The sequence below is a fragment of the Aquimarina sp. RZ0 genome (assembly GCF_008370685.1).
Taxonomy (GTDB): Bacteria; Bacteroidota; Bacteroidia; order Flavobacteriales; family Flavobacteriaceae; genus Aquimarina.
Genome location: NZ_VTZU01000049.1, coordinates 1 through 52,295, shown reverse-complemented (window position 1 = coordinate 52,295; position 52,295 = coordinate 1). Strand labels below are relative to the sequence as shown.

Genomic DNA, 52,295 nt, shown 5'->3' with positions numbered 1-52,295 from the left:
ATTATATATTAAATTTGGGGATCGGATAGCACTCGATTTAGCGACCAAGCCCCAGGAGGGCTCTGGAAGCTAGCTTCCAGAGCCCTCCTGGGGCTTAACCCTGAGACAGGGTTATAATTACACTTCCTAGTTCTCTGGTAAACTCCAGTCATATTTTTTGTATCTCTTTTTTGACTTTTTCTGTATTTTAATATCACTATACTCATTAATAAATGCAATGATATTTCCATCATTAAAATCATTTTTATACCATTCAAATACTTCAGAAATAAGTACGTTATCTTTTTTGATACTATTTTTAGAGGGATCGTTTATAAATTGTTTGGTATGCTCTTCCAGAGCTTTATTAATATTTCTACTGGTGTATGCCATATTCCATAGTTTTGGAGAAGATTTGGATCCGGAATTAAGTAAAAAATGGACTCTGGGCTCATTCATCTTTCTTAAAACCGTATGTTCAATATCATCAAGGCTGTATTGTTTATTGTCGATAGTTATTTGTTTTTGTTTCCAGGGTTTTTTTATATCGTTTATAGATTCAACAGGATAATTATCGATAATCATTTTCAGTACAATTGCATTATACAAATTTACCCAATATGCTAACTTTTCTTCTTTACTACTTTTTTTTTCAGGACGTTGTGTTGATAACGATTTAAAATATTTATTAAACAAAAACTTATCTCTAATAAAACCTTGATAATCAACTATACCATCCTTGGATACATTAAGTAATAAAAGCTGATCCCATAGCGTATGATCTATACGGTTTTGAGCTTTTACGTTACTAAAAATTAGTATAAATATTAGTACTGCTAAATGTGTGTATTTTCTAATCATGTTTCCAAAAAAAATATGTGGCTCTTCTTAACGAAAATCGGATATTGATAGTGTATGGATAGGATTAAATATATGTTAAAAAGACATTGATTACAGGTGTTTTTAATGATCTGGAAAGAAAGCTTTGAATGAGTTAATTATTTGGTAAATAATAAGTTGTGTTATGTGTTTTTATGCTTTTCTTATAAAAACTCTAGTTCTTTGTTATGGTGTTGTAAAAATCTTTTTTCCCCTTTTTTATAGTTGATAGAAATGAGATTGGTAGTATATGTAATGATCGAACTAATTTAATGAGATGGTTTATTTTTGATTTCCAATATAATTAGCCAAACACAAAATGAAATTTTCCCAATGTAGATGGAAGTATACTGTTTTTTATACAAAACGGATTCGGTTTTAGTAAATGCTGGTATTATACGATTTATAACTAAAAATTTCGCATATTCATCGTTTCTTTTTCCTTTCTACTTCGTTTAAAAAATAAACCGTAGCTATAGCTATGCTTGATTTTTTTGCCTTGCATAAAGAAAAAATAATTCAATGAATTTATACGAATTTTTTAATCACAAATCGTATTATATGTGATTTTAATAGATAATCTCATTTGAGAAATGATAGTATATCACAAATCTTTTGAAGAGTTTCATAATAAAGATAGAATAGAAAAGCCAAAAAATCATTTTTGTTTTTTAGCTTTTCTATTTTAAGAAAGGGATGGTATCTAGCAACATCCTCCACCATCATAATGAAAGGTGGATTCACTGATGTATATATCTTCTCTACCCAGATTAGCTAAGGCTCCGGCAGTTTTGTCACAGACAGCAATGGGTTGATTTTTGAGAAGTACATGACCTTTTTTATCATCAAAATAATCTTCATTACCAAAATATATAGCGGCTTTACCAGTAAATATACAAGGTCCATCTTCTGGCATTGGATCTTTAATAGCAGCTACTTCTATAGATTCAATATATATGAGTTCATCTGTGTCATAATTCTTTGGATCTAAGATACGGTATGGTTTACGAGCTCTAATTTCTATGGTTCCAAAACCGACATCTGTTAATGCTTTTATATATTCAGAGATAGGAAGGCTTCCACTAAGGCATAATGCTCTTAATCGTTCGTCATTTCTTAGGGTTTCATTCATAGGTTGTTCACAGGTGGGGTCACTCATTACGAGTCTGCCATGTGGTTTTAACACTCTATACATTTCCTCAATTGCTTTTTTAAGTTCTTCAGCTTTAAAAATATTAAACAAGCAGTTCTGCGCTGCTACATCTATACTGTTATTTTCAACAGGTAGATTGAGAGCATCACCAAACTTGAGATCTACAAAATCACTACTAAACCAATCGTTTTGAGTTTCGGCTTCTATAAAGTTTTTACGAGAAGCATCAAGCATTTCCTGTACTACATCGACACCTATTACTCCATGTTTCTGACGGGAGAAATAAGAGAATTGTAATAATTCCATACCTCCTCCGACACCAACATATAATATTTTAGGACTATTCGTCAGATCCCTTGCATTTACTGTGCTCCCACATCCATAATTCATTTCTTGCATGATTTTTGGGATTTTTAATCCTGGTAATTCCCATATAGGGTTTGTCGTGCAACATAGTCCTACATCTGGTGTTAGTGCCGCTTCTTTATATACATTGTGAGTGGTTTCTAGGTAACTCATAGTTCTTTTTTTTTCTTTGAATCAGAAAATCAATACGTGTTACATACGGGTTTTCTGTATCAAAATGGTGAATACTTACTTTTTTTATTTTAAATCGACTTTATTAACTCTTTAAATAAGAGAATCATTTCTGGTTCTGCTTTTCCTGCCATTGCTATAATTTCATTAATATCGACAACCTGTAAATTATCAGGATCACATTCATCTGTTAGGACAGATACTGCTGCAACAGGTAGATTAAGATGATTAGCAACGATAATTTCTGGTACTGTACTCATACCCACGGCATCTGCTCCAATGGTTTTTAAATATCGATATTCTGCTCTTGTCTCTAATTGAGGTCCTACAACAGATGCGTATACCCCCTTATGGAGGTTGATACTGTTTGCCCTGGCAATAGATTCTAGTTTCTTGTTTATTTCTGGATCATACGGAGCACTCATATCTGCAAAACGGGTTCCTAACTGCTCAACACCCTTAAACGCCAGAGGAGAACCTCCCTGAAGGTTGATATGATCATCAATAAGCATTAATTCTCCTTTTTTGAACTTTAGATTAATGGCTCCGGATGCATTGGATACTAATAATCTTTTGATACCTAATTGATGCATAATGCGCACAGGATAAGTAACGTCCTGTAATGAGTATCCTTCATACAAATGGAAACGTCCTTGCATGACAACCACCTTTTTTCCTTCCAGGATTCCGTAGATTAATTTTCCTTTATGAAATTCTACAGTAGCTGTCGGAAAGTTAGGAATGTGATTGTAGCTAACTTCTTTGAGGATTTCGATCTCATTTAATAATTGCCCTAATCCGGTACCAAGTATGATCCCCACTTCTGGATTATTAAAGCCTTTTTCCTTTAGATACTCTGTAGTTTCTTCAATATATTTGATCATTTAGTATACTGTTATTAATTGATGATTAGTTTTTCTATATTTTTTTGTTTTGCAGAGGTTACTTCTACGATGTACAGCCCACTTACCAATGATGATATATCTATTGGATCATCTGTTATGTTTTTATCAATAAGCATCTTACCATTACTATCATAAATGCGTGTTGTTGAATTATTTTCTGCATTGGTAGAAACATGAAGCACATTTTTAGCAGGATTAGGATATACTGAAGTTGTAATAAATGAATTTTCTTCTACATTTAAAACATTACAATTTGCTTGTGAAAAAGGGGTGAAACTTCCAAAATCCCAAAATTGATCAAACTCAAGGCAGTAAAAGAAAATTCTATCAAAATCCTGAATATTTGTTCCTTCAGGGATATCGATAGTAAAAGTTTTTGCTCCATTTTGGCTTGCAGGAGGAGTATTAGGGTCTAGATTACCGACTAAACCAAATTGAATGTTTTCCAAGTTGATTATTTTAGTATTGGCTAGTTCTGTATCAGATAGTCCGTTAGAATTTACCAGAAAGGCGCGTATATCAGGTCCGGAAGCAGTTGCAAAATTGCCACCCAGATCTAAAGTGATCCCTTGCCCAGGAGCATTTAGAGTGATAGACACATCTCCCGATACATTGTAATCCGGAATCCTGTCGTTATTGCCAAAACTGGTCGCATTTTCTGTGCATTGGGCGTGAATAGAAAGTTGAAAAAATAATAAAATTAATGACGAAATTGTGATCTTTTTCATAGGGTTAAATTTTTGGTTTTTATAAAAGGTCTGAAGATTTCATAGGGTAAAATATCTTCATAGTAATCAATATCATTTTTTTCTTCTAATAGTACTACCTGTTGTTTTTTGAGGTCTTGTAAAATATCGGCTAGCACTGTGTCTGTTCCCCAGGATTTATTCTGAAAAATTTTTGAGTTTACACTTTTCATGCCTAGTAGATAGAACCCACCATCTTCTGCCGGGCCTATTACATATTCACTGGTTTTCAGTGTGTCAAATGCTATTTCTATATCTTTTTGGCTTAGTTCATACATATCACTACCAATAATGATGATGTTTTGATATCCCGCTTTGAATCCATTGTCAAAAGCAGAAAACATACGAATACCAAGGTCTTCGCCTATCTGTAGTTTTTTATGAAAGATAGTTGGATCCCAAATGTCATGTTTCTTAATTCCTGTTGAGTAATATACTTCTTTTGTTAGTTGTAAATCTTTAGTAATAGAAACTGTATGATCCAAAAGTATGGTGTAAACATCCAAGGCTGATTGCTTCCCAATGGTGGCAGCCAGGCGCGTTTTACACTTGCCTAATTCTGGATTTCTGGTAAAAATCATTAATAAATTTTGATCCTTCACTGTGTGTATATTTTTGTTCCTTTATGTAGCCATTTCCCCCATTCTTTGGAGAAAGCGTGTATTTTATCAGTTAATTTTTCGTCGGAATCAACGATGGGCTGATCTTTGTTTCTCCATTCAAAAATTCCACCATATAAGTTGCGTACATTTTGGTATCCTTCCTTTTTTAAATTTTTGGCGATATCTTCTGAGCGAATTCCTAAACTGCAATACACTACAATAGGCGTGTCTGTAGGTAACTTTTGTTTGCGTAATAGTTTTGTGCTAAAATTGTTATATCCAATATAAATGGCATTCTTTAGATGGCTTACTTGGAATTCTTCTTTTTCTCTGGCATCTAACAGAATTACCTTATCTATATTATCTATAAGCTCCTTAACAGAGATATATGGGATACTCTCATCATTGTAAGTATCCAAAAGCTCATCGAGTGAGTCTTGTGCAACTCCCCATAATGGAAGGATTAAAGAAAGTATTAGTATTGTTGTTTTTTTCATATAAATAAATATACTGATGCCAGAATATCTGCCTGCTCTTATTGTTTTTTTAGGTCTTTTTATCAATACTTCTCCTCTTTCTGGTTAAAGATGAAAGTATAGTGATAGTTGATTTGATATACAGATTATAAAATCCCTTAACGAATAAAAGGATAAAAGGAATTTTAACTGATCTGTTTTATTTTTAGTAGATAGAAATCGGAGAGCCTTTATTGAAGTAAAATAAAAGAATAAGATCATCAATGCGTATGTTAAAAAATCTCCAGATTTTTGCAGTAGATTGTAAGATGTCAAGTATTATCTTATTCAGTTTTTTTGAGAGTTTACTACAGAATTTTGAGATCATTTTCAGGTCATCTATAGTGTCAATGTCAAATAAAACCTGAAGATGAGTAACTTCAATTTTTGCAGCTTTTATAAATCTGGTAACGCTTTTAGCCAGATCTTTAGATTGCCATGGTAATTTTAAGAAGGTCTCAGCATTGAATTGTGATCTATGCAACCCCATAAGATAAAAACCACCATCGGCAGAAGGACCCAGAACAAATTTGTTATTTTCTAATTGCTGAGTACTTTTTAATATGTGTTGCTTTTTTAGGTATGGAGTATCATTGCCAATAGCAATCACATTTTCAAATCCAAGATCATAAACACTTTGAATGGCATGGACGAAACGTTCTCCAAACGTAATACCTTTTTGATCTTTTTCTGTAAAAATGTAAAAAGGAAGTCCTGTACTTTTTACTATAGAGAGCGTTTTTTTTGTAAGTTCATCAAACAATTTCTCACCACCATGTATAGGTTTGCGCTGTAACTCTTCTTTGGCAGAGTTAGCAAAAACTAATATGGCTGTTTTTGAATTCATTTATTTTTTTATTTAAGCAACTGTTCCTTGGCAACTACTTCCTGCACCGGCAGTACAGCCATAACAGTGTTGTGATATAATAATGTTTCTGTTTTGAAGTAGCTCTTCATTATACTCACTGATATGTTTTACTTTACTGGCAACCTTTAGATCTAACATCTGATTAAAGTCGCAATCGTAGAGCCATCCATCCCAGCTGATAGAAATTGTATTGGTACACATAACATTGGCAACAGCAGATGGATTATATGCTTCTACCAAGGCATACATATAATCTTCATAGTTTTCTGAAGCTATAAGATAATCTAAAAACCTACTAATTGGTAAATTGGTGATTGCAAATAGCGTATGAAAATGAATTCCGAAGTCCTCTAATAAGGCTTTTTTAAAATCTTTTTCCATAGCCATTTGATCTCCCGGTAAAAATGCACCAGATGGGTTATAAACCAGATCTAAACGTAAATCACTATCGGGCATCCCATATCCTCGTTCATTAAGCTCTTGTAAAGCTTTTATAGATTTATCAAAAACACCATCCCCACGTTGTTTATCAGTTTTTCCTCTGGTCCAGTGTGGCATAGAAGATACTACGTGAACATTGTGTTTTTTAAAAAAATCGGGTAAATCATAATATTTTTTGTTTGCTCTAATGATGGTAAGGTTGCTTCGTACAATAAAATCTTTAATGCCTGCTTTACTGGCTTCTTCTACAAACCATCTAAAGTTGGGATTCATCTCCGGAGCTCCTCCGGTAAGATCTAGCGTGTGGGCTTCAGTCTTTTTGATTACCTCCAGACATTGCAACATAGTTTCTTTGGTCATGATTTCTTTTCGATCAGGCCCAGCATCAACGTGACAATGCTCGCATACCTGATTGCACATGTACCCAACATTGATTTGAAGAATTTCTAATTTTTTAGGACGAAGTGGATGCTGTCCTATCTCAGCAATTTTATCAGCAAACTTTGGCAATTCTCCATTTACAAAAATTCCATTACTCAGAATTTCTAATTGTCTTTGAGATTCAGCTAATTGGTTGTTTCTATTTTTTAGAGACTTTGTAGCCATATATTTTTTAGATATAAAATCTTAATTAGTTAAATTTTAATAAAATTAAGCGTGTACTTACATCGAAAGCTTTTCATATTTATTCATCATTTGTACTCCATGAACCAGTGTAGCCCCACTTTCTATGGCTGCACCAGCATGAACAGCTTCCATCATTTCTTCTTTAGTAATTCCTTTCTGAAGACCATCTTTAGTATATGCATCGATACAGTAAGGACATTTTACTACATGAGAAACGGCAAGTGCTATCAAAGATTTTTCTCGAGCACTTAGTGCTCCTTCTTCAAAAACTTTTCCGTAATAATCAAAGAATTTAGTACCTAATTCTTCACTCCATTCGGTTATTTTTCCAAATTTTCTAAGATCCGCCGGATCATAATACGTTTTAGACATACTGTATTGGTTTTTATCACAGATAATTTATTATCAGTCGCATATTATAATATGGAACTTACAATAAAAGATATATTATTATTATTAAAAAGACTAAATTCAGGATTATGAACATAAAATAAAAGCTAATGCCAAATAATTATGTGTTTTTTAGCTTTTTAAGGCTTTTGTTTTTTTTGTAATTGTGAATAAGCCCTGTTGTTAAGTTCATATTTTTGAAACTTTCTGTGAAGTCGTTAAGGATTTATTAAAGTGTCTATTTTATCTTAAAGAATTCTTCACTCATTTTTAGTAATCATAAAAAAAATAGCAATGATCCTTATATTTAAATAATCTATACTAATTATTAATATTTCTACAAGTACGGTTTTATTGTGAATCTTTCTGCTTTTGTTTATTGTATTGAAATTCAGATAATTATTTTTTGTCAATAAAGTGTTTCAACCATTTTCACACTATTTTGTAAATATAATGTTAAGATTATCATATTGATATTTTTAGGACTGTAATGTTGTAATTTTGGCAATACACGTCATATAAAAAATAAAATACTCATTAAGTTTAGCTTAACATTTTAAGTCAATGTTCTTGATTTAGTATATAATGTTTATTGAATTTATGTATTAAAATTGTTTAAAACAAAAAACTAGTGAAAATAGTAACAAAATACGGTTCAAAACATATAATATCAACCATTATTTTAGGATTCTTATTTGTTCTTCCGAAAATATCTTTTTCTCAAAACCTCGGTACGACACATACATTAGATATAAAGACTTCAGAAATTATTGAAAAGAAAGTTGATTCTGTTCTTTTATTGATGACTTTAAAAGAAAAAATAGGGCAGCTTGTTTTATATAATGGAAGTTGGGATGTAACAGGACCTCCATCTGATGTAGGGAATAAGGAGAAATATCAGAAGTTGAAAAATGGAGAAGTTGGTGCTATGCTTAATGCTACTTCGGTAGCTGGGACTAAAGAATTACAGCGAACAGTTATTGAGAACTCAAGGCTTAAAATCCCATTACTCTTTGGATATGATGTTATTCATGGGTTCAAAACTATATTTCCGATTCCGTTGGGAGAAAGTGCAAGTTGGGATCTTGAAGCAATCAAATTATCATCATCAATAGCGGCAAAAGAAGCAACAGCTTCTGGCATCAATTGGGCGTTCGGTCCCATGGTCGATATTTCCAGAGACGCCCGTTGGGGAAGAATTATGGAAGGTTCTGGAGAAGATCCTTTCCTGGGTTCAAAAATTGCTGTCGCAAGGATAAAAGGCTTTCAGGGAGATGATCTTTCTAGCAATCATACACTGGCTGCATGTGCGAAGCATTTTGCAGCATATGGTTTTGCAGAGGGAGGAAGAGATTATAATACTGTGAGCATTGGAGCGTATGAATTGCATAATACAGTGTTACCTCCTTTTAAAGCGGCTGTCGAGGCAGGTGTTGCTTCGATGATGAGTGCTTTTAATGAAATAGACGGAATACCCGCTACAGCTCATAAAGAATTGTTGCGAGATGTTTTAAAAAATGACTGGAACTGGAATGGGTTTATCGTTTCTGATTGGGCTTCTATCGCTGAAATGATCTTTCATGGGTATGTAGGTGATAAGGTTCAGGCGGCAGAAAGAGCAATAATTGCCGGAAATGATATGGATATGGAAGGAAGAGCCTATGAAGCAGGTTTAGAGCAATTAGTAAAAGCAGGACGTGTAGATGAAAAATTAATCGATGACGCTGCCAAAAGAATACTTAGAATAAAATTTAGGTTAGGATTATTCGAAGATCCTTATAGATATTGTAATGAAGAGAGAGAAAAGAAAGAGATTTATACAAAAGAACATCTTGAGGCATCCAGAGATGTTGCCAGAAAATCAATAGTTCTTCTTAAAAATGATACTAATGTTTTGCCGCTGAAAAAAGATGTAAAGCATATTGCAGTTATTGGGTCTTTAGGAGCTGATAAAGATTCTCCTATTGGAAGCTGGAGAGGAATGGCAACTCCTAATTCTGCAGTTTCGTTATTAGAAGGTATTAAACTTGCAGTAGATAAAACCGTAAAAGTATCCTATGCAAAAGGAGTAGCGCTTGGTATGGGAGATAGAAGTTTTGTTCGGGAGCTAAAAGTCAATAGAGATGATTTTACAGGGATCAAAGAAGCAGTCGCCTTAGCCAAAAGTGCAGAGATAGTATTGCTGACACTGGGAGAAGAAGCTTTTCAGTCTGGAGAAGGCAGAAGTCAGGTAAGTATTGAACTTACAAAACCACAACAACGACTTTTTGACGCTGTATATGCTGCGAATAAAAATATTGTAGTGATTTTAATGAATGGAAGACCATTAGCCATTTCTGACATTGCAGAAAAGGTGCCTTCTATATTAGAAACCTGGCACCTTGGATCAGAATCTGGCAATGCAATTGCTGATGTACTCTTTGGGGATTATAACCCTTCGGGAAAACTGCCGGTTTCATTTCCCAGAAATGTAGGGCAGGTTCCGTTATACTACAATGTTAAAAATACAGGAAGACCTTCCAATCCTGATGGGATGGTGTTTTGGTCACATTATACAGATGAAAAAAACGAAGCTCTATTCCCTTTTGGACACGGATTGAGTTATACTACTTTTAAGTATAAAGATTTACAGATAAGTGCTCCATCATTTTCGACAGGAGGGAATATAATAGTTTCAGTTACTGTCGAAAATACAGGAAAATTAAAAGGGAAAGAAGTTGTTCAGTTATACTTGAGAGATCTAATAGGAAGTTTGACTCGCCCCGTAAAAGAGTTAAAAGGGTTTGAATTGATAGAGCTTACTGCAGGAGAAAGTAAGGTAGTTACTTTTACAATAAACGAAGAGATCATTAAATACTATACCGCAAATAAAAAATGGGAAGCAGAATCAGGAGATTTTACGGTTTTTGTGGGAGGAAGTTCACAAACTTCATTACAAACAGATTTTTCTTTTAAGAAATAAATTATGCAAAAGTTGTCTGTCTTATTATTGTTTCTTGTTGTCGTCAGCAGTACTTCTGCACCAAATAAGGATAAGAAAAAATCATTGGTAACAGAGTCTTCAATAATGAAACCGCAGATAGAAAAAAAAATTGAAGCGTTACTTTCTGAGACCACAATGCAAGGGAAGATTGGTCAGATGGTATTAGATAGCTTTACAAAAAGAGAGAATCATTACAGTTTTTTACAACGTCAAGAACTTGATTCTGCATTAGTGCATAAAGCGATTCATATATATAAATTAGGATCTATCTTAAAAACATCTGGAATACTTTTATCCGGAGATGATTGGTGTAAAACATTAAAAAGAATTCAAGGTGAAACTGTAAAGACTTTAAGAAGCGTACCAATAAGATGTTATATTGACGCAATTCATGAGGTGAATTACATCGTAGGGGAAACTCCTTTATTTTCTCAGCAAATAGGATTAGCCGCAACATTTGATATAGATATAGTAAGGAAGGGTCAAAGATTTTTGCCTATGAAACCAGAGCATCCTCTATTCCGTGAAATTTTTCTCCTATCTTAGGGTTAGGAAGGAATCCTTTATGGCCAAGGTTATGGGAGACCTTTGGAGAGGATGTTTATTTAGGGAAAATTTATTAGGTTGACTATGGTGTAAAAAAGTGTCACAGAACATTAGGGAATTCCCATACGGAGACTTCTTGTATGAACTCTTGGTATAGTGTTCCTTTTTCCAGAAAAGATAGAACTGTAGATTACATACACAAGCAAGTATTCGAGTAGTATTGTTGTACTAATACGATTTATAACTAAAAATTTCGCATATTCATCGTTTCTTTTTCCTTTCTACTTCGTTTAAAAAATAAACCGTAGCTATAGCTATGCTTGATTTTTTTTGCCTTGCATAAAGAAAAAATAATTCAATGAATTTATACGAATTTTTTAATCAAAAATCGTATAATTAGTACGAATCTACAGATGTTTCTGTCAAAACTATCTATAAAAGCAATAAGAAAGATAAAAAGCTGTCTTGCTTTTTTAATACGCAACTCATACTAGGTATTAATGCAGGAATTGAGGAATTAATACAGTAAAATTTATTATCACAGGAGATTCATTGATATTATATAAATAAAAAATAATAAACTGTCGTCGGGGCTGTTGATTTTGAAATTGCTATTTGGAAATCTGAAAAAGATATGTAGGCTTACATGAGTTTAGATTTGTATAATTTGCTAAGAGAACTTGTTATGAGATTTTAAGATTATAGAACTGTTGTATAGGTATTGACCAAGGGGAAGGGTTTTTTTAGCCATCAGTTTAAAGTCAATGTTAAGATTTTTATGGTATATTTGATTAGTATACTTGTGCTTAAAATTTATTAAATGTATCGTTTTTATTGCTTCATTATTTTCATATCGTTCACTGTTTCTTCACAGTCAATTAAAAATAAAGCGCTGCCTCAGATTACTCATTATGATACCAAAGGTATGGGCTTTAATGCTCAGTCCTGGGATATCAAACAAGGAGATGATGGTGTAATTTATATTGCAAACGGTAAACAGATATTGATTTTTGACGGTACAAACTGGAAATCTGTTATCACAGATCCCGAAATAGTAAACAGAAGTCTATTTGTTAAGAATAAAGATTCGATTTTTTTTGGTGCTGATGAGTATCATGGTATATTGATAAAAAAAGGATATACAGATTTTGATGTTTTTCCATTAAGGAATAGTAATAAAGATGTTACTTCAGATGTCGAAGAGTATTGGAGAACACATTTTGTAAATAATGAAATTGTATTCCAGACTTTTAGAAATTTATATGTAAATCAGGAAAATATAATTACCAAAATACCTGCCCCGTATCGCTTTAAATGGAGTTATAAGATAGATGAAGAGATATATGTCAACGACCTTAAATATGGTGTCTTTAAGCTAAAAGATACTAATTTGATCCCAATAATTAGTGATGTCGATATCAATGAAAACATTATCGGTGTCACCAAAATTCAAGAAGATTTATTAGTAATTACAGATACAAAGGGATTGTTTACATTGGTTGATGGAGTTTTAAAACCAGTTCGGTTTTCTATATCAGATGAATTGAAGAAAGTTCAGATATTTTCTTTTTTAAAACTAAAAGATAACAGGATTGCCATGGGAACCGTTTCTAATGGTTTGTATATTTTAGATTTGAATACAGGAAAGGTTGAGAATCTTAATAAGCGTAATGGGCTGCAGAATAATACAATTCTAGCTATCTTCCAGGATAATGAAGATAATCTTTGGCTGGCACTAGACTATGGTGTTGATTATGTAAAGCTTAATTCCCCATTAACCTATTTTTATGACTATTATGGAGAATTAGGAACAACTTATGCGGTAGTTAAAGATAAGAACTTGTCATACCTTGGTACAAATCAAGGGTTGTATGTTTCTGATACTGACTCTCAGATTTCTGGGGATGATTTTGAAATTCTTATTAATGGCCAGGTTTGGAATATAGAAGAAGTTGATGGCGAAATTTTTGTAGGTCATGATAAGGGAGCTTTTGCTGTGAATGGAAAAGAGTTAACCAAGATGGGAGAAGATCTTGGAGTCTGGAATTTTAGAGCTTTTAATATACCTGATACACATGAAAAAGTTTTGATTTCTGGCAATTATAATGGAGTGTCAGTATATCAGAAAAAGAATGATCAATGGAAAAGTTATATGCTAAAAGGATTTGAAAAATCCGCAAGATATTTAGAGATTGATAAAAATAATAATATTTGGCTGGCACTACGATCAGAAGGCGTGTTTAGATTTACATTGGATTTTGATAAAAAAGAACTGATTCGCCCGGTTTTTTATCCGATTACTGACTTTGGGGGTACAATCTTATCACTTTCCAAAATTGATGATACTATTGTGGTAACTTCTGATTTTCATTTATATACTTATACCGAAAATGAAACTTTTGATAAAGTAAAAATTGGGGAAAATAAAGGAGAAGCTCCTAGAATATTAAAAAAAGGGGATGAAATTTGGTATTTGGGGAATGAGAAAGTAGTTGTAGAAGATAAGGAAGGAATTACAGTTCTTCATGGATTAGAAGATCAATTGGTACCTGATGTTTTGAATGTTTTTTCATTAAATGATGAGAATAAAATTATACCTGTTTTTAATGGTTTCTCTATGTATACAAAAAAGAATAAAACCATTTTGACGGATGTAAAAAATAGTTTGCTAATAAGAAACGTTGCTTCAGTCAGTAGTGGGAAATCATATACTGCTAATTCTGAAATCCCTTATAACGAAAATAGTCTCAGGATCGATTATGCACTACCCATTTATGGAGAAGAAATAGTGTATCAAACTAAAATCAATGATAATACGTGGAGCAATTGGACAGAAGCTACAGCAAAATCCTTGTATAATCTAAAAGAAGGAAATTATAGTTTTAGTATCAGAGCAAAATACAATGGTGATTTTAAAGGGACCACGTTTGATTTTGTAATCAAACCACCTATATACAGGACATCTTGGGCGTATTTGTTATATTTCTTATTGTTTTTATTACTCATTCTTTCTGTTATTTCGGTTAACAGATACAAAATGAAAAGACAAGCGAGGGTTCTGTTAAAGCAAAAAGCAGAAAAACTTCAGAAGCAAGAAGAAGAACATAGAGCTCAGAAATTAGAGCAGGAGCATAAAATTATAGAACTTAATAATTCTAAATTACAAGATGAAATCAAGGCAAAAAGCAGAGAACTTACGCAGATAGCCTATGTAAATCTTAATAAAAATAAGATTCTTAAAAAAATAAGGGATAAAATCGTTAAAATACAAGAGTCGTCACCTCAGAAATTACCAACAAATAGTTATAATGAATTGGTGAGGCTTGTAGAGTATTATATTACCGATAAGGAAAGTAAATTATTCGAGATAAATTTTGATAAGTCTCATCAGGAATTTTATGAGAAATTATCAAAAAACTACCCTAATCTTACCTCAAAAGATTTGAGATTGTGTGCATACCTGAAAATGAACCTGTCATCAAAAGAAATAGCTCCATTGTTAGGAATAAGTTCACAAAGTGTGGATGTGAGCAGGCATAGGTTAAGAAAAAAGCTTAATTTAGGCGCCAAAGATAATTTGACTAACATTCTTATTAGTCTTAAATAATCAATCTTAACATAGTAGGTCATGAGGAAAAAAGTTACTCTTAAACAGTTAGCTAAGGAACTGAACTTATCCATTTCGACGATATCAAAATCATTGAAAAATGACGCTGAGATTAGCCAAAAAACTATAAATAGAGTACACGAATTGGCGGATTTCTATAATTATAAGCCCAATGCTTTAGCCGTAAGTTTAAAAAGCAATAAAACCAATACAATTGGGGTATTGCTTCCTGAGATATTAAATCATTTTTTTGCAAAAATACTTTTTGGGATTGAGCAAGAGGCTTCTCAAAAAGGATATAAAATTGTTACCTGTATCACAAATGAATCTTATAAAAAAGAAGTTGAATATGTAGAGATGCTTAATTATAGCAGCGTAGATGGTTTTATTTTGGCATTAAGTCAAGAGACTCAAATGCTTAATAAACTGGATCATTTCAGGGAATTAAAAAGGGATAATGTTCCAATAGTAATGTTTGATCGTGTAAGTGCAGAAATAGATTGTGATAAAGTAATTGTAGATGATAAACATGCATCCAAAACTTCTATGCAGTATCTCATTGATTCCGGATGTAGCAAAGTTGCCGTAATTTCTACAATTTTTAATCTCAGTGTTGGTAAATTAAGATTAGAAGGGGCTAGAGAAGCTGTTGGTGATAACAAAGGAGTAGTTCTTATAGAATTACCGATAACAAATATTGAAACAGGAGAAAAAGAAATCGAATCTTTTCTGAAAAATAATAATATTGACGCAGTTCTTGGTTTAGATGAAACCGCTGCCGCAGTGGCAATAAATATGTCTAATAAGCTTGGTTATAAGATTCCAGAAGAAATTTCAGTAATTGGTTTTACAGATGGTTTATTGTCTAAATATTCTTATCCCAAACTTACAACTGTTTCTCAACATGCAGAAGAACTCGGAGCCAAAGCCGCTAAAATGTTGTTAGAAAGATTGGAAGACCCTTCATCAGAGACACGCAATTACCAGTCCAAAACAGAGATAGTTAAAACATCCTTGATTTTTAGAGATTCTACAAGATAAAAACGAAGAGTCCTCTTTTTTCTTTTTAGATGTTTTCATAAACCATTATAGCCGTCATTAAAGGTTTCTATAAACCGTGATAGGTTCTTTAGTTTTGTAATGAAATTTGGAGTATACTTATTTGGTAGTGGTTCCTTAATTTCTTGTTAAAGAGAATCAAGTTATTATACCCAATAAGACAACTGTTTTGACAATGAGTTAGCGTGCGTTTCATTTTGTAAACTATAGAAATGACAAAAAAAGATGCTAATTAATGCTTTTTTAGATGTATTATTTGTAAATAAATATTTTTTTGATATTTTTTAAATTCAAACTACTTCTTGTTAGTTTCTGCAAAATGATAGAAGAGGATATGTGTTATTAAAAAACAGAAGTAGGACTGATAAAAAAATTATGATTTTTTTGTTATAATTGTTTAGAAAAATGTTAAATAAATGTCTTTATAAAATCTATACTTGATTGTTAATGTTTTCGTGTTTTTGTTTTCTAATAAAAAAGTTTTTTGATATGTAAAAGTATGATTTTCATTTATTTAAAATTTTGTTTAACATTAATTAAGTGTTCTGTATATATAATGTTAAGATTTGTGTATTTGGATATCTATGTAAATAATATTGTAGTTTTATCAATAAAATAACTCAAAAGATAGTGATGATAAATATATTTTAACTATTTTTTGAATGATTCGGTATTTTATTTATCTTGAATAAGATAATGTTAATCGAAATTGATGATCTATTTTCATTTCCTAAGAAAAGAAATAGATCGTTGTTTAAAACACAAAATTGGATATTAGAGGGGTTTATATTGTGCTAAAAAGTATTTTTTATAAAGTATACTTCAGAAGTTTTAATGATAACAGCGGAGACGTAAAAGGTATTGAAGAAAAATTTGATTGTATAAAAATCTTCGCAAGGATTTTATATGGCTAATTTCTATTTTTCCATAGTAATTATCATTTAGAATTCGCAAAAGTAGTATTATCTATGTTATCTGCCCCAAAAATTGAAAGTTAAGGATATATCAAGAAAATAAAATTGAGATAAGAATGGCAAGCAATCTTATTGGAATAAAGTATAGAAGGCGGGAAACATACATTCCTTGGATGTATATTAGACATTATCAAGAGCAAAAGGATTTTCTAGACGGAAGATGTTATAAATAATTAATAAAGAAGGTTATATGCTAAGTTCAGTTTGTAACGAGCCGAAAGAAAAGTTAGAAAGTTTATAGTAGGATCAAGGATAGAAAGTAATTCTTACTCAAAAAAATATTATTAATGAGGAATAATTGATATTAGAGATGTTATATTTAAAGGTAGCCTTGCTTTATCCATATGAAAATCTAAAAAAAAGTTTATCGAAACCAGATAATTAAAGAAACTTAGAACAACATACCAGCTTATTTATTCTTAGACTGAACCAAGCAATAATTTCAAGGATGAATTAATAAGTAATAGAAAATATAAAAATGAATCAGATAGAAAGTGAAATTAGTTTTTGTTTGTTAGCTAAGGAGTTTTTCTGATAGCAACTCCTTTTCTGAAAAAAAGTAGCATAGGGGCATCTTTAATAATTTTTATAATAATCACGGTAGTTATTTAGTACATCTATTATGTTATTCTTAAAGAGCCTCTGGTTGCTTTATTTAAATAGCAAATGCCTTACATAAAAATACTTAACAACTAAATAATTAAACTTAATCAAAATCAAACACGAATTATGAAAAGTATGGTACTTAAAAAACTCATGTTTCTTTTAGTATGTATCTCAGGAAATATGATGTTTGCTCAAATCACAGTCACGGGGGTGGTTTCTGATGCTAATGGGCCAATTCCGGGGGTAAATGTGCTTGTCAAGGGGACTAGTAACGGGTCAGTTTCCGATTTTGAAGGCAAATACAGTATTAGTGCTTCAGAAGATGGCACGCTTGTTTTTAGCTATGTTGGATTTAAAACAAAAGAAGTTGCAATTGGAGGGCGAACCACAGTGAATGTAACTTTAGAAGAAGATGCAGCAGCTTTAGAAGAAGTTGTCGTAATCGGATATGGTTCTATTAGATCCAAAGATGCTACAGGAGCGGTTGCCAGTGTTAAATCAGAGGATTTTAATGGGGGTGTAATTTCCTCACCTGAACAATTGATTCAGGGAAAAACTGCTGGAGTCCAGATTACACAAACAAGTGGTGAGCCAGGAGCTGGGATTAATATAAGAATTCGAGGAACCTCTTCTGTACGAGCTAATAATAATCCACTGTATGTGGTTGATGGTTTTCCACTTAATGGGAGCGATACTTCAGCAGGAACTGGAGGATCGGATATTGGTGGTGCATCTGCTAAGAATCCTCTAAACTTTTTGAATCCAAATGATATTGCAAGTATTGATATCTTAAAGGATGCATCAGCAACAGCAATATATGGTTCTCGTGGTGCTAATGGAGTTGTAATCGTTACTACTAAGAAAGCTAAAGTTGGTCAACCATTGTTGGAATTTTCGTCTTCTATTTCTTCTGGTGCTGTATCTAATAGAATAGAGTTATTAGATAGAGAAGGTTATTTAGCAGCACAAACTGCTTTGGATGCGGATTTAAGTATTTTGGATCAAGGTGCAGATACAGACTGGCAAGATGTTATTTTTAGAAACTCTTTTTCGTCAAACTATAATGTAGCTTTTGGAGGTGCAGATGAAAATGGAGGATATCGCTTCTCTGTTGGTTATGCTGATCAGGAAGGTGTTGTGAGGAATAGTGGTTTAGAAAGATTTACTGCAAGATTTAATGGAAGCTATAGTTTTTTCAAGGATAAACTTAAATTAGAAACACAATTAACAGTATCTGATATTGATGATGAACGTGCTCCGGTATCGGATAATGCAAATGCTCGTGGAGATTTAATTTCTGCAACATATTATTCTAACCCAACACTGGCGCCTTTTGATAGTGATGGAATCCCATCCTCTACAGGATCTCTAGAACAGTTGAATCCGGCAGCACTATTATTCTATATTACTGATAAAACTAATACATTTAGAACATTTGCAAATTTGTCTGCGAGGTATTCATTTACTGATGATTTTTCTTTTAAAACATTATTAGGAGTAGATAAATCAACTTCTACAAGAGCAGGTGCATTTTCTTCGGATTTAGAAGTGACGGGTGTTCAGGGGCGTGGTAGAGCTCAGTTAGACGATCTAGTAGTAACTACTGGATTATGGGAGGCATACTTTAATTATGATAAAGAGATTGATGATGATAATACAATTAATGCATTGTTAGGATATTCTTATCAGCGATTTAGAGGAGAAGCTAGAACTACTATAGCAGCTAATTTTAGGACGGCAGATACAGAACTTATGATAAATAATATTGGTTCTGCTGACCTTTTTGGTGCAAACTCTGCTAATATAGTTGATGAATTGCAATCATATTTTGGTAGAGTAAATTATTCTCATAAGGGTAAATATCTATTGACAGCTACTTTAAGAGCCGATGGATCTACGAGATTTGGAGATAACAATAAATATGGGTACTTTCCTTCTTTTGCCGCTGGCTGGAGACTATCCGATGAAGATTTTATACCAGAAGTATTTTCAGACTTGAAATTAAGATTAGGGTACGGTATTACAGGGAATCAAGAAATACCATCAAATCAATATGTAGAACGTACTCGTTTTGGTGCACCAGTTATTGATAATGATGGTGTATTCACACCAGGCGGAGAAGGAGCAGTTGCATTTAATAATCCAGATTTGCAATGGGAAGAGACTTCACAATTGAATTTTGGTTTGGATTTTGGATTTTTTGATAATAAAATTAACGGATCTATAGATATCTATCGTAAAGTTACTTCGGATTTATTGATTCAGGTAACAAGTGCGCAACCAGCAGTTAATCCTTTTGTATTCAGGAACCTAGATGCAGATGTAATTAATCAAGGAGTTGAGTTCTTAATTAATGCGACTATTCTAGAAAAAGAAAATTTCTTTTGGGATTCCTCATTTAATATTGCGTTTAATGAAAATAAAGTAGAGAATTATAATCAAGCACCGTTAGATACTGGAGCGATAGATGGCCCTGGATTGACGGGAGCATTTTCACAGCGAATAGCGGATGGTCAACCATTATATGCATATTTTTTAAGAGAATTTATCGGATTTGATGAGAATGGTATTGCAGAGTATGTAGGAGGTGTCGATAACCAAAAATTTACAGGGGATAGCCCATTGCCAGATTTTACACTAGGTTTTTCTAATAGTCTAAAATATAAAAATTTTGATCTTACATTATTTTTAACAGGTCAGTTTGGGCACAAAATATATAACAATAATGCAAATGCGTTGTTTACTGTAGCAAACTTGTCTCAAGGTAGAAATGTTTCTGCTGATACAGCTGCTTTGATAGGAACAGAAGATCCATTTAATGCAGGAGATGTGTCTACAAGATTTTTAGAGAGTGGGTCGTTCTTACGATTACAGGATGCGACTTTAGGATATAATTTTGATGTAACGAATTCTAAAATATTAAATTCATTAAGGCTATATATGAATGCACAAAACTTATTTGTGATAACAGATTATAGTGGTCAGGATCCGGAAGTGTCTGTTAACAAGCAGATTAACGGGGTGCCTTCTATTGGTATTGACTATACAGCTTACCCAAGGGCTAGAACCTTTTCATTAGGATTGAACGTAGCTTTTTAGTAAATTATGAAAAAAAACACAAAAATGAAAAATTTAAATTTTAAAATCGTCTTACAGTACGTTTTTGGAGCTCTTCTGTTAGTTTTAACAGTAGTTTCTTGTACTGATTTAGAACCCACATTTGATGATTCTGTGCCAGCAGAAGACAGTTCAGGTGCATTTGCAGGTATTGATCCAACTAATTTTTTAGAGTCTGCCTATAACGATATAGAAGGAATGGGAGATCAGGCTAATACATATGCCCTTCTAGAAGTATCTTCTGATGAATTAGTAGTATTGACAAGAGGAGCAGATTGGGGTGATAATGGTATTTGGAGAACTATGCATCAACACGCTTGGAGTAGAGAACATCCTCACATTCTTAATGCCTGGAATAATCGTAATGCCGCTGTCTTTAGATGTAATCAGATTATAGCACCAGAATCTAATGCTTCACCAGCCCAGTTAGCGCAGGCTAAAGCTTTGAGAGCCTTAAATATGTTCTATGTAATGGATTTCTTTGGGCAAGTTCCGTTTAGAGGTGTGAATGAAGGTGTCGAAGTAGATCCAATGGTGATGACAAGAGCAGAAGCTTTTGATTTTATTGTGCAGGATCTAACCGATGCATTGCCTGATTTAGCTTCTGCTAATTTAAGTGACATTTATACGGTAAATAAGGCATTTGCAAATTTCCTTTTAGCAAAGCTGTATCTTAATAAAGAAATATATACTGGTAGTGTAGATGCTACTGATTATACCAGAGTTGTTGAATTTTGTGATGCAGTAACTGCTGAAGGATACACGTTGGATGCTGATTATTTTGGTATTTTTATACCAGGGCATATGAATCAGGAAATTATTTTGGCTTTAGATACAGGTACGTCTAATAGAGTCTGGAATATATTACATCCAAATCAGGGAGGTTGGAACGGATTTGCTACGCTGGGAGAAGTATATGACTCATTCGAACCGAATGATATAAGACTTGGAGAACCGAGTACAGACGGTTTAGGTACAGGAATGCTTATCGGACAACAGTATGATATTAATGGAGAAAAGATAAGAGATAGAGGAGGAAATGAATTAGTGTTTACGAAGGATTTTCCAAAAGGGATAAGTGGTAATAATGAGAGAACAGGGGTAAGACCACATAAGTATACTAAAATAAACTTAGATCAGGATCTGCAAATGACAGATCCAGAAGTTAAATTAGAGCCGGGCAATGGAAATGTATTGGCTAGATATGCTGATGTAGTGCTGATGAAAGCTGAAGCGATTATGAGAGGAGGTACTTCTGGAGAAACAGCTGAGAGTATACTCGATAATTTAAGAACTTTGCGAGGAGCAACCGCTTCAGGAAGTTATACCATGGATGATTTATTGGAAGAAAGACGTAGAGAGTTATGGATTGAAGGTTGGAGACGTAATGATCAAATACGTTTCGGGACCTTTACTTCTGCCTGGGATCTGAAAGACAATACCGAAGACTTTAGAGTATTATTCCCAATACCAGCTGCAGCGGTAGCAACTAATCCTAACTTAACTCAAAATCCAGGATACTGATTTTATAATTTTAATAAAGAAGCGTTCCGATGTATTACACCGGAACGTTTTTCTTTATATTAGATGCTACAAACACATACATCAAATTAATGCCCACTTTTTATAGAATATCAAGGCTTATTTTAGTGCTCTTTTTTATATATGCTTGTAACAAAGAAGAAGAAGAAGAAAACACATTGTTTGTTCTTAAAAAAGCTGATCAAACTCATATTCAATTTCAGAATTTAATAACCTCTACTCCAGAACTTAATATTCTTACCTATCTATATTATTATAATGGAGCCGGTGTTGCATCTGGAGATTTTAATAATGATGGGTATGAAGATCTATATTTTGCAGCAAATCAGGGAGAGAACAAGTTATATCTTAATAAAGGAAATTTAGAATTTAAAGAATTATCATCAGAAATAGTCGCCGATACCCAGGGCTGGACTACCGGAGTCACAACAGTAGATATCAATAATGATGGATTATTAGATCTGTATGTTTGTAAAGTTGGTGGTTACCTCGGTTTGCAAGGGGGTAATAAACTTTTTATAAATCAAGGGATAGATAATAGAGGAATCCCCAGATTTAAGGAGCAAGCAGCTGCGTATAATTTGGCAATTGTTAGCTTTTCTACACAGGCCAGTTTTTTTGATTACGATCTTGATGGCGATCTGGATATGTATTTACTCAATCATTCTGTGCATCCTAACCAAAATTATGGAAGAGGTTCTCAAAGAAAACAAATAGATGAATTATCGGGAGATCGCTTGTATAGAAATGATGATGGTTATTATACCGATGTTTCTTCGATAGCAGGAATATATCAGGGGGCAATTGGATATGGATTGGGGTTAGCTACGAGTGATGTGAATAATGATGGGTATCCTGATATTTATATTGGAAACGATTTTTTCGAAAATGATTATCTATATATCAATCAGCAGAATGGAACTTTTAGAGAGGTAATAGCTTCTGGTAAAAAGAAAATTCATACTTCTCATTTCTCTATGGGCGTTGATATTGCAGATATCAATAATGATGCAATGACCGATATTTTATCATTAGATATGCTTTCTGAAGATTTAGAAACCTATAGATCATCTGGGTCAGAACATAGTTTTACCATTTATAACCAGTATCTCAAAAATGGCTATCAGCCACAGTATATGCAAAATACCTTGCAACTCAATAGAGGAAATACTGATTTCAGTGAGATTGCCTTTTTTTCCGGGATTGCTGCTACTGATTGGAGTTGGGCTCCTCAGATTGCAGATTACGACAATGACGGGTTTAAAGATATTTTTGTTTCTAATGGTATTCTAGGAGCTACAAATGATATGGATTTTATCAATTTTATAGCAAATGATAAAATCCAGCAAAGGATCCGCAGAGGGATGCAAAAAGAAGATCTGGCATTGATTGATGATCTGCCTACAAAAAAAATGGAAAACTATTTTTACAGGAACAAAGGAGATCTTACATTCGAAAATGTCTCGAACCGTTGGGCGACTCCCATTCCATCGTATAGTAATGGAGCTATTTATGTTGATTTAGACAATGATGGTGACTTGGATATTGTTGTCAATAATTGTAATGAAAAGGCTTTTGTGTATGAAAATCAAGCTCGTAAGAAATTAGAAAATACTAATTATATCAAGCTAAAATTAAAAGGAGCTTCAAAAAATAGACAGGCGATAGGAGCTAAAGCTACTGTTTTTACAAAAGAAGGGAAACAAATCTCAGAAGTATTTACAACAAAGGGATACTTATCAGCAGTTTCTCCAGTGTTACATTTTGGATTAGGAAAAGTATCAGCAATTGATTCAATTCAAATACAATGGCCGGATAAAAAGATAGCTACATACGAAGCTCCAAAAATAAATACGACCCTACAATTAAATAAAGAGGATAAAAGTACTTTTAGTACTATCGAAGTGATATCAACAAGTTCAAAAAAAGACTCTTTGGAGATTTATTTTAGACATCAGGAATATGAAACCAAAGATTTTAATTTTGAAACATTAACCCCATACGCATCTTCTAATGAAGGGCCGCACATAACTGTCAGAGATATTAATAACGATGGTCTTGACGATGTGTTTATTCCCGGTGGGAGATATCAGGCAAGTGTATTGCTTATGCAACAAACGAATGGGATTTTCAGAGAAAGTAATCAACCAGAATTTGAGATAGAAAAAAGACCTGAGAATATAGACGCTTGCTTTTTTGATGCAGATACCGATGGAGATTTAGATATGGTAGTTGTTTCTGGGGGGAATGAAAAAATACCTAATACATCTGGTAAACCAGTATTGTTTTTAAATAAGAAAGGATCTTTTCAGAAACAGCCCAAAGCCTTTCCAGAAATTGAAATGAATGCCTCAACTGTAATTACAGCCGATATAGATCAGGATGGAGATCAGGATGTATTAATTACAAGTTCGGGAACTCCACAAACTTATGGAGAAATACCTACTAATTATATCCTGAAGAATACAGGTACAGGTAATTTTATAGATGTTACGGATACAATAGCTCCTGAGCTTCGTAAGATAGGGCAAGTCTATGATGCACAGTTTGTAGATTTTAATAAAGACAATCATCCCGATTTGATCGTGGCAGGTCATTATATGCCAATTACTGTTTTTATGAATGATGGGAAAGGAAATTTAACAAAAGAAAAAAATGAATCTTTACAGGACACCAATGGCTGGTGGAATTGTATACTGGTTTTTGACGCGGATAAAGATGGAGATATGGATATAGTGGCAGGCAATTGGGGATTAAACAGCAGGTTAAAGGCATCTAAACAATATCCTATTCAGTTATATCGCAGTGATTTTGATAAAAATGGGAGAGTGGATCCAATAGTTACCTATTTTTATGACGAAAAAGAAACTCCAATCGCTAATACAGATGAACTGACCAAGCAATTACCAATACTCAATAAGCAATACACATCATACGGCGATTTTGCAAAAGCAGATTTTCAAGACTATTTTACAAAAACAGCTATCAATGCAGCTGAGAAAAGACAAGTATTCAGATTAGAAACTACCTATTTCAAAAATAACGGGAATACTAATTTTACTGCCTATTCCTTACCCTGGCAAGCTCAAATCTCCTCAGTACATGATATTCTTATTGATGATATCAATGAAGATGGATATCCAGATATGATTTTGGGAGGTAATACTTATGAACTTAACACCCAATTAAGTCGATTGGATGCATCTTATGGAGTGATGTTACTCAATGATAAAAAAGGAAATTTCAGAGAGTATAGAAAACCTGGGTTTAAGGTTAAAGGAGCAGTAAGATCAATAGAGTCGATCAAAGTTAAGGATAATACCTACTTTTTATTTGGAGTCAATAATGATAGTCTCCAAATAGTGAAAAAATAAGCAAACATATGAATACGTTTTTTTATAGTTTTTTAGTACTACTATGCTTTATCTCTTGTCATAAAGAACAATCAGAAAAGGAAATTGTAGTTGATAAAAATACATTATTTACAAAATTAAGTGCAGAAACTACGCAGGTACATTTTACAAATCAGGTACATAATGAAAAAGACTTTAATATATTTAAATATCGTAATTTTTATAATGGAGGAGGCGTAGCGATAGGAGATATTAATAATGACGGGTTAGCTGATATGTACCTTACAGCAAATAGAGGAGAGAATAAACTATATCTTAATAAAGGAGATTTTAAGTTTGAAGATATTTCTATTTCCTCAAAAACCACGGGAAAGAATTCCTGGTCGACAGGAGTTGCTATGGTAGATATCAATGCAGATGGCTTATTGGATATTTATGTATGTAATGCTGGTAATGTAAAAGGAGATGATCAGAAAAATGAGTTGTTTATTAATAATGGAGATCTCACGTTTACAGAAAAAGCGGCTGCATACAACTTAGCAGATAGTGGTTTCACTACACATGCAGCATTTTTTGATTATGATAGTGATGGCGATCTTGATGTGTATATTCTTAACAATAGTTTTATACCTGTAAGTAGCTTGGGATTTGTAAACAAGCGCACCCTGAGAGCTAAAGATTGGGATATCCCGGAAATTCTGAAAGGAGGAGGAGATAAACTACTCAGGAATGATCAGGGAGTGTTTACGGATGTGAGTGAAGAAGCTGGGATCTTCGGGAGTCTTATAGGGTTTGGATTAGGAGTTACTGTAGGGGATGTTAATAAAGATTTATTACCTGATATATACGTGTCTAATGATTTTTATGAAAGAGATTATCTCTATATTAATCAGGGAGACGGTACTTTTAATGAAGAGATAAAAAAGTGGGTAAAGCACCTTAGTATTTCTTCTATGGGTGCAGATATGGCAGACATTAATAATGATGGATACCCGGAAATTTTTGTCACAGATATGCTTCCTGAAGGAGACCAAAGATTAAAAGAAACCAGTGCTTTTGATAGTTATGATCTGTATACACTGAAGAAAAGCAGAGATTTCTATAACCAGTATATGCAAAACTCACTGCAGCTTAATAATGGCGATAATACATTTTCTGAAATTGCTTTTTATAGTGGAGTGGCAAAAACAGACTGGAGTTGGGGCGCATTATTATTTGATATGGATAATGATGGGTATAGAGATATATTTGTTAGTAACGGGATCTATCACGATCTTACAGACCAGGATTTCATGAATTTTTTTGCCAATGATATTATCCGGAAAATGACAGTAACTGGTAAAAAAGAAGAAGTAGATTCTATTATCAATAAGATGCCATCTACACCAATTTCTAATTATGCTTTTAGGAATAATGGAGATCTTACCTTTTCTGATGCAACAAAAAACTGGGGATTCGAAGAGCCTACATTTTCTAATGGATCTGCCTATGGAGATTTAGATAACGACGGAGATTTAGACCTGATTGTCAATAATTTTAATATGCCAGTAGCGATCTATCAAAATAATAGTGAAAAAGAACAAAATAAATATCTGAAAATTAAAATTACAGGGAGTGACCAAAACACCTTTGGTATTGGGAGTGTAGTTGAAATATATACAGCAAACGAAATAGTAAGACAAGAATTAATGCCTACAAGAGGATTTCAGTCTTCTGTAGCGTATACGATGACAATAGGACTTGGTAAAACCAGTAAAGTGGATTCTTTACAAGTTATCTACCCCAATGGTACATATGAAATTATAAAAAATATCGAGCTGAATACTTTGATAGTATTAGATCAGAAAAAAGCCAGCAATACATATGAAAAACCTTCTGAAGCAAAGAGAACTTTTTTTGAATCCATATCAAGCTCTCTGGAAGCTCATAAAGAAGATTCGTATGTAGATTTTGATTATGAAGGATTGATTTATAAAATGCAATCCAGAGAAGGCCCTGCAGTAGCAGTAGGTGATGTCAATGGGGATGGTAATGATGATGTGTTTATCGGAGGCGCTTATAAACAGACTGGTAAGTTATATACGCAGAATGCATCAGGAAAACTGACAAAAACAACATTCGAGACTGAAGACTTTTTTGAGGACGTTGTTGCTGTTTTAGAAGATATAGATGGAGATACGGATCTTGATTTAATTATTGGTTCCGGAGGAAATTTTAGAGACGCAAAAACAGGTGTCAGAAGCTACATTAATGATGGGGAAGGAAATTTTTCCAGAGGAAATATAATACTTCCTACAAACGCTAATATTGGTGCGTTAACCGCATATGACTATGATCAAGATGGAGATATAGATATATTTTCCGGGAGTCATAGTATTGTTGGAAGATATGGAGTCTCTCCGCAAAGCTACCTCTTAGAAAATGACGGTAAAGGGAATTTTAGGGATGTGACTCAGACCAAAGCTTCTGATGTGAGCAGTATTGGTATGGTTACAGATGCATTATGGCAGGATGTTGATGGCGATAACCAGAAAGATTTGATAGTTGTTGGGGAGTGGATGTCGACAAAAATATTTAAGAATAATGAAGGTAAATTAACACCGCTAAAAACAAATTTAGACACCATTTCGGGATGGTTCAATACGATCGAAGTAGTTGATCTTGATAAAGATGGAGACCAGGATCTGGTTATGGGAAACAGAGGCATAAATTCAATATATGATGTAAGCATAGCACAACCTTCAAAAATGTATATTGCTGATTTTGATCATAATGGAACGATAGAGCAAATTGTTACAAGGACTATCGATGGAAAAGATATTCCTATTCATTTAAAGAATGAAATTACAGGTCAGATAAATTCTCTAAAAAAACAAAACCTTCAGTTTTCTGAATATGCTACCAAATCTATACAAGAACTGTTTCCCAAAGAAGTTTTGGAAAATGCTATAGTAAAAACAGTTACTGATTTTAGAAGTTTAGTAGCGTATAATGATGGAAAAGGAAATTTTGAAATAAAAGAATTACCCAAAGAAGCACAACTATCGTGTATTTGTGATATTGAAACTGAGGATGTCAATAAAGACGGCTTTTTAGATCTAATTGTAGCAGGTAATAATTACGGATTTAAACCACAGTTTTCGAGATTGGATGCCAGTCGTGGGAATGTGTTGTTTGGAGATAGTAAAGGAAATTTTAAAGATCAGAAATATACAGGATTTATAGTCGATGATGAGGTGAAAACAATGCGTTGGCTTAAAAATAAATCAGGAGAAAAATATTTATTAGTTGGTATTAATAATAAAGTACCTGAGATTTTTAGATTGAAAAAATAAATACATTGAAATTTTAGACTGAATCTAAATGCGTAGAGATTACAATAAAGCACATAATTTAGAAGAGTTAGACCTCACCTGTGAGGTCTGCAAACGTTAACCAATGAAGTACAAAACTATAGAAGCGGATCGATATTATCATATTTATAATTCTGGAAATAATAAAGAAAATATTTTTAAAGAAGAACGGAACTATGATTATTTTCTCGAGCTAATAGAAAAATATTTGCTTTCTGTTTGCGAAATTTATGCGTATTGTCTTTTAAAAAATCACTTTCATTTAGTCCTAAAAACGAAGAAAAGTTTAGAAAGTAAAGTTATTTCTCAAAAGTTTTCAAATATGTTTAATATATATTCGAAGTCAATAAATAAAGCATATGATCGGAGTGGGAGTTTATTTAGAGATCGTTTTTCCAGAAAAAGGATTGATACTGAAAAATATTTAATACAGTTGATTATCTATGTTTATCTAAATCCTCAACATCATAAATTTGTTGCCAATTTTAGAAATTATAAACACTCATCTTATCAAAGCTATTTATCAGAAAAACCATCGAAACTAAATAGAGAATTTATTCTCCTGTTATTTGAAGGTAAGTCAAATGTTGAATATGCACACATCAATAAAAAAATAGAAATTGAAGAAAGCTTAACTCTTGAAGAATATTAAAAATAAAACATACAGATTATTTAGACCTCACAGGTCTTTGATACCTGTGAGGTCTAACCTCTCTATCTTGATTTTTAGCTATTTACTATTTCTTGTAATCATTTCCTGCTCAGAAAAGGAAATGCCTCAAGGCGAATTGTTCGAAAAGTTAACTTCAGAGGTGACTAATGTAACTTTTCAAAATACCCTAAATCCTACAGAAGATATAAATATTTTGGATTATTTGTATTTCTATAATGGAGGAGGTGTTGCAGTGGGCGATATTAATAATGATGATTTGGTAGATGTTTTCTTTACATCCAATCAAGGAGATAATAAACTCTATCTGAATAAAGGAAATTTTGAGTTTCACGATATTAGTGAGCAGGCCGGAGTAACAGGAGTATCAGACTGGAATACCGGAGTGGTCATGGCAGATATTAATGGAGATGGGTATCTGGATATTTATGTATGTGCTGTAGTTGGGCTTCAGGGATTAAAAGGTAAAAACGAGTTATTTATAAATAATGGAGATGCTACTTTTACAGAAAGTGCAGCGGCATATGGTTTAGATTTTAAAAATTATACAACTGCTGCAAGTTTTTTTGATTATGATAATGACGGAGACTTAGATATGTATTTATTAAATCATGCCGTACATACGCAGCATTCTTTTGGTAGTGCTCCGCTTCGCACTAAAAGAAATTACAAAAGTGGTGATAAATTATTACGTAATGATGATGCTAGATTTACAGATGTGAGTGTAGAAGCAGGAATTTATGGAGGAGGAAATGGATACGGTCTTGGGGTTGCCACCGCAGATTTTGATAATGATGGATTTACAGATATGTATATAAGTAATGATTTTCATGAAGATGACTATTACTATCTCAATAATGGAAATGGAACATTTCGTGAGGTGTTGAAAGAAAAATTTGGGCATACCAGTCGTTTTTCTATGGGGAGTGATGTCACAGATATCAATCACGATGGGTATACAGATATTCTAACTTTAGATATGACTCCGGAAGATGAAACCGTTTTAAAAGCCTCTGCGGGAGACGAAACCGTGGATATGCTACATATGCGCATCCACCAGTTAGGGTATCACTATCAATATGCACGTAATATGTTACAAATAAATCAGGGAGGTACCTATTTTTCTGAGACGGCTCTACTCAGTGGCATAAGCGCTACAGATTGGAGCTGGTCAGCATTGTTTGGAGATTATAATAATGACGGGGAACAAGATGTTTTTATCTCTAACGGAATTCCCAAACGTCCTAATGATCTCGACTATATCAAATATATTTCTAACGAGAAGATACAGGAAAAATTAAATAGCTCTGAGATAATCGATAATGAAGCTTTGAATATGATGCCCTCCGGAGCGGTGCAAAATTATATTTTCAAAGGTAATAAGCATCTTACTTTTGAAAATAAATCAAAGCGTTGGTTACCATCAGAAAATACAGCTTCTACAGGGAGTGCCTATGCCGATTTTGACAATGATGGAGATCTGGATCTGGTAACAAATAATATAAATGCTCCTGCCGCTTTTTATAGAAATAAAACAAATAATACATCTAATTTTTTAAAGCTCAAGTTTGATTTTAAAGACAAGAATAAATTTGGAATAGGCACAAAAGTGATCTCTTATCATCAAGGGATAGTGCAACATAAGCAACTTTTTGCTACCAAAGGATTTCAGTCATCCTCGGAGCCGGTGATCCATCTTGGCTACGGAAGTATAGCTGTAGTAGATTCACTAAAAATTATTTGGCCTGATCATACCATTCAGGTAGCAGAAAACGTACAAACCAATCAAACCTTAACAATTAAGCTTTTGCATAAGAGAGATAAGGTGGAGTATACAAAGTTGTTTCCCAAACCAAAAGTTTGGTTTAAAAAAATGGATTCAATTCCAGGGTTAAAATATGAACACAAAGAGAATAATTATACTGATTTTAATCGTCAGAAACTAATACCATATCAAATTTCGGATCGTGGTCCGGCAGTAGCCGTTGGTGATATTAACGGAGATGGGAAAGATGATATTTTCTTCGGGAATTCTAAAAATGAGATTTCCGAAATATATTATCAGACTGCAACAGGTTTTGAAGAACAAAAAATGGCTGTTTTAGGAATTGATAGGCAAAAAGAAGATGTCGCTGCGATTATAGAAGATTTTAATAATGATGGGAGAAATGATATCCTGGTAGCTTCTTCTGGAGGAGAGTTTTATGGGAAATCTAAAAAATTGATTGATCGGTTGTATCTAAATTCTGAAGAAGGATTGATGAAGGCTGAATTTCCAGAACTTTTTAATCATGAATCTGTTGTAAGACCCTGCGATATAGACCAAGATGGAGATCTCGATGTATTTGTCGGGAGTTATGCTGTGTCCAATGATTATGGTAAAATCCCTGATTCTTATCTATTGGTTAATGATAAAGGAAATTTTAGCATAAAAGAAAATTCGCAATTATCACAATTGGGAATGGTAACAGATGCTATCTGGAGTGATTTTGATAATGACCAGGTGCCAGATCTTATCGTAATCGGAGAATGGATGGCACCACGTTTTTTCAAAAACTCAAATGGTCGTCTGGTAGAAGTAACTAATACAGTTTTAAACGAAAAAATAAATGGATTATGGCAATCCATTATAGCGTTTGATATAGACAAAGATGGAGATCTTGATTATATACTGGGTAATTTTGGACTGAATTCTAAACTAAACGCTTCCTCTGATTTTCCTGTGAAGTTATATTATGGTGATTTTGATGAGAATCAAAAGACGGAAACTATGTTGGCATTACCCAAAAATGGAAATTATTACACTGCTTTGGGGTTAGATGAATTATCAGGACAGCTAAACTATCTAAAAAAGAAGTTTGGCAGTTATAAAAGTTTTGCTGGTAAAACAATAGAAGAAGTTTTAGGTAAAGAAGCTGTAGCTGCAGCAACAATATTAGAAATTCATCAGCTGGCATCTGGTTATCTGAAAAATGAGGAAGGAATATTTTCCTTCATTCCTTTTGATAATTCGTTGCAGGTTGCTCCAATCACATCGATGGTGAAGTATGATTTTAATAAAGATGGAAAAGAAGAAGTATTCATGGCAGGGAATTACTTTGGTGTCATTCCGTATCACGGAAGGTTTGATGGATTTGGAGGAGCCGTATTGCAGGATGAAAATTCAATCATCGGGGGTGAAGAACTCAATATTAACTTAACTCAAAAATCGGTTAGAGGATTAAATATTATTAATTTTGCAAATAATGATTATTTGCTAATCACAATAAATGATGAAAAAGCAGAAGTTTATGAGTTTTCTGAATAAAAAAAGAAACAATCTCTCTTTGAGTAAGATACCCAAAGGATGGGTTCTGTGTTTATATAGCTGCCTATGGCTGATCATAAATACTTCCTGTCAAAAAGAAGTAAAAGAGATTATAATAACCTCTGATGATTATCACAAGGCGATCGATAAAATTACAGAAGTAATGGTTCATGATATTTTTTCGCCGCCCGTAGCGAGTAGAATTTATAATTATGCCAATATTGCTGCTTATGAGGTAATTCGCCAGGAAGGAAAAGCTTATAAAACCCTTTCTAATCAATTACATGGTCTTACAGCTGTTCCGGTTGTGGATACGACAAAAGGTATTAACTATAAATTATCCGCAATCGTAGCATATCTTGAAGTAGGGAAAGAATTATTGTTTTCTGAAGATAAGGTAGAAGTATATCAAGATAGTATATATAATTCCTGGAAGCTTCGGGATGCAGAGACATTTAGTGATTCTAAAGCCTATGGCGAACAGGTGGCAATCCATATAAAAAACTGGTTTGCCTCTGATAATTATGCACAGACACGTACCATGCCCAAGTTTTCTGTAAATACAGAAGATCCTTCGAGATGGCAACCTACACCACCAGATTATATGGATGGTATTGAGCCTCACTGGAAAGAGATCAGACCTTCTGTTATAGATTCATCCTCTCAGTTTAAACCTGCGAGGTATCCAGATTTTTCTTTAGAAAAAGATAGCCCGTTTTACAAAGAACTGATGGAAACCTATGAAGTAGGAATGAAAATTAAAGAAGAAGGAGAAACCTCAGAAAAACTGGAAATAGCTCAATTTTGGGATTGTAATCCATATGTCTCAACGCATAAAGGGCATCTTATGTTTGCAACAAAAAAAATAACACCAGGTGCGCATTGGATTGGGATTTGTAAAATAGCCTGCAAAAAAACAGATGCAGATTTTGCTAAAACAGTGTTTGCATATACCAAGACATCGATTGCTATCGCAGACGCATTTATCAGTTGTTGGGATGAGAAATATAGAAGTAATCTGATTCGCCCGGAAACTCTGATCAACCAATATATTGATGAAAACTGGACTCCTGTCTTGCAAACACCGCCATTTCCTGAGTATACTAGTGGTCATTCAGTGGTTTCGGGAGCTGCATCTACAGTGTTAACCCATATTTTTGGAGATCATTTTTCTTTTGATGATATTACAGAAATTCCATATGGATTGCCTGTTCGATCTTTTGCATCTTTTAATAAAGCAGCTGATGAGGCTGCTGTGAGTCGATTATATGGTGGGATTCATTATAGAGCAGCCATTGATCTTGGATTAGATCAAGGGCGTGAATTAGGAAATTTTGTAAGTAAAAAATTAAAAATGAATACAGCTGCTATAGAGGTAGCAAGTTCCAAATAACATGAAGAAAATTATTGTAGTAATCCTAGTATCGCTACTGGGAGTATCCGTTTGGTATTTATGGATTAAAAAATACGACTACCAGGTAAGTTTTAAGGTAAATACAGCTCCGGGAAGCTTGTATTATAATACACTGGAAATAGAATCCTGGGGAATTTTTGAAGAAAATGAGCCTGTTTCGATTATAGAAACCACTTTATTAAAAAATATAAGACAAAAAGTGGATAGCCATGAGGATAGCTATATATTGGATTGGCATTTTAAACCAGTTGAAGATACAATCACAAAAATTACAGTTGGTTTTGTTTCTGAACAAAAATCAATAAAAAACAGGTTGAGCGTATTAACAGGTTCTGCGGATTTTGTCAAATTATATAAAAAACAAATGACCGAGTATCGTGCCATGCTTCATGATTTTACTAAAAAATTCAGAATTCACATCCATGGGATCGATGAAGTACCCCCAATTCAATATGCATATTCGTCGGTAAAAACAAAAAGAACGGATAAGGCCAATGAGATGATTAAGATGAATAGAGATCTTTACCCGAAACTTTACAAAATAGATAAAATTAAAAAGTTTTTCCCGCTGATTACTGTAGAACACTGGGATTTTAAATCAGATTCCATTCAATTTAATTATGGATTTCCTGTCACTAATAAAGATTCTTTAGAGGTTTATCCCGATATCAAATATAAAGAAAGAGCTTCTAGAAAAGCATTAAAAGCAACTTATTTCGGAAACTATAGAAATAGTGATCAGGCTTGGTTCTCATTATTAGAATATGCTGATCGCAATAATATTAGTGTAGAGAAAACACCTATTGAGATTTTTTATAATAACCCTATGCATGGAGGAGATGAATTAAAATGGAAAACCGAAATTTTCCTTCCTATTATCAAAAAGTAACACTAATTTTTATTTTAAAATCTCAATGAAAAAGAGCAAGTTTAATAGAACTCATATTGAGTAATACGATTTATAACTAAAAATTTCGCATATTCATCGTTTCTTTTTCCTTTCTACTTCGTTTAAAAAATAAACCGTAGCTATAGCTATGCTTGATTTTTTTGCCTTGCATAAAGAAAAAATAATTCAATGAATTTATACGAATTTTTTAATCACAAATCGTATAATGGATGTATTGACATACAAAATTTACATTTTGTACTCTAATTTTGTTGTTTTTTTAACCGTATGGCTATGCTGAAAAATTTCTACTTCATTATAGGACAAAACCCGAACTTTTCGGTTGAAAACCCCTACTCAAGATGAGTTTATTGAAAATGGTACAAAAAGCTAGTGTTTTTAGAAATCTATTCTAAAAGAGATATTAGGAGTAAAGCCTAATGAAGTTACATCAAAATCAAGTCCTTTAGAGTCATCATTCCTATTTACAAGAGAGCTTCGTCGATCCAGGATGTTTTCTCTGTTATATGCGTTAATAATAGAAAGTGCAATACGTCCTCTCCATTTACTGTCTTTCGCAAGATTAAATCGATAAGAAGTCGAAAAATCCAAACGGTGATAGGGTTCCAGACGTTTACTGTTGACATCTCCAAACAGTAAAACAGTAACCCCTTCTTCATCTACGATAGTACCTTCTACAGGGGTATAAGGTCTGCCTGTTCTGATATTCCAACCAAGTGAGAACTCAAGATTTCCTAAAAGATAGGAATGAATCCAGGATAGATTATGAGTAATATCGAGAAAACCAGGAAAAGGCTTTCTTTGTTTAAAATTATCAAAACGGAATTCCTGGTCGATATATGAATACGTTAACCAGGTACTATAATGATTGATCTTTCTTTTGATCAAAACATCAACTCCAAAAGTACTTGATGTACCAAAACCGGAAATATCGTTATCACCAATAGCATTAGAAATATCATCAATACCTTCCCCTTTTTTATAATATCCTTCTAACTCGATAAGCCAATTTTTTTGATTCCACGTGAAATTGGTACTGATTTGGTCACTGATTATAATGGGTTGTTGATCAAGATCAGATTGTGACCTTAATCTCCAGGTATTAAAATCTACCAAAAATAAACTTGAAAGTGGAACAACTACCTGATCAATTACCTGATGTTTCCGTTCAGCTAAAATATTAGCATTTATATTGTTGGCTAACGAAAATGTAATACCTATCCTTGGTTCAATATAAAAATCATCTATAGTAGAAAAATAATTTCCTTTTACTCCTATATTTAATGATATTTTTTTATTTATCTTAAAAATGTCTTCGATATAAGCTGCCTGTGTAGTATTCTTTCCTTTTTGATTATTTTCAACAAAAGACTCTATGTCTACTATAAAATCATTGACAATATTAGCAAGATTACCTTGTATTCGTACCCGAGAAAAATGATAGCCTATGGCAAGTTGATGTTTTTTGTGGAATTGCCAATTCAGTCGTGTAGAAGCCCCAAAGTCCTGTAGATCATTTTTTAATTTTGTCCGACTAGTCAATTCTAATCCCTCATCAATACTGAATTCCTGAAAAAAATCAGTATACTGTTGATTAACATCTGTATAATAGCTGGAGGCAGTCATAGAAAGGTCTGTTCCCCATTCTTTTACCCAATTAATACCGAATCCAAAGTTTTGATTGTTTAAGGTATTTTGTTCTGTAAACTCGAAAAACGGACTGGACAAGAAATCTCCACTATCAAGATAAAAGTTATTGTCAGAATGATTCTCGTGATAAAATCCACTTATTGATAACTTATTCGTGGAACTAAAATCGGGAATAATCTTAGCGGTATAATCCTGATAACCGATACTATTATCTTCAATAATTATATCATCGGGGATAAATGCTTCCTCTATAGAAAAGCCCGAAAATCGATTATTGAATACTCTCTTATTATAGTTTTCTGTAGTAGGAGTATCAACAATATCTGTAATAGATCTTCTGCCAGAAACAACTAAGCCCACCTTTTTTCCTAGTGGAACTTCTGCATATACATCAGCATGGGTTAGGTTACTACCAATACCAATACCAAAATCTTTAGGGATGCTACTTTTTGATGAGATATCAATGATACCACCAATCCTGCTATCATATTGTAATGGAGAAAATCCGCGAGAAACTTTTACACTTTCTGTAACATAAGGATTAAAAGCAGACAACAAGTTAAAGAAATGCCCAGAATTGTATACTTTGATCCCATCCCATAATATTAGATTCTGATCAGAATTACTACCACGGATAAATAGTTCAGAAGCTTTTTCTGTTGTACTCTCTACTCCAGGAAGAAATTGTACAGATTTTAAGATATCGGGTTCTATCAAACGTGGTAAAAGACTTAATTTATTAGGGTCGAATATGACGGCTCCACTTAGTTTTTCTTTAGAAAATCCCTGAGTTACGTATTCCTGAATTAATACTTCTTCTAATTGCTGATTGTTTTGATACAGATAAATTTTTTTACATTGTTTTTCAGATAACTCGTTTATTAGATACTTTTGAGTATTGTAGCCTAAAAAACGAATATTGACGGTGTCCTGTTGGCTGTTTTTGGAGTGTAAATAAAAATATCCCCTATCATCAGTGGTCACAACAGATCCGTTTGACATTTTTTTAATACTTGCACCTTCTAGTGGAATACCGGTTTCTCCATCAATTAGTATACCACATACTTGATTTTTATTCTGAGTTTTATCTCTTATGATATAGTATCGGTCGTTTATTTTTTCAAAAAATAAAGAGGTCTGAGACTGTATTTTCTGCAAGATATCTTGTAATAGTAATCTTCCGGAAATCTTGATCCTCTTATTCTTCACAATTTCCGAATTAAACGAAAACTTAATTTTATAAACTTCTTCAAGAGAATACAGAATTTTATCTAATTGGTTCTCTATATATTCAGGTGAAAATTTCTCTTGTGAGTGCGTTTTAAAATGACAAAAAAGAATCACTAAAAATATGATGAGTATTGTTTTTCTTTTCACTGAGTTTTAGAGTTTTTCTTATTTAAAGGTAATTTATTTAACGTATTTATTTTCTTTTTCTTTATTCTTTTACAGTATACTTGTATTGGTAATAATTATATTAGAAAAAAGTATTATTAATAGATTTTGATATCATCTATTGGAAGTATCAATGGACTGTGCGAAATTTTGACAAGATTAGCATAGCCAGTATTTTTATGGATAGGAGAATAGTTTAATTTTTTTCAGTTTACTGTATAATGCCTTTTTCTTATGCCTATTCGGATTTGAATTTGATCATAAGAAAATAAAATATTTTTGGACTAGTTTAAAAGGCGTAATTTTATACCAATTCTGATTTTGCTTATGGAAAACCACTACTCAAGATGAATTCATTAAAAGCTTTGCCTCTAATTAGCCTTGCTCGTCTAAAACTTTTTAAGATGAGAGCCTATAGAAAAGTAAGACCTGTATGTTACAAATGAGAGTACCATATTTTGTTTTACACCCAAGTATCGATTTCGGATATTAGAAGGAATATTACATTCATAGTTGCGCATGATTTGCAACTGATTCGTTTTTAGAAAAATAGGGATCAATTTTTTTAACACTTATCCAAGTTTAAAACAGAAACCTTAATGGGAGTCATATTTGGTCAGGAAGCTATGTTGTCCGCACAGCTGGATTAGATGAAGAGATGATAAAGTCTTATGTAGAGTATCATCAATCAGATCGTGAACATAAGTAATGTGAAACCCAATGAAGTTAATTTATAATCCAAAGCCACCATTTTTAGTGATGATTATTACTCGATAATCGATTTTTTTTTCAATACATGCCTCGTGGGACTTGTCCCGAGGTAGTTTACCGAGTAATTCAAATAGGAAATGGTATTATACTAAAATTTTAGCAACTTCCTTATTTATGAATTCAAGAAATCGTTCATCTTTTTCTGAAAAAGCATCTATAGTTTCAGAATCGATATCAATCTGACCGATGTTTTCCCCGTTTTTAAAAAGTGGAACTACAATTTCTGATTTTACAGTAAAACTACAGGCAATATAGTTATCCTGAGCCTGAACATCGGGAACCACAAAATTTTCGTTAGAAATAGCAACTTGCCCGCAAATACCTTTTCCGAAAGGAATAATTACATGATCTGTTTCTTCACCTACATAGGTGTGCAGTTTTAATTCTTCTTTGTCGCCGTTTCTGAAATAAAAACCTACCCAATCATAATATTGAATATTCTCATTAAGTAGTTGGCAAATTAAATGTAATCTATCAGTAACAGAAAAATCTTCTTTTTTGAGTATTTCTGATACTTGTATTTTTAAAGTTTCAAATAGCATTCCTTACAATTTTTCGGTCAAAAATATTTAAAATATTTAAGAAGTGGTTCTTTTCAATATCGTATTGTTTTGTTAAAAATATTAGGTAAAAGATTAATTCCCCGTTAATAAATATGCATAGCTTTCTTTCATAGGTATATAATGTACAATTTGCATTTATATTATATGAAACCTCCAATCAAATTTTCTTATCATCTTATAGGTGGCGCTATTTTTGTGTTTTTGAGTACTTATCTGATCAATACGATACGATACCTTCTTTTGCGGGTAAAATTTTACACCACTGTTACCTTTTATTTGAGGGCTTTTAGATCAGAAATCGTATTCTATCTGAAACCATTTTCAAGATTCAAATTATTATTAGGAGACCAACCGAAATTACTTAAAGTCCATATGGATTTAATTTTTAACTTTTAATTAAACGGTCGTTACATTGGTTTGTGTTTAATAATGAAACAAATAGTTAGTTAGAATACCTGTTTTACTTTTGATATATGAATTTTCAAAAAGTTCAATGTAACGACCATTTTTAATGAGCTGTGTTGAGTAATAAAATAAATATTTAGTTAGAATATTTATTCTACAGGCAATTAGACGCAGGGAAAATTCAAACTTACTCTGTATGTTGTTAAACTTAAATTAATTAGCTTTCTGGTTTTATGTGGGCAAACCTTTTATTAAGAATGGTTTAATGCTTGTTTAAAAAAGCTAAATTCTGATATTCAAGAAATAAACAATAAGTAGTGTGTTTTGTGTATAAAATTGAGAATTATATAAATATTAACATTCCATTGATATTAAAAATAAAAAACTTTGTTGAGTTAGAATTTTGGAAAAAATGATCGTTTTTCTCATTACAGTACAAAGACCAAACTTCTCGGTTGAAAACCACTACTCAAGATGAGTTCTTAGTATAAAAGATTAAAAAAAGTGTATAGAGCATAGATTTTAAACTCAAAACACTTGTTTTTGACACAAAATTCTTATCAGAATTTTGAACTGCCACACTTGGGATTAATCGATAGGTTATAAGGATTCCCAGAAAAATACCTGTACCCATTAATAATCTCTTTAATAATCTCTTTTCTTTTTTTTAAGAACTATCTTAAAGTTTTCAAAACACACTCCTTTTTTAAAGCTATTCCACTTTGGTGGCATTAGTTTTTTGTCCCTTAAAATAGGGGGAAACCCCCTGAATAGCGTCCGGATTCTTTGAATTTCAAAAATCTCGGACATCTTGAGATCTTGCAGAATTTACTTTTGTCTTGTAAAAATCAAATCACAATACATCTTTAAAAATGAATAAAATTCTGTTGCTAATTCTATGCTTACACGGTTCCATTTTTTTATCTGCACAAGAGTATGTTGTCCTTGGTAAAGTAGTGAACAAGGATAGCCAACCTCTTGAGTTTGTAGAGGTCGTTTTATTGAATGAAGATGCTATGATTGTGCAGGGAAAACTGACGAATGAAGAAGGAGAATTTAATATAGAAACCCAAAAAGGGAAGTACTCTATTCGGATTCTAAAATTAGGAGATATTTTATACACTCAGAATCTCGAAATCAATACTGATATAGATTTAGGAATCATAAAAGTAGAAGCGATACATACGCTTAAGGAGGTTGTTATTCTGGCAGAGAAAAAACTAATAGAAAAAAAATCAGATCGTTTAGTCTTTCACGTAGAGAATAGTATTGTGGCTTCGACGGGTACTGGTTTTGATATCCTACAAAAGGTTCCTGGTATTAGGATTCAAGGTGACGATATTCATATAATTGGAAAGAGTGCGATTAAAGTTTTAGTGAATACTAAATTGATACCATTATCAAATCAGGATTTATCTGATTATCTAAAAACGCTGGATGGAGATACGATTTCTAAAATCGAGGTTATAACGAATCCACCGGCAAAATATGAAGCAGAAGGCAATAGTGGGTTGGTCAATATTGTACTAAAAAAGGTGAAAACTGACAATTTTGGAGGAAATATAAAATCTACTTATAAACAGGCGACATATCTCACTGGCTACTTAGGAGGTAATATACAGTATCAAAAAAATAAAGTATCACTTTTTGCTGCAATCAATAGTGGTTATGGATCTATTCAACCTGTAGAAGCAAATACTTTCTTTAATCCTACTCAAATCTGGGATACAGAAAATAGAATACGATACTTTACAAAAGCGATTAGTAGCAGAGCAGGTATTGATTATGATGTGTCTAGAAAATCTTCTTTAGGGATACAGTATTTAGGAAGTATAGGGGCTCCGGATATTAAAGAGAAAACACGCACCAATATTATAAATAATGAATCAAAAGAAATAGATTCATTATTACGTACAGATGCTATATCAGATAGAGAAGTTAAGTATCATTCGCTCAACGTTCATTATAAGACAGCATTTGATTCTATAGGGAAAAATATGTCTGCTGACGTAGATTATTTTACATATAAAAATACATTTAGCAGACTGAATACTACGAATAGCTTTTTGTCTGACGATAGTTTTATAGAAGGATCTACGGATATATTTAAAAGTTTTTCTAATCAGAATATCCAGACAATCTCATCTGCTATAGATTTTGAATGGCCTACCACACATGTGGATTTTGCATTTGGAGGGAAAGTGTCTTTTATCAAAACTGATAATAATACAGCTGCTTTTAATTTCCTGGAGAATCAATTTTTGATGAATGAAAACCTATCTAACATTTTTAAGTATAGGGAAAATATTCAGGCTCTATATGTAAGTATGAATAAATCGATTAAAAAATGGGATTTTAAATTGGGTTTGCGGATAGAAGCAACACAAACACAAGGAAACTCAAAAACCTTAGCTCAAGTACAGAATAATGAATATGTAAGAGTATTCCCTACACTGTATCTGTTGTACAGTCCTCATGAAAATCATTCCTATGCTTTTAGTTACGGAAAGAGAATCGCTCGGCCTAATTATTTGAGTTTAAATCCGTTTCGCTGGTTTAATAATCCATATTCGTTTACTGAAGGGAATCCATTTCTTCAGCCATCATTTACTGATAATTTTGAGGTTTCACATCTTTTTAGTGATAACCTCAATACTGCCCTATATTTTTCAAAGACAAATAATGGCTCCAGTCAAGTAACATTCTCAAATCCTGCAACCAATATCCAGGCAACGAGATGGAGAAATTTTTTAGACGAATATTCAATAGGCTTTTCTCAATCATACACATTTGACACGATCAGTTGGTTAGAAAGTTATGCGCAATTAGATCTTAATTATTCCAGAATTACTTCTGATATCCCCGATACTATCAGCGAGCAAGATGGCTTTAATTTTAATTTCTCTGTTGACAATTCATTTTTTTTCAATGCTAAAAAGACCTTTTTCGGAGAGCTAAACTTTTGGTATGCTTCCTCTGGTGTAGATGGAGTTGACATCTTGTCTGAATCCTATAACCTGGACCTTGGGTTGAAAGCGTGGTTTCTCGACAAAAAAATACTAGCGAGCTTGGCTATTACAGACATTTTAAGAACAAATCAAAGCATTATAAAAACCACAGTTAATTCTGTGAAGCAAGCGTATCAAAATTATTATGATCGCCGTCAATTAAGAATTGCTCTTACATATAATTTTAAGAATAACAGGATACGGAGTAGAACAAAAAAATTCAGTAACGAAGAAGAAAGAAACCGAGCGAACAATAATTGATTGAATAGATCAGGAGATTGATGCAATTTGATTTTAGAGAAAAAAAGAAACGAAGGTTATTATTAGAATCATTTTTACCAGATATAAAAAATTACTTGCAAGTATGTAGTGTCCAACGAGGAGTTTTATGACTTTAAAAGATAACTCATAAATTATTTACATAAAAATTTCATAATCATGAAGAAAATCAAATTAACAAAGGGACTTCAGCTAAGTAAGGAATCATTATCAAGATTACAAGACAGTCAAATGTCAAGTATAAAAGGCCAGGGAACAAATGGACCGAGATGTACTTGCCGAAGACATTCTTGTTTTGGTAATGGTGGTAATGGAGGTTTCCAGACGCCCTAATTAAGTAAGCACTAGAGGTTGTCTGAAAAATTAGTAGTTGATTTATACTGTAGACTTTATCCTGAAAATCATTATACGGGTTATTTAATTAAAATCAATTAATTAGTAATCAATCAGGCTTTTATAAAAGTCTTCATTCAATAATCACTATGGTTATTTTTCAGGCAACCTCTTTATTAATAAGGAAAGTTCGGTAACAATAGCGTTATCAGGATAGTAAAGAAAAGATCAGGTTTTTTTTTAAACATACACACATGAAAACTAAATTCACAAAGGCAATCTCTATTAAAAAGATCATTAAAAGGATTGAAGATGTATTAAATATGTCAGATACATTATTTCATTCTGCAGGTCTTAGTGAAGGAGTTTTAGGACTATCCTTATTTTATTATTATCTCTATTTGTACACAGAGAATGAAGAATATCTGGATAAAGTTTCACACTATCTAGAAGAATCATTCCATAAATTCTCAAAAAATAAGAACAAAGGAACGTGCAATGAGTTAGATGTATTAGAGCTGGGTAAATATCTATGCTATCTAGATACTCACAAAATAATTGATAGTAATACTGCAAAAAAATGTATTGAGCAATTAGATGAACCCATTAAGATAGTATTACAAAAAAAAATAACAGCAAAAGATCTGGATACTACTGTTGGAATCATTGCAATAGGTCATTATTTTCTAGATGGGCTACATCGTATTGATTACCGGGATGAAATTAAAAAAATCATTCTTACAATTGAGCGCCTTTCTATCGTATCAGAAGATACATTGTATTGGAATTTTAACTTAAGAGATAAAGATAATCCTACGGTAGAGTCAGGTTTTTTTCATGGGATTTCGGGTGTGATTCTTTTTTTAGCTCATGCCTTTAACAAAAGAATACTTCCAGGTATTTGTTCAAAAGTAATCAACAAAGCAATACAGTACCTTTTACAATATCAAAAGCCCGGTGGGATCAATTTATTTCCATATGATACTAAGTCTGGCGAAATGCTTTTTTCTCAGAATCTGGCATATGGTGATATCGGGATCGGATACGCATTATATCAGGCAGGCATACTTCTAAAAAATAAAAAGCATATCAATACAGGCTTGCATGTATTACAAAATTCAGCAAAATACAGAGATGATAAGAAGATTCACTGCCAGGATGCAGAATTGATATATGGAGCCTCAGGGCTATATGCATTATTTAGCACACTTCATGTACAAACTCTAAACAAAACCTTTAAAAAAGCCGCAACATATTGGTTCGAAAAAATCATTCACTTTAATAACCGGGATAGCCCTTGGGCAGGATTTGAAACATATATCAATGGGTTCGATAACGTGATACAAGTATCTTTTGCTCATGGGATCTGCGGAATCGGAATAACATTAATAAGTCATCAGATTGATATGAGTCATACCAATTACCTAAGTTTTTTTAATTATAAATAAGCACAGTATGCACAACAGGATTGATTACATCACAGGAATTATTCATACAAAAATCCTTAACAGCGATATTACAACCATGGATTTTGAAGATATCCTTATAGGGAAGCTAGGGCTCGCCTATAGTTGTTTTTGTATATACAAAGTGAACAAAGATGAAAGATACCTCAATAAGGTATTAGAAATTATCGAAAATATATTCGATACGCTTTCTAAAGGGCAGTCTGGCTTATTAGAAAAACCTTCATTAGCAGACGGTATGCCTGGATTAGGAATTGTATTACACGAATTGATTAAGGCAGATATACTAGATCATTCATATATAGGACAATTGGATATGATTACTGATTCGATATATAAGCGATGCCTAAACGAACTGTCACAGAATAATTTTGATTACTTCTATGGTGCAACAGGGCTATTATTTTATCTAAATAAGGTCGAAACTACCAAAGAGGTAGAACACATTGTAAACGTGCTATATGATCACGGAGTAAAAAATAATTTTTCATTTTATAACAAGGTTGAGGATGTGTATAGCCAGGGGATCAATTTTGGTTTTGCTCACGGTACTCTTTCTATTATAGCAGTATTGATGAATATAAAATCTAACCGTATTGAAGAAACCAAAGTAAACCACCTCGAGACAAGCCCACAAGGTATTCCTTTAGGAAAAAACATTTCGATTTCGAGGCAAACCTCGGAACATTCAAATCTCGATTATCGAGTAAAAAAACTTGTCTTAGAGACAACAAATACATTACTAAAGTTCAAACGAGGAAATATAGATTCTTCTCACATCAATATTATGCACGAAAATTTTGATTATGATTCGATCTTTCCCTATAACATTATTACCAAAAACAAAAACCAATCCGTTACACCTACTTCTGTTGATACATTATATCACTATACCAATCGCTTGGGATGGTGTAATAGTGATCTCTCTAGATTATTTATACTCTATAAGGCAGGCGCTTTTTTGAACCAACAAAACTATACAAGAATTGCAGATGAGATGGCTGACGAAGTGATTGACAGAAAATTAATCGAAGATACAGCAATCTCAGATGCTTATATCTGTCATGGGAGTTCCGGGGTAGCTCATCTGTATAAAAAGATTTATGATAGGACACATCAATCAAGGTATAAAGAGGCGTATGAATATTGGATAGCAATTACCCTTGATTATATGGAACAAGAGTTGAAGAAACAGTACTCAGATAAAAACCTGGATGTTTTAACAGGGTGGCTCGGACCCCTATTTGTACTTTCTTCATATCAAAAGGAAGAGTATCAGGGGTGGGATAGTATTTTTTTGTTGGATTAAAACTAATCGGATATGGAGAATTTATCAATTGTTCTTTTAGAATTCAGACACCGTGGAGATAATTCTCTTAGTGCTATAGAGTATATAATGGGATATGCGGCAAGAGCTGCTGAGCTCTGTTTTTCAAGATACCGGCTGGCAGAACATCTGATAATTCACGAACACTCCTAATATACCAATCCAGAAATTGTATTGATCCTACCGACAAGAATGACAGAAAAGATAGAGAATATCAGTAAAAAGTTTAATCTCAGAAAAAGAAGTGATTTATGAAAGTTAAAGAAAATTACGAGGTTTTTAATACCGTTATAGTACGTACGCCTTTGTATCCGTTAACGGTATATAATTTAATTCCCAAAAATACTACAGATACTCATAAATTTGTACAGGAACTATTTAATAATACAATATTTAAAGAAGCTGTTTTTCTGGCATCTCCAGGACTTTATTATGAATGGGAGAAATCTATAAAGACTGCAACATATCCTCCTCACAAGATAGCATACCTCTACAAAAGTATTATAAAGTATTATATCAGATCTATTACTAATTGTGTTCCTTTTGGGCTATTTGCGGGATATTCAATTCATAGCGATACACAACAACCATTACCAGATATCCAATATATACAAGAGCCAAAAAGATTTACAAATCTGGATACCTTATTTATAACAGAAGTGATAAAGCAATTAAATGGCAATGCTAAAGTCAGAGAGAAATTAAAATATCACATAAATAATACCGCCTATATTACAGGAAATAATTGCAGATATATTGAAACTACCAATGCTAAAAATGACGAGCTGAATTTCATGTTGTCTTCATTAGAAGTGGATCCGGTTTTAGAACTCATCCTAAAAAAATGTACTGAGGAAGAGAAAAGCATACAAGAATTACTACAAATTATTATAGATAATGTTGAGGATGTGAGTTTTGATCAGGCAAGAGCATATATTGAGAAATTAATCGAAAATCAAATCATTAGAAGTTCATTGGGTACCTGCTTAAATGGTGTTTCTCAAATACGTCAACTTCATGATTTTTTGAATAATAACGTTGATGCCTCCTGGCTGAAAGATAATTTTTTAAAAGAACTGATTATAAATTTTAATATAATTAAAGAAGAAATCGATGTATTAGATACAGGAATAGGCAATGATGTACAGATATATGAGAAAATTTTGAGACATACTAAAAACCTGGGAGTCAATTTTAATAAACAATATTTAATCAATGCCAACCTTAAAAAAACGCCAACAACCAAAGCTAGTGATATAATACAAGGAGATACAAAGATACTACAGGAAGCAATCCGGTTACTATCAGTGCTGTCAGAACAAAAACCAGAAAAGAAGTTCACTTCATTCAAAAACCTACAGGAGTTTAAAAATGCATTTATAGAAAGGTATGAAGAGCAGGAAGTTGCATTGTTAAAAGTTCTGGATACTGAATCTGGGATAGGGTACATTCAAAATAGTAATGATAATTCGATTTCTAATATTATTGATGATTTAGATTTTCCTGTTTCCACACAAGGTTTTGAAGATATTAGTTGCGATAATGTAGCAGATAATTTTTGGATAAATGTATTATTCAGGGCTGGAGTGCAGAATAAACAAATAGTTGATTTAAAAGAGCAGGACCTGAGCATATTTCAAAACCGATCAGATCGCGTTACAGGTACTTTCTCGGTATTATACAGTAAAATCCGGAAAAAGATCTTGATACAATCTGCAGGAGGAGCAACAGCCCTACATTATTTAGGAAGGTTTACCAGCAATGATGGCGAATTAGCAGCATTCGGAAAAGAAATTATTGCTGCAGAAGAAGCACTTTTTCCTGATAAAATTTTGGCAGAAGTAATACATCTGGCATCCAACAGAGCAGGAAATGTATCCATCAGAAATGTAGCAAGGAGGTATGAGATTCCTATTTTGACAAAACCTTCAGAAAATGCAGAAAAAATCGACCTTGCCGATATCCTGATAAGTGTGCGAAATGATCAGGTCATAATACGAAGTAAAACACATCAAAAAGAAATCATTCCTTTCCTGTCTTGTGCACAAAATTTCCATCAGGATACAATACCAATATATCATTTTCTTTGTGATCTGCAGGTACAGTACAGACCCAATATATTATCACTGAATTTTAATGAGCTGATCGTTAAAAACTTCAGTTATATCCCCAGAATACAATATGGTGATAGATTAATACTATTTCCTGCGTATTGGAAATTCAATACATCTGCATGTGCAGATTTTATAGATGCTAATCAAAATATAGTGTTTGATGCTTTTCAGAAATTTAAAGAAAAAAATAAGATCCCAAGATACATTTATCTTCAGGAAGAAAATGATAGTTCTTTACTTATAGATACAGACAATCAATACGTATTAAAAATTATAGAAGATCGATTGGCAAAAGAAGGTACTATTCGTTTTAAAGAATGTCTATATGATTTTTCTAGAGGAGCTACACAAGAATTTGCCAATGAATATGTAGCGTCGTTCAAAGGAGAAAAACTTCAATCCGGATATGTAGGTGCTAGATTTACTGGTGTAGATAAAGAGATAAAGAGAAGCTTTATTCCTGGAGATGAATGGCTGTATTTTAAAATTTATACAGGGATGGCTACAGCAAATAAATTACTTATCTCTGTGATGAGCAAAGTTGTAGCATCCCTTAAAAGCAAAAAATTAATAGAGAAATGGTTTTTTATACGATATAGCGATCCTAAATTTCATATAAGAGTTCGATTTCAGTATAGAAACCCAAAAGATAAAGCAGCAATCCTTGATATATTTAATAGAGAAGTGCAGTATTATCTGGACAGCGGATTACTCTGGAAGATAGAACTTGCCACATATGAAAGAGAACTAGAACGATATGGAGCAAAGTATATAGAGGAAAGTGAAACTATTTTTTATCGGGATAGTGATATGATTATACAATTAATGAAAACACTTACAGAAAACAATGCGATATCCTCGCTATGGGTATATGGAATAAAATGTATTGATAATTTTTTGGAAACGTTCGGGCTTTCATTAGAAGAGAAACATAAAATCATAGCACACGCATATACTGAGTTTTCGATAGAATTCAATGCAGATAAAAAACTAAGAAAACAAATTGACCTAAAATATAGAACGTATCTGGAACTGATCGAAGAGACCCTCTTAAAAAAAGACGGTTACACTGAAATTATTGAAGAAAAACGATCAGAAATAAATGAGGCTGTAGCGATATTGAATACTGAATTGGATCCGTATCAGCTGTATACCGTTATTCAGAGTCACATCCATATGTGTATCAATAGAATAATACAATCCAACCCAAGAATGCATGAATTCGTACTGTATGGTATTCTGGAAAAGCTTTACAAAAGACAAATTGGATTAGAGAAATATAATGTAAAGAAACAAAAAGAGCTGGTATGAAATTCATAGGACAACACGATCAAACAGATTGCGGGCCTGCTTCCCTGGCGATGATAGCTCAGTATTACGGAAAAAAATATACATTGGATTATCTGAGAAACCTTTCATTCATATCCAGAGAAGGGGTGAGTCTATTGGGAGTTAACGAAGCAGCACTAAAAATAGGACTTGAGACATTTCCTTCTCAGTTGTCAATAGAAGAGCTCAGGCAAAAAGCACATTTGCCTTGTATATTACATTGGAACAAAAACCATTTTGTTGTACTTTTTAAGATTAAAAAAAGACTATTATCAAAGGAGTATGTATATAAATTAGCTGATCCGGGTTATGGCATCATATCATTATCAGAGTCTGAATTCTCAAAACATTGGTTGTCTAATGAGTCTAAAGGAGTAGCATTGTTTTTGAGTCCGACAGACACGTTTTATGATAGTGATCCGCCAAAAGAAGAAAAAATCTCCCTGAAATATATGATAAGCTATCTATATCCATATAAGAAGCAATTGTTTCTTATGTTTGGATTACTTTTGGCGGGAAGCGGACTTACCTTGATTTTTCCTTTTTTGACCCAACAGCTGATTGATAAAGGTGTACATACTAAGAATATTCATAATATTACCATCATACTTCTGGCTCAGCTAGTTGTTTTTTTAGGAAGTATTAGTATTGAGATTGTTAGAAACTGGCTAGTACTGTTTGTAGGAACCAAACTAAGTATCACTGTTGTTTCGGATTTTCTAAAAAAAATGTTGCAACTCCCAATAGCATTTTTTGATTCAAAAATGGTGGGCGATTTCAATCAAAGGATTCAGGATAATGACCGAATTGAAGATTTTCTGACATCACAAAGCTTGATGACTATTTTCTCTATGATTACATTTACTGTATTCTTTGGCGTACTTTGGTATTACGACTATAAAATTGTTTTAACCTATGTTGTTTTAACGGCATTAGCTATTGCCTGGTCAGGATATTGGTTGAAAAAGAGAAAACATCTGGATTATTTTCGTTTTCAACAAAAAAGTAAAAGTCACGAATCTATTTTTGAGATGATCAATGGAGTGACCGCCTTAAAACTAAATCAATTTGATGAGTATAAACGAAAAGAATGGGAGCATATACAGGAAAATCTTTTTAAAATAAATATACGTATCCTTAAGCTGGATCAGTTTCAGTTTTCTGGATTTCAATTTATTAATGAAATAAAGAATATTTTTGTCACATTTCTGGCTGCTACTTATGTGGTATATGGGAAAATGACTTTGGGAGAACTTATGAGTGTGGCATACATTATCGGGCAGATGAATTCTCCGGTAAATCAACTAATCAATTTTTTTAGATCCCTGCAAGATGCTAAATTAAGCCTGGAACGATTAAACGAAGTACAAAACCACCCAGAAGAAGAAACCGAAAATCAAGTGTCATTACTAAAAAATGATCTTGCAACAGCGTATAATGAAAAATCAGGAATCAATATTGAAAATGTAAGCTTTCAATACGAAGGACCTAAATCCCCTTATGTATTAAAAGATATTAATGTATGGATTCCAGAAGGTAAGATTACTGCGATCGTAGGTGCTAGCGGAAGCGGAAAAACTACGTTAATGAAATTGCTTTTAAAATTTTATAAACCTACAGAGGGTACGATCTATTACAATGCTATTGACCTCCAGAAGCTGTCCCCAAAAAACCTTAGGAAGCATTGTGGCATTGTGATGCAGGATGGTTATATTTTTTCGGACTCTATAAAAAGAAATATTGCTACAGGAGCAAAAGATATTGATCCAAACAGGCTAAAAAAATCTGCAACTATAGCAAATATTGAAAGCTTTATTGAATCTCTCCCGCTAAAATATAATACTAAAATTGGGACGGCAGGGAATGGTATGTCTGGAGGGCAAAAACAAAGAATCCTGATCTCACGAGCCGTATACAGAAATCCTCATTATATATTCTTTGATGAAGCAACTAGTGCATTAGATGCAGAGAATGAAAAAATAATTCACGATAATTTACAGCAGTTTTTTAAAGGAAAAACAGTAGTCATTATTGCTCATAGACTTTCTACCGTAAAAAATGCAGATCAAATTATAGTATTAAAAAAAGGTCAGATTGTCGAAAAAGGGAATCATAAAGAACTGGTGAATAATAAATCCGAATATTATAATCTGGTAAAAAATCAATTGGAATTGGGGAGTTGAAAAAAGTTTAAATCACTTCAATTAATTAATGAAAAAAGCGTAATAATTCTCATATAAAAAAAACACCTTGTCTAAAGGTGCTTCTTACTATTCATAATCTGGAAATTAAAAGAATTTTGTACAAGCGCTGAATTTCCCAGTATTTTTGGGTCTACATCTTTTTACACGAAGCTTTTTATCTAAATATTTGCTACAGTATTTTTAAAACTCTAAAAGGTGTTATAATTATATAATACTCCCCATTTTTAAGACAGCTACTTACATTGTAAATTTAATGCTGTACATATGAAAAAATCGAGAAGAAAATTTAGTTCTGCATTCAAGGCAAAGGTTGCTTTGGAGGCTATCAAAGATCAACTTACTTTGCAGGAAATCGCCTCAAAGTTTGA

At 32.9% G+C, this 52,295-nt stretch carries 30 protein-coding genes; 19 read left to right on the top strand and 11 right to left on the bottom strand.

All coding sequences use genetic code 11. The features are described from left to right. Window positions 1-126: 126 nt before the first annotated feature. From F0000_RS18120 to F0000_RS18080, 9 genes are all read right to left on the bottom strand, one after another. The gene (locus tag F0000_RS18120) at window positions 127-840 is read right to left on the bottom strand and encodes a DUF547 domain-containing protein (RefSeq protein WP_149626139.1); all 714 of its coding nucleotides are present in this window, start codon (window positions 838-840) and stop codon (window positions 127-129) included. 721 nt (window positions 841-1,561) lie between these two features. Next, a complete protein-coding gene (gene arsM, locus F0000_RS18115) occupies window positions 1,562-2,530 on the bottom strand; it encodes an arsenosugar biosynthesis arsenite methyltransferase ArsM (RefSeq protein WP_149626138.1) in 969 nt (322 codons plus the stop codon). 89 nt (window positions 2,531-2,619) lie between these two features. Further along, window positions 2,620-3,432, bottom strand: a complete 813-nt coding sequence (locus F0000_RS18110; protein WP_149626137.1) for a purine-nucleoside phosphorylase — start codon at window positions 3,430-3,432, stop codon at window positions 2,620-2,622. A gap of 14 nt (window positions 3,433-3,446) precedes the next feature. After that, entirely contained in the window at window positions 3,447-4,181 is a 735-nt protein-coding gene (locus F0000_RS18105; RefSeq protein WP_149626136.1) for a DM13 domain-containing protein, read from the bottom strand. Further along, a complete protein-coding gene (locus F0000_RS18100; RefSeq protein WP_255452797.1) occupies window positions 4,178-4,801 on the bottom strand; it encodes a TIGR04282 family arsenosugar biosynthesis glycosyltransferase in 624 nt (207 codons plus the stop codon). Before F0000_RS18100 ends, F0000_RS18105 begins: the two co-directional genes overlap by 4 nt. Then, window positions 4,798-5,298: a rhodanese-like domain-containing protein gene (locus F0000_RS18095; protein ID WP_149626135.1), complete on the bottom strand. Its 501-nt coding sequence runs from the start codon at window positions 5,296-5,298 to the stop codon at window positions 4,798-4,800. The genes F0000_RS18100 and F0000_RS18095 overlap by 4 nt, the downstream gene beginning before the upstream one ends. A 184-nt stretch (window positions 5,299-5,482) precedes the next feature. Next, window positions 5,483-6,163 (bottom strand): DUF2064 domain-containing protein, encoded by a 681-nt coding sequence (locus tag F0000_RS18090; RefSeq protein WP_149626134.1) that lies wholly within the window; start codon window positions 6,161-6,163, stop codon window positions 5,483-5,485. 12 nt (window positions 6,164-6,175) lie between these two features. Continuing rightward, on the bottom strand, window positions 6,176-7,231 hold the full coding sequence (arsS, locus tag F0000_RS18085) for an arsenosugar biosynthesis radical SAM (seleno)protein ArsS (RefSeq protein WP_149626133.1): 1,056 nt from the start codon (window positions 7,229-7,231) through the stop codon (window positions 6,176-6,178). A 57-nt stretch (window positions 7,232-7,288) separates the two neighbouring features. After that, window positions 7,289-7,624, bottom strand: a complete 336-nt coding sequence (locus F0000_RS18080; RefSeq protein WP_066313279.1) for an arsenosugar biosynthesis-associated peroxidase-like protein — start codon at window positions 7,622-7,624, stop codon at window positions 7,289-7,291. 649 nt (window positions 7,625-8,273) lie between these two features. On the opposite strand from F0000_RS18080, the gene bglX reads away from it, so the two are divergent. From bglX to F0000_RS18020, 12 genes are all read left to right on the top strand, one after another. After that, window positions 8,274-10,604, top strand: coding sequence for a beta-glucosidase BglX (gene bglX, locus F0000_RS18075; protein WP_255452796.1), 2,331 nt, complete (start codon window positions 8,274-8,276; stop codon window positions 10,602-10,604). Between the two features lie 3 nt (window positions 10,605-10,607). Beyond that, window positions 10,608-11,171, top strand: a complete 564-nt coding sequence (locus F0000_RS18070; RefSeq protein WP_149626132.1) for a hypothetical protein — start codon at window positions 10,608-10,610, stop codon at window positions 11,169-11,171. An 820-nt stretch (window positions 11,172-11,991) separates the two neighbouring features. Next, entirely contained in the window at window positions 11,992-14,778 is a 2,787-nt protein-coding gene (locus F0000_RS18065; RefSeq protein WP_149626131.1) for a two-component regulator propeller domain-containing protein, read from the top strand. 21 nt (window positions 14,779-14,799) lie between these two features. Next, window positions 14,800-15,819: a LacI family DNA-binding transcriptional regulator gene (locus tag F0000_RS18060; protein WP_149626130.1), complete on the top strand. Its 1,020-nt coding sequence runs from the start codon at window positions 14,800-14,802 to the stop codon at window positions 15,817-15,819. Window positions 15,820-17,567: 1,748 nt separating this feature from the next. Continuing rightward, entirely contained in the window at window positions 17,568-20,516 is a 2,949-nt protein-coding gene (locus F0000_RS18055) for a TonB-dependent receptor (protein ID WP_255452795.1), read from the top strand. Window positions 20,517-20,540: 24 nt separating this feature from the next. Next, window positions 20,541-22,058 (top strand): RagB/SusD family nutrient uptake outer membrane protein, encoded by a 1,518-nt coding sequence (locus tag F0000_RS18050; RefSeq protein WP_149626128.1) that lies wholly within the window; start codon window positions 20,541-20,543, stop codon window positions 22,056-22,058. Between the two features lie 29 nt (window positions 22,059-22,087). Continuing rightward, the gene (locus F0000_RS18045; RefSeq protein WP_255452794.1) at window positions 22,088-25,450 is read left to right on the top strand and encodes a VCBS repeat-containing protein; all 3,363 of its coding nucleotides are present in this window, start codon (window positions 22,088-22,090) and stop codon (window positions 25,448-25,450) included. An 8-nt stretch (window positions 25,451-25,458) separates the two neighbouring features. Beyond that, window positions 25,459-28,764: a VCBS repeat-containing protein gene (locus F0000_RS18040; RefSeq protein WP_149626127.1), complete on the top strand. Its 3,306-nt coding sequence runs from the start codon at window positions 25,459-25,461 to the stop codon at window positions 28,762-28,764. A gap of 103 nt (window positions 28,765-28,867) precedes the next feature. After that, the gene (locus F0000_RS18035) at window positions 28,868-29,434 is read left to right on the top strand and encodes a transposase (protein WP_149626126.1); all 567 of its coding nucleotides are present in this window, start codon (window positions 28,868-28,870) and stop codon (window positions 29,432-29,434) included. Continuing rightward, the gene (locus F0000_RS18030; protein ID WP_368668116.1) at window positions 29,421-32,759 is read left to right on the top strand and encodes an FG-GAP-like repeat-containing protein; all 3,339 of its coding nucleotides are present in this window, start codon (window positions 29,421-29,423) and stop codon (window positions 32,757-32,759) included. Before F0000_RS18035 ends, F0000_RS18030 begins: the two co-directional genes overlap by 14 nt. After that, entirely contained in the window at window positions 32,725-34,152 is a 1,428-nt protein-coding gene (locus F0000_RS18025; protein ID WP_255452793.1) for a vanadium-dependent haloperoxidase, read from the top strand. The genes F0000_RS18030 and F0000_RS18025 overlap by 35 nt, the downstream gene beginning before the upstream one ends. 1 nt (window position 34,153) lies before the next feature. After that, window positions 34,154-35,062, top strand: a complete 909-nt coding sequence (locus F0000_RS18020; protein WP_149626125.1) for a GyrI-like domain-containing protein — start codon at window positions 34,154-34,156, stop codon at window positions 35,060-35,062. 399 nt (window positions 35,063-35,461) lie between these two features. Here the strand turns inward: F0000_RS18020 and F0000_RS18015 are convergent, their stop codons facing one another. Together F0000_RS18015 and F0000_RS18005 are read right to left on the bottom strand one after the other, a co-directional pair. Further along, entirely contained in the window at window positions 35,462-37,942 is a 2,481-nt protein-coding gene (locus tag F0000_RS18015; RefSeq protein WP_188112182.1) for a TonB-dependent receptor, read from the bottom strand. 1,040 nt (window positions 37,943-38,982) lie between these two features. Next, complete coding sequence (locus F0000_RS18005; RefSeq protein ID WP_149626123.1) at window positions 38,983-39,441, bottom strand: GAF domain-containing protein; 459 nt, start codon at window positions 39,439-39,441, stop codon at window positions 38,983-38,985. A gap of 1,298 nt (window positions 39,442-40,739) precedes the next feature. Here F0000_RS18005 and F0000_RS18000 point away from each other — a divergent pair. The 7 genes from F0000_RS18000 to F0000_RS17980 all read left to right on the top strand — a co-directional run bounded on the left by F0000_RS18000 (window position 40,740) and on the right by F0000_RS17980 (window position 51,906). Next, a complete protein-coding gene (locus F0000_RS18000) occupies window positions 40,740-43,136 on the top strand; it encodes an outer membrane beta-barrel family protein (RefSeq protein ID WP_149626122.1) in 2,397 nt (798 codons plus the stop codon). A 177-nt stretch (window positions 43,137-43,313) separates the two neighbouring features. Next, on the top strand, window positions 43,314-43,487 hold the full coding sequence (locus F0000_RS27840; protein WP_188112181.1) for a class I lanthipeptide: 174 nt from the start codon (window positions 43,314-43,316) through the stop codon (window positions 43,485-43,487). Window positions 43,488-43,741: 254 nt separating this feature from the next. Next, window positions 43,742-44,935 (top strand): lanthionine synthetase LanC family protein, encoded by a 1,194-nt coding sequence (locus tag F0000_RS17995; protein WP_149626121.1) that lies wholly within the window; start codon window positions 43,742-43,744, stop codon window positions 44,933-44,935. Between the two features lie 7 nt (window positions 44,936-44,942). Next, window positions 44,943-46,262 carry a lanthionine synthetase LanC family protein gene (locus F0000_RS17990; RefSeq protein ID WP_149626120.1) on the top strand — a complete coding sequence of 440 codons (1,320 nt, stop codon included), beginning with the start codon at window positions 44,943-44,945 and terminating at the stop codon, window positions 46,260-46,262. Between the two features lie 12 nt (window positions 46,263-46,274). Further along, window positions 46,275-46,433 (top strand): hypothetical protein, encoded by a 159-nt coding sequence (locus tag F0000_RS27835; protein ID WP_188112180.1) that lies wholly within the window; start codon window positions 46,275-46,277, stop codon window positions 46,431-46,433. A 98-nt stretch (window positions 46,434-46,531) separates the two neighbouring features. Beyond that, window positions 46,532-49,705, top strand: a complete 3,174-nt coding sequence (locus F0000_RS17985; RefSeq protein WP_149626119.1) for a lantibiotic dehydratase — start codon at window positions 46,532-46,534, stop codon at window positions 49,703-49,705. Continuing rightward, a complete protein-coding gene (locus F0000_RS17980; RefSeq protein WP_149626118.1) occupies window positions 49,702-51,906 on the top strand; it encodes a peptidase domain-containing ABC transporter in 2,205 nt (734 codons plus the stop codon). The genes F0000_RS17985 and F0000_RS17980 overlap by 4 nt, the downstream gene beginning before the upstream one ends. Window positions 51,907-52,295 lie beyond the last annotated feature (389 nt).

Coding starts and splice junctions, on each gene's coding strand:
- F0000_RS18120 (WP_149626139.1), bottom strand. CDS start 840: ATGATTAGAAAATACACACATTTAGCAGTACTAATATTTATACTAATT.
- arsM (WP_149626138.1), bottom strand. CDS start 2,530: ATGAGTTACCTAGAAACCACTCACAATGTATATAAAGAAGCGGCACTA.
- F0000_RS18110 (WP_149626137.1), bottom strand. CDS start 3,432: ATGATCAAATATATTGAAGAAACTACAGAGTATCTAAAGGAAAAAGGC.
- F0000_RS18105 (WP_149626136.1), bottom strand. CDS start 4,181: ATGAAAAAGATCACAATTTCGTCATTAATTTTATTATTTTTTCAACTT.
- F0000_RS18095 (WP_149626135.1), bottom strand. CDS start 5,298: ATGAAAAAAACAACAATACTAATACTTTCTTTAATCCTTCCATTATGG.
- F0000_RS18090 (WP_149626134.1), bottom strand. CDS start 6,163: ATGAATTCAAAAACAGCCATATTAGTTTTTGCTAACTCTGCCAAAGAA.
- arsS (WP_149626133.1), bottom strand. CDS start 7,231: ATGGCTACAAAGTCTCTAAAAAATAGAAACAACCAATTAGCTGAATCT.
- F0000_RS18080 (WP_066313279.1), bottom strand. CDS start 7,624: ATGTCTAAAACGTATTATGATCCGGCGGATCTTAGAAAATTTGGAAAA.
- F0000_RS18070 (WP_149626132.1), top strand. CDS start 10,608: ATGCAAAAGTTGTCTGTCTTATTATTGTTTCTTGTTGTCGTCAGCAGT.
- F0000_RS18065 (WP_149626131.1), top strand. CDS start 11,992: ATGTATCGTTTTTATTGCTTCATTATTTTCATATCGTTCACTGTTTCT.
- F0000_RS18060 (WP_149626130.1), top strand. CDS start 14,800: ATGAGGAAAAAAGTTACTCTTAAACAGTTAGCTAAGGAACTGAACTTA.
- F0000_RS18055 (WP_255452795.1), top strand. CDS start 17,568: ATGTTTCTTTTAGTATGTATCTCAGGAAATATGATGTTTGCTCAAATC.
- F0000_RS18050 (WP_149626128.1), top strand. CDS start 20,541: ATGAAAAATTTAAATTTTAAAATCGTCTTACAGTACGTTTTTGGAGCT.
- F0000_RS18045 (WP_255452794.1), top strand. CDS start 22,088: ATGTATTACACCGGAACGTTTTTCTTTATATTAGATGCTACAAACACA.
- F0000_RS18040 (WP_149626127.1), top strand. CDS start 25,459: ATGAATACGTTTTTTTATAGTTTTTTAGTACTACTATGCTTTATCTCT.
- F0000_RS18035 (WP_149626126.1), top strand. CDS start 28,868: ATGAAGTACAAAACTATAGAAGCGGATCGATATTATCATATTTATAAT.
- F0000_RS18025 (WP_255452793.1), top strand. CDS start 32,725: ATGAAAAAGCAGAAGTTTATGAGTTTTCTGAATAAAAAAAGAAACAAT.
- F0000_RS18020 (WP_149626125.1), top strand. CDS start 34,154: ATGAAGAAAATTATTGTAGTAATCCTAGTATCGCTACTGGGAGTATCC.
- F0000_RS18005 (WP_149626123.1), bottom strand. CDS start 39,441: ATGCTATTTGAAACTTTAAAAATACAAGTATCAGAAATACTCAAAAAA.
- F0000_RS18000 (WP_149626122.1), top strand. CDS start 40,740: ATGAATAAAATTCTGTTGCTAATTCTATGCTTACACGGTTCCATTTTT.
- F0000_RS27840 (WP_188112181.1), top strand. CDS start 43,314: ATGAAGAAAATCAAATTAACAAAGGGACTTCAGCTAAGTAAGGAATCA.
- F0000_RS17995 (WP_149626121.1), top strand. CDS start 43,742: ATGAAAACTAAATTCACAAAGGCAATCTCTATTAAAAAGATCATTAAA.
- F0000_RS17990 (WP_149626120.1), top strand. CDS start 44,943: ATGCACAACAGGATTGATTACATCACAGGAATTATTCATACAAAAATC.
- F0000_RS27835 (WP_188112180.1), top strand. CDS start 46,275: ATGGAGAATTTATCAATTGTTCTTTTAGAATTCAGACACCGTGGAGAT.
- F0000_RS17985 (WP_149626119.1), top strand. CDS start 46,532: ATGAAAGTTAAAGAAAATTACGAGGTTTTTAATACCGTTATAGTACGT.
- F0000_RS17980 (WP_149626118.1), top strand. CDS start 49,702: ATGAAATTCATAGGACAACACGATCAAACAGATTGCGGGCCTGCTTCC.